Raw genomic sequence first — 56,547 nt, 5'->3', positions numbered from 1 at the left:
TGGTGGCCGGCGCGAAGAGCTTGACGACGAGGTGCCCTTCTGATGTCCGACATCGAGAGGTGGTTGCCGTCGATCGTCAATGGGCTTGAGGTCAGCAGCCTTGGGCGCGTCCGCGTGCTGCCGTACACGAAAGAGATGCCATACGGTGGCACCCGACGCTATGGCGGCCATGCTTGGTTCGGCACAACGGCGAGGGACGCCAGCCGCCCTCGCATGATCCTGCGTTTCCGAGGCAAGACCTACAAGGTGCACCGGCTGGTCTGTCGGGCCTTTCGGGGACCGGAGCCGTTTTCGAACGCCGATGTCATCCATCGGAATGGCAACACACTCGACAACGCTGAGACCAATCTCCGCTGGGCGACGCGCTCTGAGGTGACGTCGCAGGTGCCGGCGCTGGCCACCGTGATGGAGGCCAACTGATGGCCCCCAATCCGATCACGCGTCCTCGCCAGTCCGAAGCCGTCGATCACCCGGCCCACTATGGCGGTGCCGACAACCCCTATGAGGCCATCAAGGTCATCGAAGCGTGGGGACTCGGCTTCTGCCTCGGCAACACCGTCAAATACATCTCGCGCGCCGGCAAGAAGGACGCCGTCCTTCAGGATCTGAAAAAGGCGCGCTGGTACCTCGATCGTGAAATTTCCAACCTGGAGAAGAGCAATGGATAGGATCGACGTCCTCGATCACGGGTTCGTCCGTCTGGTCGACCATATGGGAAGCGATCTCTCCGTCACCCGGGCGGCTCGTGTCAGTTATGACGCCGCTTGGCGCGCCGGCGAGGATGAGGGCAGCGACGCCAAGCTGATCCGCTACCTCTGGAAGCACAAGCACACCTCGCCGTTTGAGGCCGTCGAGTTCCAGTTCGAGGTCAAGGCGCCGATCTTCGTTTTCCGGCAGTGGCACCGCCACAGGACCTGGTCGTTCAACGAGTTGTCGGCGCGGTACCGGGAACTGCCGGAGGTCTTCTATGTGCCGGACCCCGCCCAGATCGGCGTGCAATCCGCGTCGAGCAAGCAGGCCCGCGACATCGATGAGACCAACGGCAAGGACATGGTCGACCGGCGCGTCGAGGCCTCCATGTTGCGCCAGCACTGCGAACAGTTCTTCGCGCTGTACCGCGAGCTGCTCGACAAGGGCTGGCCGCGCGAACTGGCCCGATCGGTGCTGCCGGTCAACACCTACAGCCACATGTTCGCGAAGATCGACCTCCGGAACCTGCTAGGCTTCCTCGACCTCCGGCTTGATCCTCACGCTCAGTTCGAGATCCGGGTCTACGCCGAGGCGACGCGAGATCTCGCCCGCGCCGTGGCGCCGGTCTGCATCTCGGCATGGGAGGCGGGTCGAACCTGATGGTCGCCTATTCCTTCAAGCCACGCTTCGTGGCGCCAATCCAGGCCGGCACCAAACGGCAGACGATCCGTGCCGATCGAAAGCGTCATGCCCGCCCAGGCGAGCAGCTGCAGCTCTACACCGGCATGCGGACGAAGCAGTGCAAGCTGATCGCCAGGTCGACGTGTGTATCTGTCGACCTGGTACTGCTGAACTTTGCCGATCATGGCGTGGTCAGGGTCAACGGCATCGTGCTGTTTTCCGATGCCGCCATGCAGGACTTCGCTCATCGCGACGGCTTCACCTCATGGGCGGACATGCGCGCCTTCTGGCGCGAAAACCACCCGGGCATGGAACAGTTCGAGGGCGTCATCATCAGGTGGGGCGATCTCCATGCGTGAAGCCGTCCTCACCCGCCTCCGCGCCGGCGAGAAGCTGCACCAGCAGATCGTCGACGGCCGCCGGCAGTGGTGGTTCGACGAACCGTTCCAGGATGTCCCTGACGCCATCGTCGTCAAGATCCGCGCCGGCGGTGAATTCCCGTTGATCGAGGTCGGCGATAGCCTTTTCGGCCTGCCCGACAATTCGCAGACATGGGAGGGCGACCCGTGTCCGACCGAGTAGGCTGCATCAACCCACGCTGTCGGCGCGCGTTCAAGCCCGGCGAGGGCGGGGAGATCATCTGCGGCAAGTGCTTCCGGATGCTGCCGGAAGCGGTCCGCAAGGAGCATCGCGGCTACTGGCGCGCGATCAGGAAGTGGGATCGGCGCATTGCTCGCACCGCCGACGAACTGAAGATCGTTCGAATGCGGGCGATCCGAGACCGCATCTCCTTCAATCTCGGCACGCACTGGGATGCCCACATCAAGGCGCCCTTGCTGGCGCCGGACAAGCCGGCCGGGCTGGATACATTCCTCGAGGAGGTCGGGCTGTGAAGAAGTGGAAGCGAAGCGATATCACCGATGTGATGGTCGTCCAGGCTTATCGCACCGCGAGGGACAGCAACTGGGCAGAAGGATGGCCCTACGAGGTGTTGGCGCGCCAGACCGGCGTACCTGAGAAGGTCGCCTATGCCGCCTGTGAGCGTGCCGAGGCGCATGGCCTGATCGAATGCGGTGTCTCGCTCCGGTCCGGTTGGCTGACCGATGCCGGAAGGGCTCTGCTGCCATGACCCCAGTGCTCGTTCATCGCTACAAGCTCCCGATCGAGCTCGCCATCGAGCAGCTGCTCGGCAAGCAGGCCGCCGGCGAAGGCTGGGAGATCTCGATCGAGGGCGATGATCTCGTCATCGATATCCACGGGCCTTCAGAGGTCACCTTCCGCGTCGGTGACTATGAATACACAGTCGACGGCCGCGCCGCGCCGGCCTCAAACGAGGCGGCAAAAGATAACACGCCTACCGAGACACCGGCCGAACCGCCGCGCAAGGGCGGAGCACTCGCCCGCCAGGCCGGGATCATATGCGGTGAAAAGGGGTTTTGGACGTTCGTCGCGAAGAAGTTTGGCACCACGATCGCGTCGGCAGACGAGGCCGCAGCCTGGCTGAAGGCGCAGTGCGGCGTCTCGAGCCGCGTCGACTTCGATTATGATGAAGGTAAGGCCGCCAACTTCCGACAGATCGACGGGGCCTACCGGCTCTGGCTTGAAGGATTCGACTGATGGCGGGCCGAATGCAGATATTGCCGCCCACGCTGATCCCGTTCGGAGTGAACAGGGAGCAGGCCGCCGCCCTGGTCGGGATCAGCGCGACGCTGTTCGATCGCCTCGTGCACGACGGGAGAATGCCGGATGCCCGCGTGATCGAGGGCCGTCTCGTATGGGATGTCTCCGAGGTCGAGCAGGCTTTCCGCGCACTCCCGCATCGCTCGGAGCCGGCGAAGCCCCTTGACGGGGGCGGGAAAGGCGACAACCCTTGGGATTGATGCCGAAGGAATTGCCAAAGGGAGTCTCTATCGACAGGGACAGGCACGGGAACGTGCGCCTGTATTTTCGTGCGTCCGGCCGCTCCAAGGTCCGGTTGACCGAGGAGCCGGGATCGAAAGAGTTCGACGAGGAGGTCGCGTGCGCGCGCCTCAATGTCTCTTACAAGCCCGAGGTCGCGAAGCCGGGAACCCCGGCGGGGCGTGGCGATGCCGTTGAAGGAACCCTGCAATGGCTGCTCGGGCAGTATCGCGCCCGGATCGGCAAGCGCGTCAACCCGACGCTGTTGAGCCGCCGCTTGCGGCTGATCGAGGAGATCTGCGACAGCGACCACAAGGGGAAGCGCCGCGGCGATCTTCCCTTTGCGATGATGGAGCGCAAGCACGTCCTCGAAATGCGTGACAGCCTGAAGTCGACACCTGGCGCACAGAACGAGGTCGCCAAAACGCTGTCCGCCCTTTTCGGTTGGGCTGTTGAGAACGAGCTGATCAAGATCAATCCGGCGTCAGGAATCAAGCGTCTCAACGTCGGCGAGGGGTTTCATGCCTGGACGATGGAGGAGGTCGAACGGTTCGAGGCGCGGCATCCGATTGGCTCGAAGGCGAGGCTGGCACTGCATCTCGGCATGTACACCGGCCTCCGTCTCGCCGATATCGCCGTCGTCGGTCGCCAGCACGTCAAGGACGGATGGCTGACCATCCGTCCCGGCAAGACGAAGCGATCGTCCGGAGTTGTCGTCGAGATCCCTATCCTGCAGGCCCTGCAGGACACCATCGACGCCAGCCCGTGCGGTGAGATGACGTTCCTTGTCTCCGAATGGAAGGCGCCGTTCACCGTCAACAGTCTAGGCAACAAGATGCGGGATTGGTGCGATCAGGCCGGGCTGCCGCAATGCTCGATGCACGGGCTACGGAAAGCCGGTGCCACGCTGGCCGCGGAGAACGGCGCCACCGACGAGGATCTGATGGCAATCTTCGGCTGGACGTCGAAGCAGCAGACCACGCTCTACACGAGAAGTGCCAGCCGGAAACGGATCGCGGGTAGGGCAATTCACAAGCTCCTGCGGGAACAAAAAAAGGACAAACTTGTCCCACCGAAAGAGGCGGTTGGGAAAAGTGGGACAAAAAGAGGCAAAAAAGCTAGCAATATCAAAGGCTGAAATTGGCCTTGGTGCCCCCGGACGGAATCGAACCGCCGACCTTCGGTTTACAAAACCGCTATTGAACATTGATTATATTGCGTTATTCGTTTCCGTGTTGCACATATGTTGCATGGACTGTGTGGGAATACGCGGAATCAACCTAACAGAGCAGTCTCCATTTCGGCAATTTTTGCGCGGTCGTCGTCTTCGGTTTTGAACAAATATCCGTATACGTCGTAAGTCATGGCTAGCGATGCGTGCCCCATGAGCGACTGAACTTTCTTCGGCGGGAAGCCCTGTTCGATGAACAGCGCGGCAGCAGCATGGCGCAAGGCGTGCAAGCTGTACTTGGCATCGAGGACAGGCTTACCGTCTTCGTTCTTCACCTTGGTCTCGACTGTGACGCCTGCCGTAATCTGCGCTGGCCAGAAGACGCGGTGCAAAAGATTGGCGTGGCCTTCAATGTTGCCCTCGCCATTTGGGAACACCAGATCGTGTTCGCCTTTCGGGCACTCTTTGCGCCATGCTTTGAGCATCGAGACAGTGCTATCAGAGATCGGTATATCGCGCGTGCCAGCGTCAGACTTTGGTGGCCCGAATTCATTGTAGCGATCGACACGGCGCCGCACATGAATCGCGCCGGACTCTAGGTCGACGTCTCGCCATTGGATGCCGCGCAGTTCGCTCGCTCGCATGCCCGTCAGCATTGCAACCCGAATGAAGGGGATCCACCGCGCTGGAGTATGCTTCAGGATGGCGCGAAGTTCATCCTTGGTTGGCATATCTAGCCGGCGCTTGTCGCGCGTGGCAGAAGGCATCTGTATATCGCGGGCAGGGTTTGTAGCCGCGTGACCGCGCGAGACTGCGTGCTTGAAAATTGAGGTGAGGGCGCCGTGCACCTTCGCCAACGATGAAGCCGACATGGTGCCAGTTAGATCATCGATAAAGGTTTGAATTGAAGGGGCGGACAGAGCGGCCAGTTTCGTCGCGCCGAATCTTGGTTTTACGTACAACTCGTAGGTCGACTTATACCGCGCTACCGTTGCGCGTTCCCTGCCATTCTTCTCCGCCTGCGCTAGCCAGAGCTTTGCGGCTTTGTCGACAGTGATGCTTGCGCTATCCGCCACATGCGTTCCGGCACGCACCTGGCCGCGGGCAGTCAGCAGGAAGTCGTCAGCAGCCTTCCTCGTGGCAAACTGCTTGTGCCGCCGCCTACCGCCGCCATCGCGGTAGTCGGCCTGCCAGACTATCTTGCCGGAGGGGAGTTCGCGCTTGCGGATTGTGGCCATGTTCGTCTCCTTTGAAGGGTGACGGTATTTGACCATCGGTTTTTATGCAACACGGAATTATTTTGCAACACGCCGCAACAAACTATTTTAATTTGCAACACTTGCTCAAATTTAGTGAGATTCTTATATGCTTAATAAGACCGTGCTTGTCGCGGCGACTGAGCGTATCCCGCCAAACCGAACGGCGGCCCTAACCCACCTTCATAATTCAGTTTTGGAGCGTGCCTCGGCGCGTGTGGATTTCCACGTCTCAAGACGTTGGAACAGGGGAGAACTATGGACCATTCAAACGACAATCTTGCCGCAGATATCCTTCGCGGCGCCGACGCCATCGCCAGACATCTCGGCTTCCCGCGGCGGGCAATCTATCACTTGGTCAGTAAGGGCGGCTTGCCGTCATTCCGGCTAGGTGAAACCGTCTGTGCTCGGAAGAGCACGCTGGCCAATTGGATTGCAGAGCAGGAGAGGGCCGCCGCATGAAGACCATTGCGGAAATGTCCCTCGCCGAACTCGATGCCGAACTGGCCGCCATTCGCGCGGAGCACGCCAGGCGCCGTGAGCAGCGGGAAGCCTCTCGGCTCTAGCATACGCGCGTCATATAAAAACCCACCGGCGAACCAACGCCGGCTCTCCAGGAAACGAGATCATCAACTTGCAAATCCTAGAAATCAGACCCGCGCCACCAGGCGTGGGGCGGACTATTGCGCATTTCGACCTGCAATTGACGCCGGACTGCCGACTCTACGGTCTGCGGCTCATCAAGACCGAAGACAGTCGTTACCTTTCGTATGCGCCGAACGCCCGCGTCGCGACGTTTGCACGAGAACTGGCCGATGAAATTTCGCGCGCTGCAAGCGTCGCCTATCGCGAGGGAATCGCCATCCATGACCGCAACAGCCACTAAATCCAACTCGCTTGTCGATCTTCGCTGCAGCCTTATTGAGAACGGCTACCACATCATCCCGGTTAATGGGAAGCGTCCGCATATCAAGCGGTGGAGCCGCCTAAAAATCCAGGCATCTCAGGTTGAAGGCTACAGCCGCAAATACACTGACCACACCAACACCGGCATATTGACGGGCGATCTTGTCGCCGTCGACATTGACGCTCCGGATCTCGCTACAGCCGAGAAACTGATCGCCCGCTTCTTGGAAATCCCCGGCGCCATGCATGCGCCATGCCGCGTGGGCAAGCCGCCGAAAGCCATGTTTATATCCCGAGCCGCCATGCCGCGGGAGAAGGCTGCGACGGCTGAATACATCATCAATAGCGAAAAGCACCAGGTCGAGATTATGGGCGCAGGGCAGCAGATCGTTGCCTTCGGCATCCATCCAGACACGCAGTCGCCATACGTGTGGTCGAACGGCGATCCCCTCTCTGTTCCAATGGCTGACCTACCCGTCATCGCGCCCGAAGATATCGACGCCTTTCTGGCCGACGCCGACGCCATACTGGCCAGTGTTGGGGAGCCGATTAGGAAGGCCGAGCAGCCCTCCGTCAAGCAGTCAGGCTGCGACTCGTTCTGGACACGAGTCAATTCCGCAGCTCTAGCTAGGCCGGACTCGTGGGTTCCAACCCTGTTCAACGGCGCCACGCGCGAAGCCGGGACCGGCGCATGGCGGGTCACAAGCAAGGAATTAGACCGCCCCCTTCAGGAAGACATCAGCATCCACCCAGATGGTATCCGTGACTTCGGACGTGAGCAGCCGGAGACAGCCATCAACTTGGTTGTCGAGTACGGTGGAGCTGCCACTACGAAGGATGCAGCCCTTTGGCTTTGCGAACGGCTAGGCGTGGATCCCGCCACGCTTGGATGGGAAACCCGGACGCCCGTAACCGTTCGCTTTGGACAGCCTTCTACCCTGCCTGTTGCCGCGAATGATGACGAACCAGACGAGGCCCGCGCTCACTCGAGATCGTTCCCGGCGATACTGCGCACTGACTCAAAATTGGAATCCTTCACGCATCCTGGCGGGCTGGTCGAAGACCTCATTGACTGGATTGTGTCGTCATCACCGACGCCTTCTCGAGAGCTTGCCCTCGGCGGAGTGCTGGCGTTTCTAGCGGCGCTCATAGGGCGGCGCTATTCCACAGGACAACGCGATACGCGCGCGAACTGCTACATCGTAGCACTGGCGCCGTCTGGCTACGGCAAGGATCATTCGCGCAGCCAGATAAAGCGGCTGGGCGAAGCGGCTGATGGCTACCTCGATCAGTATTTCGGGCCGGAACGCATCATGTCCGCATCCGGCCTTCGTTCCGCTTTGGAGCGCTGGCCGTCGCTTGTCTGCTTCATGGATGAGTTCGGCGGCTTCATGCGGGACATTCTCGACAAGAGAGCCGGCGAGCATAAGCGCGCCGTCTCGGTCGATTTGCGAGACTACTTTTCCGCATCAAATACCAATTTTGCGGGCGCTGAATACGCCAAGGTTCGGGCGGTAAAAGTCTACAATCCTAACCTGAACATCTACGGCACGGCGACACCGGGCCAGTTCTGGTCGGCGTTGTCCAACGCCAGTGCAGAGGACGGTTTGTTGCCTCGCATGTTGCTATTCAACGTCGGCGAGGATTGGCCAGACACGGTCGACCCCACCAGGGACGTCCGCACAGTGCCGGCAACCTTGATCGATCGCCTTCTCCCGCTTGCAGGCATACAGCCTCGTGTCGATGCCAGGCGCCGCATCGGCGCGATCCTCGACGACAATGCAAAGGAAGGGGGCAAAAAGCCGCTAGACCCGACCATCGTGCAATGGACGGGCGAGGCTGAAGCCGGATTGAAGCACCTTATTGAAGAGGCTCGATTGGCGGCGCGAGATGCAAGTGAACTCGCGGCGCCATTCATCAGCCGTTTGGCTGAACACGCCACCAAGTTAGCCCTTATCGTGGCGGTTGCGTCCAAAAAACGCGATGCCCACGGCAAAGCTACAAGGGCGCTTATCGACCTCCCGAAATGGGAATGGGCGCTGGGTCTGGCCCGACACTGCGTTGGTGAAATGCTGGCATCGGTCGAGCAGTACGTGTCCGACAACGACCGCGAGGCAGTATTCAAGCTGGTTGCAGGTATCATCGAGAAGGGTGGCGACAAGGGCGTCTCGCCGGGTGTGGTGATCGACCGTATGCCTAAACGCTTCAGCCGAGTCATGCGCCAGGAGGTGCTGGACGATCTTACAGAGTCAGGCCGGGTGATCGTCATCGAAAACACCCCGCTAGGTGGAGGACGCAAAAGCCGGAGGCTTCGTTGGCGTGGGTAGTTTCTTCGTGTTTCTTCCGGTTTCCTCGGTGCGCTTTAAGAAGAAACTCGAAGCGAAAAGTGTAATAAAATCAAACTGATAGGTAGTATCTTCTTAGTTTCTTCGTTTCTTCTTGGCATAGCATGTCTGTGGTTTTTAGGCCGTTCCACATACACACCCCACCGAAGAAACGAAGAAACTCCCTAATCCTCTCTATCGTATTGATAGAACACGATAATTTTTCGAAGTTTCTTCTTTGGGGACTGACGAGGAAACGACGAAGAAACTACGATTTCTAGAAACCAGAGGAGAGAACATCATGAAAGCATCAATCACACATGACCGTAATTTCGATCGAACCGTTCGACGCCATGTACCCCGTCCGTAAGATGGGCGGCAAGACAGCCTGGTATCACTGCCGCATCTTCGGCTTACTGCATGAGGGCGCGCTCGATGAAGGCCGCTTCGTCGTGGTGACAAAAACAGAAGATGGCGATTTGTACACCACATCGCTGCCATCCGTGCGGCGGGTGGATGAGTAATTGAGCCCCTATGGGGTAGCCGGTCGTCGCTCTTAGGGCACGAGGGGGCTGCAACCGCTCCGGGGTTTAGTTCCGCTAAACCTGTATAAATTTTGTTTTGTGGTGGGAAGAATTTTCAATGAAAACCGCAAGGGATCTTGCCCGCTCGACAAGCGCCGACGCCGTCACCGAAAGCTCGAAGCCTTACCGCGGCCGGCGCCTTAGCTGGGCTGAGTTCTATGTGTTGCGGCCAGACCTGCAGCCGGACAATGAAACGACCTTCAAACTGGAACAACGCCGTTCCGTGCTCGTTCCTTTCGCGAGAGAGGAGGAGGCAGAGATGGCCAAAAAGAAATCGACCGAAACGAGCCGGATTATGAAGGGTGCAGAACTTGAAGTTGAGCACCTTACCGAAGTTACGGACTTGTCGCCCAACCAGGCGCGCGGGCTGCTACGCAAGCACGGCGCGGACTGGCCGAAGTTGAAGGACGAAGCCGAGGATTTGAAGGAGAAGAAGTGACTACCCGGTCGCGCTTTGCGGTTCGGCATTACCCTGGCTTGGCCGGTTCACCTACCATCCTGGCAACCATTTGCCGCTCCGGACCGGAGGGATTATGATCGCTAATGGGCAAAAAGATCGATGATCTAAAGCTTGAGATTCAGCAGGCCGTCGCCGCGCTAAGCGAATGCGAGGCGGCCATGCGCCTTGGTGAAAGCAGCCGCGCTCATGATTTAGTTCGCGACACGATAGTAAGGCTCGAGCGACTGCTGCACGACGCCCAAAGCCTCCCTCATACCTAATGTTCACATTGCTCTGGCGCGCGCCGCCCGAGAATCCTTGACGCTGCCCGCTCAGCCGCCTTCTATTAGGCCATGCGCTCCGCGTGTCGGGTGGAATAAAAAGCCGCAGAAACTTATATCAGTGTTTAGAGGCAGCTTCGCCCCTAGATAGTGTGAAAGACCGGCGCCGCTGTTGCACGTGCGATCCGCTGTCCGATGAACGGGCCACTCGCAGGGCACGCGCCGCTCTTTGCTCTGCGGAGGCTGCGATGGACATCGACACCCACCGCGCGCGCCTGGAAAGGCCGGCAGCTAATGACAATGCCGACCCCCGCTTGCGTGGCCACCCCAACGGGGTCTAGCTCGCGTCAGTGGCTACCCGCTTAGACCGCTTCGGGATGCAACTCAGCAAAAGCGTAAGAAATCTGATTTTTGCAGGATGAATGTTTCAATGAAAACCGCACGCGAAAGCCGCCAGCCATAAGCGCATGACGCCGGAAGAGGTCGCGGAGCACGCGCTCAAGATGGCCGAAGCGGTGCGCTTGGCAGAGGCCACACGCAGGCTGCGTGTTCATCGTCATCTCCTCTTTCGTTGATGCCGCAAAGTATCCCGCTTGGCGCTGACCACAAAATCACTTTTGCCTCGCGCGCTTGCGCACGCGGACCCATAGCCCCGGAACCAAAGCGGTCGCGCCATGTTTACCCCGCGAAGGGCAACACATCTTTTTGGAGAATGCGAAATGAAAGTCATGATTCTGAGCGCGTTGGCACTTTGCTTGGCTCTGCCGGCGGTCGCTTCCGCAGACGAAGGCATCGTCATCCAGACCCACCGACATCACCGCCATTATTGGAACGACAATAACAACAACGACGGTGTGGTCATCTATCGGGACGGGCAGCGTCTCCATCACCGCCATCATGGCGAGCAGGCGTTTTACGACAATGGCGAGCGCGCCTGGCGCCGGCATCACCACCGCAATACGGTCGTCATCACGAGCTCGGTCGAGCGCCGCCATCATCACCGGCAACACCCTATCATCATCCAGGATGATAACGGCGACAATAACGACTACTGATCTAAGACCTTGGCCCGGCTACTCGATCGCGAGAGCCGGGTCATCTCGGCTTTTGTGCCGATAGATCTGCTTCCTCATGAATCCCACTCTAACCTTGGCCTTGGCGTAGGCAATGAAGTACGTGGCGCGGGTTGTACACCAAGGCGGCGGTACGAAATATTGCTGCCCAAAACGTTCTTCATCGCCTTGCGCTTACAGCCAGCTTTTTTGCCGGACTGCAGCTACATCTCATTGGATCCGATTACGTCGGCCTCACCTTCAGAGAGATTGGTTAGCGACGGGTCTCCAGAGGTAAAGACAACACCCGCTGCTTCCAATGCCTGTCGGCAGAGCAGTCGCGAGCAGCGCGTCTGTTAAACTGGTCCTGCGTTAGGCTTGGCGCGGCAGAAGCCCGTGCCGCCACTGATAAGGCCGCGACGGTCATGATTGGAAACAGCCACTTCATGTTCTTTTCTCCGTTTAGCAACGAGAAGGGTCAGCCCTCGCCCAACCCGGCGAGCATTCGCCCGAGGCCCATTTCGCCGTCCGCGGTCTGAAATCCGCTATTGAATGCAGACTTGATGAGGGATTGCGTTTCATCCAGGCCCGCCGCTTCGATGAACAGATCCGAGTCGCGGCGGAATTCCTCGACGGGCGCTAGAGTGATAGCGTTGATCCGGTCCTTGAGTGCTGCCTGACCGCCCGCCGGAAACCTGGCGATGCGATTAGCCAGCGAGCGGACGAAGTCGTCGAGAGCGTGGCTTGGCAGGGCACGATTGATCCAGCCGTACCTTTCGGCGAGAACGGCATCATAGTCGTCGGCGCTCAGCAGGACCTCGAGCGCGCGCCCGCGCCCGAGCAGGCGGGTCAGATGTTGTACGCCGCCGGCGCCCGGAACGAAGCCGAAAGCCTGCTCCAACTGGCCGAATACTGCAGTCTCGCGTGCGGCAAAGCGCATGTCGCACGCCAGAACGAACTCGCTGCCCGCACCGCGGACGCGTCCTTCAATCTGAGCAATGGTTACGAGGCGGCTCGTGCTCAGTCGACGAAACAGCAGACCGAGCGAGGGCTCTTCGGACAATCTCGATGTCTGAGCACGAAGCTCTTTAATTCGGGTCACGTCCACATGGGAGATGAAATAGTCGGGATTGGCGCTCTTGAACACCAATACACGGCAGGTCGTGTCCGTCTCCGCCTGAAGGATGAGCGTGACCAAGTCGCCGACCAACTGCGGCCCCAGAAGGTTCATTGGCGGCGCGTTGATCTCAACCAGCAGCAAAGCGCCTTCCCGGCACAGCTTGAGCGTTTCCATATCCATTTCCATCGGCGCCTCGCTTGCGTTCATGAAGAAGGGATGAGTTCGATGACCTCTTTTGTAGCGAGGATCGCTGCGTAGTTCGGCATGTTGACGTCAAGCGCCGCGTGCATCTCGACATCCGAGTAGTCAGCCGTTGCGTCCCTCACTACCGTAACCTCATATCCAAGCTCCGCGGCGAACCGCACGGTAGCCTCGACACAGGTGTGTGCGATGAGGCCGATAACAATGAGCTTCTGGATGCCGTACTTCTTCAGTTGAAGATCGAGGTCGGTATTGGCGAAGCCGCTCGAGCACCAGTGCTCGGAGACCAGAACCTCGCCATCTCGTCGCGCAAAGTCGGGCCGGATTTCGCCGCCCCACGTGCCGTACTCGAAGACCTTGCTGCGAAACGCCGCTCTCTGTACCGGCGCTATGTAATTCCAGGTTTCATAGTCGCCGGGCCGGTAGCGACGGTGCATCACGTAGAAGACCTTGAGGTCCGCCTGCCGTGCGCTATCGAGGATTTTCAGCATGTGCGTCACGCAGTTATTCGCCTCGGCCACGCCTCGGATGCGGCCCCAGACCTTTCCGCCCTCTGAAATGAAATCGTTGTAAGGGTCGATCACCAACAGTGCGGTGACCTCCTTCTCGTAATTCGGTGTGGTCAAGATCGTCCTCCATTCGACCGCATGCGAGAGACGTTATGCTTCCAGCGCCGCGCGTTCGATGCTTGCCGCAAATAGCGGCGTTTCGTTCTTCAGATGCTCGATGGAGGCCTGCTGGCGCTGAGCGCGGAATTGATCGAAGGGAATGCCTTGCCGCGCGAGCAATGCCAGAAAATCCTCACTGGGACTTGAGCGCACGCGGTTTGTGAATTCGCATCGAGCGCCGTCGATCGCGCGCACGCGTATGTCCCAGCTCACGAGGAAGGTCGATCGCCCAGCCGGGGTATCCGACGAGCAGCCCCGATATTCATGCTCCGCAAGGTTGAAAGTGGCATCGATGAGCTGCTGCTCGATGTCGCTAGCGTCGGTGGACGGGGCAAATTCCTGGGAAGTGCCGCGAAGTCCGTCTGCCTTGTCTAGATAAGTCATCGTAAAGCCTTCGAGTTTCGGGGCCAGGTGCGAAATGCCAGTCAGTGGGCAGCGCACGTTGCAGACAGCGCGCGCTGCCGCCTGGCTCAGGTTGGTTTCTGGAACGAGCGGAAGGCGGCGCGCACTTCGGAGGCAAAGAGCTCCGGCTCTTCCCACGCGGCGAAGTGGCCGCCACGATCGACCTGATTGTAGTAGATCAGGTTCTTGAACGTGTATTCGACCCAGCTTCTCGGGACCCGATAGAGTTCGCCCGGAAAGACCGTATAGGCTGCCGGAATGTGCACCGGTCCCATCACAGGGGCGCGCGCCGCTTCCCAATAGAGCCGCGCTGCCGAAGAGCCGGTATTCGTCAGCCAGTAGAGGGTGATATTGTCGAGGACGTCATCGCGCGTGATCGCGCCGTCCGACGTGCCGGCAACGGCAGCTGCGAGCAGCCCGTAGCTGCGCGGGTCATGATCGAGCAGCCAGGATGCCAGACCGATGGGCGAATCGGCGAGGGCATTGCCGATAGTCTGCGGGCGCCGCGCCTGCTCAATGAAATAGCCGATGGGCTGAATGGCTTTGCGCTGATTGAAGGTAGCCAGCTCTTCCTTGGAGAGCCCTGCCGGCGGAGGATCACCGGCGCCAATGGCCCGCGTGGTTTCCGGCGGGAAGGTGAGGAGCAGATTCATGTGGATGCCAAGCAGTCCTTCCGGCGCCTGATGCCCCATAATCTCCGAAATGCGCGCGCCCCAGTCCCCGCCCTGATGGACGTAGCGGGAGTATCCCAGCCGCTTCATCAGTGTATCCCATGCGCGCCCGATGCGGTCCGGGTTCCAGCCTGTCGTCGTCGGCCGGGCGGAGAAGCCATAGCCCGGCATGGATGGAATGACGATGTGAAAGGCATCGGACGCGTTGCCGCCATGCGCAGTAGGATTGACGAGCGGATCGATGATCTTCAGTTGCTCGACGATCGAGCCGGGCCAGCCATGCGTGACGATCAGCGGCAGCGCGTTGCCATGGCGCGACCGCACGTGGATGAAATGAATGTCCAGTCCATCGATCTCGGTGATGAAATTGGGCAGTGCGTTGAGCTTGGCTTCGAACCGGCGCCAGTCGTAGTCGCTCGCCCAGTAGCGCGCGAGTTCCTGAACCGTCGCAAGTTGCGTGCCTTGAGACTGGTCGTCTACCGTTTCGCGATCGGCCCACCGCGTTGCAAGGATCCGGCAACGCAGGTCATCAAGAGCCTCTTCGGGAATGTCTGCACGGAACGGGTGTATCGAGCTCGAGTCCTCGCTGCTTGCGGCTTCCGCGGTGTTCGTTTTGCTGGTCATCAGCAGGGCTAGTCCCGCGGCGGCAGTCGATGTCAGCACGCTGCGACGGGTGTGTTTTGACGCATATTCGGACATGAGACGCTCCTTTCATGGCGGTAACTGGATACTGTTGGCACTGGCTCGTGGAGCTCGGGCAAGCGTCCGAAAATTGCAGCGGATCCTGATACGCGCATCGCGAACTCGCGTGCTTTGGAAACCCATTCGTGGCAAGTCTTGTGACGAACTTGATCCTGTTGAGCACAGCGCGCTATTGCACGAGGGTGGTGCGCAATAGCCGATACGTCGCCTCAGCTAAGCCTAGGTTTAGCGGCTGCAGCGTATGTGGAAGACCCGCAGTTGGCTTTCACAATCGCGCATCGTGCGCTCCAAGCCCCCGCGCTTGTTGGGGTCTCGTGCTGTATATAAGGCAGCCGCTCAAAGATTGAATAAATGCCTGATACGGGCGATCAGCGGGGTGACCGATTTCGGTCCCGAAGCGCCGTTGAGCTGATCGAATTTGAACCGTTCCACGGCGGTCCTTCTCGACAGAAGCGAGCCGAGCTCATCTGCAATGGCCGGTCGATCCCGCATGAGCGGCTCTAGCCCGTCTTGGGTAATCTCGTAGACGACGACGGAGGTCAGCGCCGTGATGGACCCTGGCTCGCCCATGCCGGTCAGCAGACCACCCTCACCGAAGAAGTCGCCCGGCGCCAGTCTTGCCAGTTCAACTGTCGCCGTTCCGTCCGTGCTCTGTCGCGTGACAACTGCTACACCGCTGCGCACGATCATCAGAGATTTCAGTACGCTTCCTTGCTCGACCAGCACGTCATCTTTGCGAAAGGTGCGGCGTGTCATCGTCGAAGCGAGGGTTTCCTTTTCATCCTCGGTCAGGTGGGCAAACAGCGGAACGGCATCGAGTAGCCGCAACTGCGTCGCGCGCAACCCTGCGGGCATCGCGCCTGGCGCCGACGCGGCGATGGAGACAGTGCCCTCCGTAGTCGGTGCAAGAGCCAATCCGGCAGCCTTTGAGTGGCGATAAGTCAAATCAAATATCTCGGTTTTCGCGGTGCCTACTGCGGAGACGTCGGCGACGCTGAACGTTACCTCCAGCTCGGTTGCGTTCGCGTCGAGGGACGTTACCTGGATGGCAGGCTGGGGAACCGTCAGGATAGCGTTGCTGCTCAGCAGTACCGAACGCATCACCTCGACCATGGCGGACGGCGCTGTCGTCGGCCGGAAGCGTATAGTGAGCTTCACGCCGTGGCTGGGCTCGGGACTGCTGAGGTTGGTTAGCCTCGCCTTCGCGAGATCGCTGTTGGGAACGATGACGAGGTCATTCGCGGCGGTAAGCAGATGCGTCGCTCGCCAGTTGGTCTCGACGACCTTGCCTTCGATCGAATTGCCGAGGGCCAGCCAGTCACCGATCCCGTAGGGCCTGGCCAGATTGAGTGCGATGCCCGAGAAGACATCGCTCAAGGTGCTTTGCAGGGCGAGGCCAAGGATGATCGCGACGGCGCCTGACGTGGCAATGAGAGTACCCACGGGAGCATTGAAGACGTATGCAATGACGGAAAGCAGGGCGCCGACGTAGATCACGCCGACAATGAGGTCCTGCAGGAGCCGACCTTCGCGGGTCCGACCCTCGAAAATCAGGAAAACACGGACGAGGCTGATCAACGACCATGCTGCGCTGATCCACCATATGACCTTGGCCAGTCCCAGGAAAAAGCGCTGCAAGCCGGACGCGGCCTGTGGCCCCGGCTCGTACGGAACGACGCCATGGGACATCAGCAGGATGGAGAGAGCGGCAAACAAGGCGAGTTGGCCGATGAGGTGGCGTTTGGGGTGATTGCGGAGCAACACCCGAGTAATCACCGCCCCAACAGCGGCGAGCGCGCCTGTCTGCACGATCGGGTCGGCGATCACCTGAGCGACGTCGCCATAGCTCGACATCGACCTCGACTCCTTTGGTACCTACCGCTGTTCAGCCAGCCAAACTGTCATTCCGGCTTCGAGACTGTCAGTTCCGCCGGTCGGCTCGAGCCGGACGCGAAAGGCATTCAGGTCGTGATCGCCGACGGCACGGGCGGCGCGCCAGGTTGCGAACTCGCCCAGGGGACGCAGCTCCGTCACCCGGGCATCTATTTTTTGGCCATCCTGAACAGACAGCGCTAAGGTCATACCAGTGGTCAAACCGTGAAGAGCGTCCTCGCGCAAAGTGAAGGCAAACCAGATTTGACCGTCTGCTTCCAGTGTCATCACCGGCTTTCCCGGGCCGATGATCTCGCCGGGCTCGGCGACGCGGATGCCAACTTTCCCGTCGAGCGGGGCAGTGAGCACCGTCTTCTCCAGCTTCGCCTGAAGCTCAGCGACCGTCGCTTCGGCCAGTGCAACCTTGGCGTCGGCGACCGCCCGCTCCTCGGCTGTTGGTCCAGCACTCGCCTCGGCCGCCTGTGCGCGCTTCAACTCGAGATCGGCCTGCGTCTTGGCAAGCGAAGCCGTGCTTTCGTCGAGCTGCTGTTTGCTCGCAAAGTCCTTGCCAGCAAGTTTCTCGGCGCGTTCGTATTGCTGTTTCGCGAGCACCAGATTGGCCCCTGCCGTTTGAACGGCCTGGTTGGCGATATCGACCTCCTCCTTCCGCACGCCGGAATAGACCCTGTCGCGCTCCGCCTTGGCGCTTGCCGCCGCCGATTTGGCCTCACCGACCGATGCGGCCAGCTCCGGATTGTCGAGCGTCGCGAGCAGATCGCCGCGATGGACGTGGTCGCCCGGCTTGGCGGCGATTGCGGCCAGTCGCCCGGTACTGTCTGGGGCGATGCGGATTTCGGTCTGGCGCACCATGCCTCGCACCAGTGACTGCTGCATGCCCTCCTGGCTGAGCGCGCCGGACGACAGCAGCGACGAGATCGCCGCCGTGGCATACGCCACCATGATCGACCGGCCTTTGGTATCAGTCGGCATGCGACGCTCTCCACATTGTGACGATCAGCGCTGCGACGATTGTCAGCAGCGCGTAGACTCCGGTGAGGATCCAAAGGCGCATCCAGTCGTGCGACACGTCGCCGAGAGCCGCACCCATCTGGTTTACGCGCACCAGACCGTCAATGCCCGGGGTGCTCGGCAAAACAGCGCTGGCCGACCTGAGCAACGGCGGAATGGCCTCTAGCGGCCATGCCACCCCGACCAGGAAGAAAATCGGCAGGCTGACGGCTATCAGGATCAGCACCGCGTTCTCCGGCCGCTTGAACCAGGTGCCGATGAACTGGCCGAGAAAGCTGACCGACAGGATGAAAGGAATGGTAAGGACAAGCAGATCGAGGACCTTGTCGCTCGCCGAGAAGCCGTAGAAGCGTGGCAGCACGACAAGGAAGAGTGCAAAGCCCGGCAACGCCAGCAGCAGGTGGGCAAGGCTGTGGCCAAGCACGGCGGCGGGCGCGCGCCTTTGGCGGCGCGCTTGCGCGCCACCATCCCGAAAGGCCGCCCCGCCGATTGTTGCCGCGCCCATCAGCAGTGTTTGCTGCAGGATGAGCAGAAACGCCGCCGGAACGACGTAGCTCCCGTAGCCTCCTGTCGGATTGAACAGTGGCTGCGCCAATACCTCGACCGGCGAGATTTGCGCCAGCGCGGCACGGTAGAGGCTGCCCTCCGGTCGCGCGCTGCGTGCAGCGAGGTCTGCCCGGACGGCGCCGACCGCCTCCTGAATGCCTTGGAATGTCCGGTTGTAGAGCAGGAAGTAGGTCGAATCGACGAACGCGGGCAGGCCTGCTCGGTCGCCTTTCAACACTTCGCGCTCGGTGCCGGCCGGTATACCCAGTATGCCGAACACCTCGCGCCGCGCCAATGCGGCTTGCGCTTCCTCGAGTGTGGTCGGCCGCAGAGCGACTTCTGTCGCCTCGTCCGCATCGAGCGCCTGTATGATCGTGCGGCTGACGTCGGAATTGTCGTCGTCGACAACCGCGACAGGCACATCCTTGACAAGCTGTCCCACGTAGGGCTGAGGGTAGAAGACGCCGTAGATGATCGGTGCCAGCACGATCAACCCGAAAGCGGCCCTGTTGCCCAGCACGCGTTTATACTCGTCGGCAAATGCTCCTGATATGCCGCGCCCGGCGGGTGTTCTCATCGAAGGCGCTTGCACGGGCTCAGGGATCGGGCCGCGCGACAGGGCGTACAGCCGCACCCAGGAGAGGCCGAAGTAGAGGATCGCCAAACCGGCGAGCATGATGAAGGGCTCCACCGAGTCGCGCACAGGCACGCCTCGTGCGGCCTGGTCGAACAGGACCTGGATGTACCAGCGCAGCGGCAGCATCGTGCCCCATCCGCGCGAAAAGCCGTTCATGGCCAGCACTGGAAAGCCGACGCCGGCAAAACCGAATGCTGGCGAGCAAATAATGCCAGTCAGCGTGAGGCCGAAGGCAAGGTTCTTCACGAGGAGCTGCAGGAGCGCGCCCAGCGCCAGATATCCGACGATCAGGAGACAGGCGGCGGCTCCCATCATGCCGGGGTCGCCACGGAAAGGTATCTCGAAGAAGCCGTGGATAATGCCGAGACCGACGACCATCATGACAAGGAAAATGCCTAGATAGGGCGCGAGCTTGCCGACCAGCGCGGTGAGCGGACTGCCGTCCGCCGTGGCTAGCCACTCGCGCACGCTGCGCGAGCCGAACTCGGATCCGACGGCATAGCCCCCGGCGATCGCGATTACGATGTGCAGCACGGTCGGCAGGATCGACCTGAGCAGAAACTGAGCGTAGTTCAAGGCGGGATTGCTGAGCAGATATTGTTCCACCACCAGCGGGCCGGGGGTGAAGCCGGGACGCCTGGCCGCGGGCGGCAGGTCGGCCACGGCTGCGGAAATGGCTGCCTGCAACCCGCTCGAAGCGACATTGCCCGGCGTGAAAAACTGTTTGTTGAAGAAGATGACAAGCTGCGGCCGTCGCCCGTCGATTACGTCGCGCTCCAGGTTCTCAGGGATGTAAACTGCCGCAATGGCCTTACCCGAGCGGATCGCGTGCATGGCGCTGTTGAGATCCGACGAGCGCTCCGCCACCGTCACACCTGGCGCCGAGCCAATTGCCTGAATGAATGTCTCCGACGTCTTCGAGCGGTCCTGGTCGACAATGTCGACCCTGAGGTTGCGGATCACCGCATTGCTGAAAGTGGCGGCCAGTAGCGCAAAGGCAATCAACGGAATGCCAAGGACAAGCAGTAACGCCACCTTGTCGCGCCAGATCCAGATGACCTCGCGGACGGCTACGTCGACGACGCCGGGGCGCGCGTTAGCCATCAGTGCACCGCAGCCCAGTCCGCATAGGCGCTCATGCCCGGCCTAAGATCGGGGATCCTGTCGACCGGATAAGCGCGGACCTCGAAGGTCCTGAGATCGAAGTCGCCGGTAGCACGGGTCGCCCGCCAGCCGGCATACTCGCCGCGGGTCGCGATCGTGCGGACCTCAACGGTGACCGGCCTGTCGCCGAGCGCGGGAACCCTAACGCTGAAGCGGTCGCCGACCTTCAATCCCTTGACCAGGTCCTCACGCAGGTCGAAGCGCAACCAGACGTCGCTCAAGTCAACGAGCGACAGCAGCGGAATGCCCGGCGAGACGTACTCGCCGAGTTCCGCGCTGATCTGGTAGACCTGCCCGCCAATCGGCGCCTTGACGGTCATCTCCGCCACTTCGGCCTGCAGCGTGGAGATCGCCGCGTCCGCTTTTGCCACCGCGGCTTGCGCGACTCCGCGCTCCTCCGGCGTGTAGCCGGCCACTGCCGCGTCATAGGCGAGCTTGGCCTGCTCCAGCGTGCGCGTTGCAACGTCCAGCGACGCCGTCGCCTCGTCGAGCCTGGCCACGGATTCGTAACCGCCCTGGGTGATCTGTTTCACCCGGTCGTAAGTCTGCTGCCCGAGCGTCAGGCTCGCCTGGGCCGCGGCTACAGCCGCCTTGCGCTCTGCAATCACCTCGGTCCTTGTTCCCACCTCAATCCGCGCCAGATCGGCCGCGGCAACCATTTTCGCCGCCTCGGCCTCCTGGAGCTTCATCATCAACTCCGGATTCTCGATCGTAAGGAGCACCTGTCTTGCGACGACGTTGTCGGCTCGCGATACCGGCCGCTGCTCCACACGGCCGTCGACGCGCGCGGCAATGTCGATGCGGGTCGCGTCTGCCTCGCCCTGCACGAGAAGCGGCTGAGGCTGTGCCAGGTACCAAAGCGAAAGGCCGACGATGCCGGCTACGCTAAGCGCGACCACAATGGCGGCAGTCTTGGAAGATTTCGACGCTATCTTGACGACAGGAGGCGCCACCACTGGCTCTTCGGACCGAGGGACCGTCGGCACCGGTGCCGGGCTCACGTCTGACCGCCTCATAGACTCCGGTTGCACGCCGGCCTGAGGGGGGCCGGCGACTTCTGCCTTCAAGACAGGTGCCGTTGATCTTTCGGCCGTCTCGGCGGCAACGCTCTTCTCGTCAGCTGAAGGGAGTGACATGTCGACAATAGTCCTGCTGAGTCCTGCTGGGCTGTGGAGTGCAACGACAGCGGTCACTGCGTGCCGCGGGACGGCGCCTCGCGCTCAGTTTTGGTGTTGTATCCGACCGAGGCGACGAAGCTGTAGCCCCGCCCTGGAATATTGATGATGAACCGATTTCCGTTTTGTCCGTCCCGCAGCGTGCGACGTAATGCAGAAATATGGACGGTGAGATTCGCAGGCTCGACAAAGACGTTGGGCCAAACGCGAGCCATCAACTCTTGCTTTGTGATCAACTCGCCGGGGCGCTCCAGAAGAACAATCAGAATCTCCAGGGCGCGACTACCAAGGGGGACCTGCTTGTCGCCTTCCAGCAGGAGGAACTGCGAGGGGAGGCAGCGGAACGGGCCAAATGAAACGTCGGGCGGCGCGATAGCAACCGGCCGGGCTCGCCCCGCAAAGGGGAAGTTGTCCGCGTCCAGAACTTCGGCCGCGGGCCATACGCCGAGTCGCGGCTCGTGGGGGAACTGCGTCAACGCTGCCGTTTTGCGCAAGGGCAAGCGTTCAAACGCTGTCATCGATCGTGACGTGTCCATTGCAACCTCGCATTCGCTCCGAAGGGCTAGCCCCAAAGATCACCTTATGACGCAGTCTGGCGATTTCAGCCGCCGCGCTCTATTGCCCGTAGGGAGAGCGGCTTTCGCTTGTGGTTGGCGGAGCTAAGCTATCGCTTAGAGCGAAACGCCGACCGCGCGTCCATGCTCCGGGTCCGGCATTCGTCGCCAGAAGGTCAGAAGCGTTGGAACTCTTCCGGCACCGCCTTGAGCATATCTGCCATTCGGCTGAGCTCGGGAAGTGAGCGTGCCTTCATCTTCCGCATTAGATGGGTGCGATGCACCTTCACGGTGGATTCTGCGATACCGATATCGTTGGCGATTTGTTTGTTTACCCGGCCTGCGGCGACCCGGACCATGACTTCGCGTTCGCGGGAACTGAGGGTGTCGAAACGCTCTCTGAGCGCACGCAAGGCCTTATCGCGTTCCAGACGGACACCATCGCGGGCGAGACCAGCCTCGACAGCATCAAGAAGATCCTGATCACGGAACGGCTTGGTGAGAAACTCTATGGCACCGCCCTTCATCGCCTGCACGCTCATGGGCACGTCCGCGTGTGCTGTCATGAAGATGATCGGGACTTGCCGTTTCGCGGCGTTCAGCTCACGCTGAAGCTCGAGGCCGCTCTGCCCCCCCGGCAATCTCACGTCAAGCACCAGGCACGTTGGGCCATCCGCCAGATCGGCCTTGAGAAATTCGGAAACAGACGAAAATTGGCGGGTCTCGAGCCCGATCGTTCGCAACAGACGCACAACCGAGTCGCGAAATTCACCATCATCGTCAATAACCGAGACACTGGATTTTGCGTCACTCATCCCGGACCTTGAGCGAAAGAGCGCTTGCTTCCCACTGCACGGCTTCACCCTACGAATTATCCGCTCGTGTGAACAGCGCTTGTTGCCTCGGCAAATAGGCGAAGCGCCTAAGCCATCGCTTAGACGCGGCGGCATTGCTTTGTGAGAAACTACAGCAGACATTCCGGGTATGCGAGTGAGTGATCCGGCGTCGACACGGTGAGCAAGGGAAAAGTACCTGGAAGCCGCAATGTCAAACCGCGCATTGATATCGATCGTCGACGACGACCAGCCCTTCCGCGAATCGATGCGAAAACTGATTATGTTGCTGGGCTACGCCGTAGAAGAATTTCCGTCAGCTGCCGATTTCTTGGCATCGCGCGCCGTCTCAGAAACTGCGTGCCTTGTTGCCGACATCAACATGCCTGCAATGACTGGCATTGAGCTCTACGGTTACCTGGTCAAGATGGGGTACAAGACCCCAACAATCCTCGTAACTGCCTACCCCGACGAGACCGACCGAGATCGGGTCCTGAAAGATGGGGCGGTTTCTTACCTTAGCAAACCGGTGGATGACGAAGATCTCGAACGATGCCTTCGCCTGGCTGTAAGCGGTAAGCCGGCTGCGGGAGGTTCATGAGTTCTCTCCCGAGGGCGGCAGCGTAAACTGAAATACGGCACCGCGAGGAGCGTTCGCCGCCGCCCACAGCCGGCCCCCATGGGCACTGACGATAGACCGGCAGATCGACAGCCCCATTCCAACTCCGCTCGTCTTTGTAGTGTAGAAGGGCTCGAACACTCGCTCGATCATCGCCGGAGCAATGCCGGGGCCCGAATCCCGGACTTGGACGAGGACGCCGCCGTCCGCCTGACTCTCCTCGATGCTGATCGATAGTTCTCTCGGTCCTTTCTCGTCCGAGCTCATTGCATCAACCGCGTTCAGGATCAGGTTCACTACGACTTGTTGCAGTTGAACACGATCTCCCTCAACAGCAACCAGCCCATCCATCCGGTTGGTGCTGAGTGCAATTTTGCTCCGGGCGATCACGCCACGCACCATGGCAATCGCCTCGTCGACCGCCTTACCAAGCTCAAAACGCTCCCTCCGCGGAGGTGCTTTCTTGATCTGGTCACGCATGCGGCCGACGATATCTCTCGCCCTGTCGGCATCCCTGACGACACAGCCGAGCGCTTGCATGGCTTCATCCAGATTCGGCGGGTCCAATTCCAGAAATCGCATCCCTGCACGGGCATTGTTGCGCGCCGTAGCAATGGGATGCAGGATTTCGTGAGACAGCGAGGCAGCCAATTCTCCCATCGTGCTCACGCGATTGATATGGGCGAAATCCGATTGCATCTGCTGCAATCGCGCTAGCGCCTGTATGCGATCTTCGATGTCCGTCAGCAGACAGTACCAGCGCGTGATACGCCCGGACTCGTCGCGAATTGGGGCCCCGCGATTTTCAAACCACCGATATTCGCCGTCAAAGCGTCGCAGGCGTAGTTCTTGATGGAAGGGAGTGCCGGCGGCGAATGACGTCCTAAAAGATTCAAGGACACGGGCAAGGTCTTCAGGATGGACTGCATCGCCTGTACCCCAGTCCTTCAGCACTTCGAGAGACCGGCCAAAATACTCGATGATTGGGCGGTTGGCGGATTCGAGTTCGCCGCTCGGCGCCATGATCGCTACTAGTCCGGCTATCCCGTCAATGGCTGCCCGGAACTTCGCTTCGCTCTCCTTCAGCGCCCCTTCGGCACGCTTTAGTTCCTCTATATCCGTCAGTAGACAATACCAGCGCGTGACACGCCCGGAGCCATCGCGGAATGGAACGCCGCGGGCAAACAACCACCGAAATTCCCCATCGAAACGACGAGCGCGATGTTCGAATTCAAAAGGTGCTCCTGAGGCGATCGATCTCGCCATAATTTCTTTGACGTACGGGAGATCCTCGGGATGTATGACACCGCTTGTGCCCCAGCTCCTCAACTCTTCGACTGATTGGCCGTAATACTCAAGGATTTGGCGATTGACGGCCTCAGTCTCACCATTCGGGGCCAAGATCGCAACGAAACCTGGTATCCCGTCAATTGCTGCGCGCAAATTCCGCTCGCTTTCGCGCAACGCCTCTTCCGCTCGCCTGCGCTCGGTAATGTCAATGACGCCGGCAAGGCCCTTGGTCTTGTCTTCAGTTGCATATCGCAGTGTGAACCGCGCATCGAAGATCGTGCCATCGAGCCTGCGCACGCGTGTCTCGGTCGAGAACTCATCGTTGCCCTCAATGGTAGCTAGGACCGATTCCACATAGTCATCGAGGCTTTCTTCCGGCCAGAACGCCCCGACGCTCGTCAGCAACTCCTCCTTGTTTCCTCTCCCGAACAACGAAACCGTCTGATCATTGACATCGATGACACGCGTCACGCGCATGATCTCACGGATCAGATGTGGATTTTCCTTGAAGTGGACCCTGAAATCGTGGACTCCCGCATCTCTCAACGCGCGCAATATTTGCCTGCTGCTGGTGTAATCCAGTTCGAAGAACGACACCGCCATCGCTTGGAAGAGATTCTGATAGCGCCCCTCACTTTGCTTTAGCGCGCCTTCGGCGCGCTTCCGCTCGGTGAGGTCGAGCACGAACGCAACGCACTCGCTTCCTCCCTCTTTGAACAGCGCGGCGCCAATGAGCACGGGGACACGGCTGCCGTCCTGTCGAATATATTCCTTCTCGAATGGTTGAACTGTTCCAGTCGAGTTCAGTTCTGCCGCCGTGCGTATGTCGCGTTCGCGCCATTCCGGTGGGGTCAGCTCGTTCCAGCGTACGCGACCCAAGACCAAGTCCTCACGGTCGTAGCCAATGATACGCAGAAACGCGTCGTTGGCCTCGACAATCCCACCTTCAAGGTCGGCAACGAAGATGCCGATGATGTTTGCGTCGACCAGACGCCGAAGCTTGGCTTCTCGATCTGCAAGAGCCCGATAAAGTCCCATATTCTCGAGCGAGATTGCCGCTTGCGAGGCAAGTACCTTCAAAACAGTGAGGCGATCTTGCGTGAAAACCTGAGGTGCCAGATTGTTTTCAAAGTAGAGAATGCCGACCAACCTTCCCTGGTTGATCATTGGGAGACATAGAATGGAACGGGCGCGACGCTGAACGATGTAGGGATCGGCAGAAAACGGATTCTGTGCCGATGCATCATCGAGAACCACGATCTCACTCGTGCGCAGGATATACCGAATAAGTGACTCCGGCAGTTTGCCCGCACCGTCACGTTCCCGTACGTGAATGGCTACATCCTCGCCATGCGCAGTTGCTTCCGCGTATATCATCAGCTCGTAAGTTCGCGGGCAGATCAGGAGGCCTCGATCAGCGCCGGCGTGCTTGATCGCCGCACGCATGAGCCTGTCAATGAGCTTTTCAAGCACTACCTCGCCGGAGAGTACTTGGGAGATTTCTATTACGGTCGCGAGATCGAGCTGTTCGACCGGGACATTGATCGTACCGGTTTGGTCCGGCGCGCGCTCATCTTGTCTCAGCCACGGATGGAGTTGATCGAGCTGCCTTACCTTGCCATGCGCGCCCCAGCTCAGGTAGGCGGCGCGTGCCTCGCGCCGATGACTCGACGCGATCGTTTCGAAGCCGCGGGCGGCGTAGAAGCGCGCCGCGAGCTCAAAGCTCAAAGCTTCGATGTGGACGAAGCCGGCCGTGCGTGCAGAGCGAATGGCCTCCTCGTAAAGGTCCATCGCTTCCCGTTCTCGGCCGTCGACGCGCGCGAACTCTGCCGCGGCCAGCGTGGCGCGGCTGCCCAACGTGACCGGCGAGTTTTCGCCGAACACAGCCAACCTCCTTAGATTCGCCTCGAGCCCTTCGCGCAACTTCGGTCGAGCGGCGTCGTCGGCGCTATCCAGGCACTCGGCACGCGCAAGAGCCCCATAAAAATGATGCTCCGCGAACTCGAAGTACACGTCCGCGACCCATAGCAACGGCTCGGCGGCCTCTGCGGCAGTCACGGAGCCCTTCGGGTCGCCTGCGAGAAACTGCGCCTGCTGGCGACGGATCCAGTACCAGCACATGGGTAGGGCGAGCGCCGGTAGCTCGCCGTATGTGCGCTCGAAGGCTTGTTGGTCGAATTCGGGGCTGTCGAACGAACCGAATAGCGTCGAGTCTCCCTGTAGCATTCGCGTCAGACCCAATTGCGTCTGAATCGCCAGCACGGCGAAGTCGAAGTTGAGCTTGCGCGCGTAACCGAGGGCGCGCCTGCAGGCGGCCTCCGTGTCCTCGAGCGGCGAGCCGTCGATCAGCATCAACTCTTCGACGTTGCACAGAAGATAAGTTGCGTAAGTCAGGTCTCCCGCGCGCTCTGCTGCCTCGAACCCCCGGTTCAGAAGCGCGCGGCAACCATCGAGATTGTCGGCCCAAGGCCGCACGAACATCGTGTAACCGAACAGCACGCGCGCCAGAGTACGCGGGTTCGCGCCGCGCTCGGCTAGATCAAGCGCCAACTTTCCAAAGCGGTAAGCCTTGCGGTAATCGCCGGAGAACGGACCCAGCTTCATGCCCAGCATCGCGTAGCCGAAGCTCGAGGCCGGGCCGTTGCCGTGTTCGATGGATATGTTGGCGATGCGCGCGGCGAGCAACGCAGGCAGCAACTGATCCGAGAACCAGGCTGGGGAGGCTGCGGCAGCCAGCACGTCCAGCATGGCGAGCGTGGCCGCGTCCGTGGTCTCAGGCAGCAGCGCGAGGTCTTCGATGGAGCGGCTGCCAAGCGCGCGCCACATGCGTTCGAGCTCGCTTTCGACGTCCTCGCGCGACGGGTGAGGCGTGAAATGGATGCCCTCGTGTTCGAGGTACTCGAGGCAGACCTCAACCGAGCGCGCGGGCTCAGCTCGCGTGACGTTCAGCATGATGCGTAGGCATGCGACGGCAGCTAGCTCGATCACTCCTTCGGCGCGCGCGACCAGCGCCGAAAGCCGCGCTTCGGCTTGCTCCAGATCGCCCGTCAAAAACTCACACTCGCCCAGTTCGAAGGCGAGCGTGAATGCCAGCGCACGGCGCCGCTGCCATCCCGCTTCACCGAGCACGGCGGTGCCGTTGCGCAAGAAGGCGAGCGCTGTGACGTACGCGGTCGCGGCCTTCGCACGCTGACCCGCCTTCGCGTTAAGCTCCGCGATGCGATCGAGCTCATCGCGATCGCTGACGAGCTGGATGCCGCGATTGAGCTGATTGACGATCTCGAAGACGTTTTCGTCGAGCTTTTCGGGCGGCGTTCGGGCGAGAAGGCGCCGGCCCGCGCGGAGGTGTGCGCTTGGGCGCTCGGCCTCCGCGATGAGTGAGTAGGAGGCCTCCTGAATTCGATCGTGGAGGAAGGTGTATGCCCCGCTCTGCAGCGCCACCAGACCGGCGGCGACCGCGTGACTGACGGCAGCGTGGACGTGGGACACGCTCGCGTCCAGTGCCGCAGCCAGCGCGTCCACGCGCGCGGTGTTGCCGATGCACGCCATAGCCTGCATCGCCTCGCGACACGGCGCGGGCAGCCGCGTGATCTTTTCGATCATCAGCGCCACGACGTTGTCGGTGAAGGTGCGCGCCGCGATGCGCGACCCATCCCAAAACCAGCGCTGCGTGCCGGTCTCGAAGGCGATGAGGCCGTCGTCTGCGAGCGCGGTGAGAAATTGGGTCGCGAAGAGCGGATTGCCGGCCGTCTTGTCGTGCACGAGCTCAGCCAGAGGAAGGACGTCGTTCTCGTGAAGCGTGTCGGCGACAAGCGCGCGCACGTCGGACAAAGCGAGGGGTGCAAGCTGGATTTCGCTGACCGGCACTCCGGCCTCGCGAATCGCGTCCAGGCGACGCAGGAGTGGGTGCTCCGGACCTACCTCGTTGTCGCGGTAGGCCCCGACGAGGAACAGAGAGTTGACCTCTTCCTGCAACAACAAGTGCTGCAGCACGTCCAGCGTTGCCGTGTCGAGCCACTGCAGGTCGTCGAGGAACAGGGCCAGCGGGTGCTCCGGTCGAGCGAACACGCCGATGAAGCGCCGCAGCACCCGCTCGAACACGCCCTGCGCGTCTTGCGGCGCGAGCTCCGCGATCGGCGGCTGATTGCCGATCACCAATTCGAGCTCGGGGATCAGGTTGATGATGAACTGGCCGTATGGTTCGACGGCGGCCAGGATTGCCTCGCGATAGCGTGCAAGCTCTGCCTCGGGCTCGACCAAGATCATCCCGACCAGCCGCTGGAAGGCCTGGGCGAAAGTCGCGTACGGAATGTCGCGCTTGTTTTGATCGAACTTGCCCGACGCGAACAGGCCCCGTGGCGGGAGCAGCGCCTTGTGCAGTTCGTTCACGACCGAAGATTTGCCGACGCCAGAGTAGCCAGAGACGAGCATCAGCCCTGGGCGTCCGCTCGCGACCACACGATCGAATGCCGACAGCAGCTGCTCGACGTCCCGCTCACGTCCATATAACGTCTCCGGGATCAAGAAGCGATCCGACGCATCTCGTGTGCCGAGTAGGAAGTCCTGAGTATCACCCTGCTTTTGCCATTCGTTCAGGCAATAGCGAAGATCCGCTTCGACGCCGGCGGCCGTCTGGTAACGCTCTTCCGAGACTTTCGCTAAGAGCTTCATCACCAACGCCGAGACAGCCCGAGGGATGTGGGCCGAGCGTTCATGCGGTGGCACAGGCTGGCGCGCGACGTGGCAATGGACGAGCTCAATTGGTTCGCGCGCCGTGAACGGGAGCTCGCCGACCAGCATTTGGTAGAATACCACTCCGAGGGCGTAGAGGTCGCTGCGGGAATCGATTGACCGATTCATCCGTCCGGTCTGTTCGGGCGCCATGTAGGCGAGCGTGCCGGCGATCGTCTCGGGAGGGTGAGGCGACTGGCGCTCGCGCGCGAGGCGTGAGGCGATGCCGAAGCCGGTCAGCCGCACGTCGCCAGTCGCGCCGTTGACCAGGATATTGGCCGGCTTGATGTCCTTGTGGACGAGCCCGCGCTGGTGGAGCTTGCCGAGGGCCACGGCAATACCGACCGCCAGGCGTAAGAAGCGCCCCACCTCCACGGGAGCGCCGATTACCCGGTCGAGCGGCTCGCCGCCTGCATCCTCCAGCACCAGCACGGTCCGACCGGCGTCATGTATGAGTTCCAATGGGCGCGCCGCCCATGTCCTTTCAAGCTGATCCCTGAGTTCGTATTCGTGGATGAGGCGATCACGGCCCGAGCGGGCCGGATGCTCCGCGGCAGCGAGGACGATCAACACCTCGCGCCGCTGGCCGTGATCGTCTAGCCGCCAGCCACGGCGGAAGACGCATTCGCCGCTCTCCCACAAAATCTGAGAGCCGCTGTCTGAGTACGCGATGGTCAACGAATGCGACACTATCTGTCAGACTCCGGCGTCGGCCAGGTCGAGTTCGGCTGACCGGCAGCGCGGCATCACGTGCGCCCGGTCTCTCCGCCCAGGAGAAATCCTACCTATCGGGCATGAAAAATGCCAGCCGCCTGTTGATGGCGCCTGATTCGACGAGCGCGGAACCGCAGGCACCTTCGCAACGATTTGGCACGATTTGCCCCGCTTTATTGGCGCCGGATGCACATGAGGGTCAACTAGAAGCCCATCGCAGGCAGGGAACCGAAAGGAACATACCGCCATGGCGACGCAAACACTGGCCAACCATCGAAAGGAAATATGAACATGGCAACGCAAACCCAGGCAAAACCGAAACAGAACCAGACCGTCGAAGACAGGATGCAACAGCTGCGGCAACTCTACGCCGAAGCTCCGCAGTTCGCGAAGACGGCGCTGGAGAACACGCTCCAGGCCTTGTCGTCGACGGCGTCGCAGCCGCGATCGCGGATGGAAAGCGCCGGTCGGACCGGGGTCCGTCAGGGCAAGGTCTCGGAGTTGACCGTGATCGCCCCGTTCGCACCAGGCGGAGCAGCCCGACTGCGCGCCGTGCTGCAACTGCGGAACGGCAACTTCGACGACACGGACCGGGTTGGCACAGTCCACGACATGCGTTTCGTGTTTCTGGACAACGACACAAAGCTGCTCTTCGCCACTGCCTACGACGGCGACTGGGACGTCTACATCGAGGATTTCGTAGCGAAGATCCCCAACGAAATGGACGTTTTCTTTTCGTGCTGGGAAGGCTGGCCCGGGATTCACAGCCCGAAGGTGAAAGACTGGATTGCCGAGCGCCAAATCCCCGCTGAAGCCTGGTACGTCGCGAGCCCGAACCTGACGGTGACGGAAACGCGGAGGCTCGAGAAGGTCGGTGCGGCTGTGGAGGCGTTCCTCGACAAGGTTGGGTGAAGCCAACAGGGCAGCATCAGGCAACAGCACGGAAGGAGTATGCCGATATGGTAACGCAAACATTGACTAAACCGAAACAGGACCAGAGCGTCGAGCAAAAACTTCAGAAGTTGCGCGAGCTTTACGCCGACGCGCCTGAAATAGGCCGAGCCGCGCTGAAGAACGGGCTCACCATGCTCACGGAAGAGCTGTCAGCGCCGGGGCGGGCGCAAACCGCCGGCCGTATCGGCGCCCGTCAGGGCAAGGTCTCGGAGCTCACCGTGCTCCTTCCGTTCGTGAAAGGCGGAGCGAAGCGGCTTCGAGGCCTGCTGCAGTTGCTGGAAGGGAACTTCCGGGCGGCGGACGCGGTGGGCACGGTTCACGACATGCGCTTCGTGTTCGTGGACAACGACGCGAAGTTGCTCTTCGCGACGGCCTATGACGGCGATTTTGACCCCTACATCGAGGACTTCGCGGCGAAGATTCCGAATGCCATGGATCTGTGGCTGTGCAATTTCGAGGGGTTCCCAGGAATGCGTAACCCGTCGGCGGCGGCGGACTGGATCGCCAAGCACCAGATCGCGGCCGAGGCCTGGTACGTCAACAGTCCGGATCTGACCGCGGCGGAAACCCGACGGCTCGAAAAGGTCGGCGACGCCGTCGAGGAACTGCTCGACAAGGTCGGCTAATCGCAGCGGTCGGTCGGGCCGGAATCGGCCCGGACCCAAGAAAAGGATGCGACCATGTTGTCCGCAACGGAAACCACGAGCGAGAATGGTTCGACGCGTGCGCCAACGCTCGACTTGCATGAAATCCAGGCGACCGTGCTTCGGCCACGGCCGGCACCCTATTTCGGCACGCACGTACTCTTGCACGTGGACGATGCTCGATCCGGCCGCGAAGTCCTTCGCCGGCTTACTCCCCATGTGGATTCCGCGGCCAATTGGTGGCAAGCGCGCCGCACCTGGCTGTCGATAGCGATCAGCTATGCCGGCCTTCAGGCGATCGGTGTTCCTCAAGACGCGCTGGAGAGTTTCCCCGAGGCATTCCGCGCCGGGATGTCGGCGCGGGCGCAACAGCTCGGCGACGTTGGGATTAGTGACCCACGAAATTGGGAGGCGTCGTTCCGCTTGGGCCAAGCCCATATCGGTGTGAGCGCGTTCAGCGACTCTGAGGAAAATCATCAGCGCGCCCTCGCCATCGCGCGCGAGCAATATGAGGGCCTTTCCGGCGTCACCGTTCTCGCGATGCAGCACTTCGGCGCCCAGCCCGGCGACCTCAATCCGCTGGGCTACAAGGACGGCATCGATCAGCCAGCGATCGAAGGCAGCGGCCTCGATCCGCTGCCCGGGCAGGGGCCGCTCATCAAGGCGGGCGAATTCATTCTCGGTTATCCCGGTGAGGCCGGCATCCCCTTGCCCATGCCGCAGCCGGACATACTCGGCCGCAACGGCACCTATCTGGCGTTTCGCAAGTATCAATCGCGTGTTGGAGCTTTCAATCGGTTCCTTCAAGCGAATGGAAGCACCGAGGAGGAACGGGAATTGGTCGCCGCAAAGCTTGTCGGACGCTGGCGCAGCGGCGCGCCACTGACGCTGGCGCCGGACGTCGACAATCCCACGCTGGGCGCGGACCCGCTGCAGAACAATGACTTCGACTACGCGAACGACAAACATGGCCGGCAGGTGCCGTTCGGAAGCCATATCCGGCGCATGAACCCTCGCGACACGGAACTCACACGCCTGACCGACGTCAACATCCATCGCATCATCAGACGTGGCACGACCTACGGCCCCCCCTACGATCCCAACGACGTCTCACAAGCGGCTGACACGATCCCGCGCGGCGCCGTCTTTCTGTTGATCAGCGCCAAGGCGATGGCCACGCTGGAATTCCTTCAACAGGAGTGGATCAACGACGGCAACTTCATCGGCGCCGGCGACGAGCGTGACCCGATCATCGGGCAGCAGGAGGAAGGGGCGACCTTCACGATTCCGAAGGAGCCTGTCAGACGCCGCATCCACGGTATCCAGACGTTCAACGTGCTCAAGGGCGGCGAGTATTTCTTCATGCCGAGCATCAGCGCCTTGCACTGGCTCGCGAACCAGGTGCCTGAACCTCTGCGACCCTAAGGAAGGAGGAGCGTCCCCATGCAATACCAATCGATCAATCCATACACAGAAGAACTGGCTCAGGCATTCCCTCTGCACTCCGACGGCGAAATCGAATCGATAATAGCAAAGGCGGAGAAGACGTATGCGAAGGACTGGAGCCGCAGATCGCTCGCGGATCGCGAGGCCGTCGTCAGGAAGGCGGCATCTCTCCTGCGCAACAACGCCGACGAATACGCAAAGCTCAGCTCGCTGGAGATGGGCAAGCTGTTCCGGGAGGCGCAATCCGAAGTTGAAATCTGTGCTGCGATCCTCGACTACTTCGCAGACAACGCGGGAGCCTTCCTGGCGCCCGAAACCATCGCCGTGAGCAAAGGCGAAGCCGTCATCGAGAGCGCGCCACTCGGCGTTCTCTTTTGTGTCGAGCCCTGGAATTACCCGTATTATCAGCTCGCCCGCGTTGCTGCGCCGAACCTCATGCTGGGCAACACCGTCATCTGCAAACATGCGCCGAACGTGCCGCAATGCGCACTGGCCTTCGAGAAGCTCTTCCGCGATGCCGGCGCGCCGGAAGGCGTCTGGACCAACGTCTTCGCCACCAACGAACAGTCAGCCAAGATAATCGCGGATAGCCGCATCATGGGCGTGGCGTTGACCGGCAGCGAACGTGCGGGTTCGGCAGTCGCCTCCGAGGCCGGCCAGGCGCTCAAGAAGAGCACGATGGAGCTCGGGGGCAGCGACCCCTTCATCGTGCTGGACGATGCCGACCTCGACGCAGCAGTGAAATGGGCTGTGTGGGGCCGCGCGCAAAACACTGGCCAGACCTGCATCGCGGCCAAGCGCTTCATTGTGCATGAGAGGGTCGCCGACGCGTTCCTTGCCGGGTTCAAGAGCGGACTTGCAGGCCTGAAGCCAGGCGATCCCATGGATTCCGAAACGTCGCTCGGACCACTCTGCACGGCAAACGCCCTTGCCAACGTGCTGACGCAGATCGACGCCGCCGTCAAAGGTGGTGCGAAGGTGCTGCTCGGCGGAAAGAAGCTCGATCGGCGCGGATTTTTCCTTGAGCCCACCATCCTTGTCGATGTGAAGCCGGACAATCCCGCATTCCGGCAGGAGTTCTTCGCCCCGGTCGCGATGGTTTTTTCCGTGAAGAACGAAAACGAGGCGGTGGCACTGGCCAATGACTCGCCGTTCGGTCTCGGGGCGACGGTGATGACCGGCGATATCGAACGTGGAAAACGCATCGCGCGCCGCGTCGATTCCGGGATGGTCTTCATCAATGAGGTGACTGGGACCGCGCCCGAGCTGCCATTCGGCGGCGTAAAGAATTCCGGGTATGGCCGCGAGCTGTCGCATCTCGGCATCGGTGAATTCGTGAACAAAAAGCTGATCCGCGTTGCCGCTTGAAGGGACTGTGAGAGGAGACAGACGATGTCCGATCATGTTGATGGTCCGCGGCAGATTGGCGAGCCGGCTGCCGACATCACCGACCTCTTCGCCTTCACGAGTCCGAAGGATCCGGCGCGCACCGTTCTTGCGATGTGCGTCTTTCCCTCCGCTGGTGAAAGCGCCGTCTTCTCCAATGTCATTGACTATGCGATCGCTGTTCGCCGGGTCAGCGTGACAGGTCGTGGCACTGCCGCGAAATTTCAGCCTGCAGACGAGCAGTTCCGCTTCACCTTCCGGTTCGAGCTCCTGGATCGTGATGCCGCGGGCAAGGTGATACAGCGTGGCGTCTGCATTCTGCCCGACGGCCGCGAGCTGCCGGTCACGGTGAACGATGAGAAGGGACGGTCAACGCCGGAGGGCGATTTCCGCGTGTTCGCGGGGCTGCGCTCCGACCCGTTCTATCTCGCCTGGATCGCCGCGACGCTTGAGAAGGTTCCCAATCTGTTGCAGCACAACAACGTGCTCTGCATGGTCGTCGAATTCGATACACGCCGCGTGCTCGATCCGAAGAAAGGCTCGTTGTTCGGTGTGATCGCCGAGACAGTCCCCACGGAGCCGCCCGGCCGCATCGGACATCCACCCGCACGTATCGACTGGATCGGGCGCCCCGAGCAGACGAACGTACGGCTCAACAACCCCGCGCTGTTCGGGGTCGACGACATACGCGATCTGTGGAATCAGCAGACGCCATTCGCGATCTCCAAGGAGCTGCAGCCGCTGTTCCTGCAGCGCCTGAAGGACAGCTTTGCCAACTGGGACATGCGAGACGGCAAGTCCGATTGGTCGCCAGAAGAACTCGCCGCCAACGCGAATGTCTTCCTCGACGATTTTCTGTTGTTCGATGTAGCCAAGCCGATCACCGACGAGAGCCACCTCGAGATCGAGAAGAGCACGATCGCCGGCCGGCCCCATCAAACGGGAGGTGGCCGTACGGTCGACGCAAACTCAATCGACATCCTGCTCAGTTGGCTGGTCAACCACGATCGCGAGTTCCTTCTGGGGGGTGCCACCGGTGCGACCAAGCCCGGGATGAAAGTGTTCCCGTATTTCGCGACGCCCAACGCAGAAATCCAGACCGTCTCGGATTCCGTCGAGCTTGGCGCGGCGCCTGACGACGTATGGGCCGTGATCGGGCAGTTCAACCTCGACTGGCATCCGCTGGTCGCGAGCGTCCATTTGATCGGCGATGGATTGGGTCAACTTCGCAGGATCGAAACACGAGATGGTGGGGAAGTCGTCGAGCGACTGACAGAAGCGGATAACCCAAAACGGATCTACCGCTACGCACTGGTCGCCGGGATTGCCGCCTCGCACTACGAGGGCACGATCGAAGTCCGGTCGAAGGGAAGCGGCTGCATCGCGGAATGGCGCGTGCAGTACCTGGCCAACAATCAACCCGACATCGCCGTCAGGACCAGAGTGACGACGTTGGTCAGGACTGGCCTCGACAGTCTTAAGCACCGTTTTGCGTCAGCGGCATGAGCACGATTATGGAGATTGATCGTCCCTGCCCATGCGCGACCGATGGCAAGATCGCCGCGATCAATCTGGAGAGCGAGCGCCGTGGCGCATGGGCGCGTTTCGCACAAGATGCGCGCCTCCCAGGCGCTGCCGAGGCGGTTGTCGAGAAGGAGCTTCTGGTAGCGCAATTTTTCGGCGATCTGGATGCACTCGACCGTCTGGAGACGCTCGCCTCACAATTTGCACGCGTCGATGGTTCGTTTCGCGCAGCGCTTGTTCAAGCCGAGGTCGCGTCGACAGCCCATCGCTTTGCCGATGCACGGGGCCATCTCACGCGTGCCAGGTTGATGGGAGGGCCGAGCGAGGCCGTCGAGCACCAATCGTTGACGATCGATCAGGCCTGTGGCGTGGAGATTGATGCTGTGCTCGCCGCGCGACGCGAACTCGCTGCGACCAGCGGTCGGCTCCAGGATCTGGTTCCTCTGGGCGCCTTGCTTGCCGACCTCGAACGCTTCGCCGAGGCGGACACGGTCTATCGGCAGGCGTTTTTCTCGTACGGCGATGTTTCGCCGTTCCCACTGGCGTGGGTCTGCTTTCAGCTCGGCATGCTATGGGGAGAACTTGCGCCCGAACCGGATACCGAGCTTGCCGAACTTTGGTATCGGCGAGCGATCGCTTACTTGCCGGGCTATGTGAAGGCGCGTGTGCATCTGGCGGAGATCTATGCGAGCCAAGACCAAACTAGTGAGGCGGAAGCGCTGCTCCTCCCGGCGCTTTCAAGCCGCGATCCGGAGGTCCGGTGGCGTCTTGCCGACGTGCTGATCGCGCAAGAGAGATTCGAAGAGGCCGACGTCCAGCTCGCCGCCGCGCGGCTCGGCTTCGATGCGCTTCTTGGCAAGCACCTGCTCGCTTTCGCGGACCACGCCGCCGAACTCTACGCGGGCAGCGGTAACGACCGCCGGCGGGCCCTCGAACTCGCGCGCGTGAACGTCGCGAACCGCCCGACCCGCCGGGCGATCAAGCAGATGCAGATCATCGGCGCGGATGCCGAAGAAACCCCAGATGCAAGCGAGCTGCCGAAGCGTTCAACGCCAGAGTGCCTGCATGACAAACGAGAGCGAGGAGAGAAGCGATGGTCAAAGTCAGCGTGATGTATCCCAGCAGTTCAGGTGTACGGTTCGATCACGACTACTATCGCGACAAGCACCTGCCGCTGATCAAGAGCAGGATGGGTGCGGCCCTGAAGTACTACGCGATCGACAAAGGATTGGCGGGCGAGGCGGCGGACGCCCCGGCCGCCTATGTCGCCATGTGCCACCTGATGTGCGATTCGGTTGAGGTGTACCAATCGTCGTTTGGCCCACACGCCCAGGAGCTCTTGGGAGACATCCGCAACTTCACCGACCGGACACCGATCGTACAGATCAGTGACGTAGTGGTCGAGAACTCGGCCGACGGTTAGTCATTTGCCCCCACGACATCGTCATGATCCGCGATGTTCAAGGGGAGGCGAGGTTTAGACCGCGCAAAGGTTGCGACGGTCCCATCCGTTGAAAGGGAACAACATGAAGAGAGTTCTTTCGCTTGCCGCACTGGTCGCGGCCATCGCAACACCCGCTTTCGCCCATGTTGGCGTTGGCTCGACAGCCTCTTTCGCTGCCGGCATCGCACACCCGGTTTCGGGACTGGACCATATCACGGTGATGGTCGCGGTCGGCCTTTGGGCGGCAGTCAAGGGCGGCCGCGCCCTTTGGGTCTGGCCGGTGACTTTCGTCGGCGTAATGCTCGTCGGCGGGGCTCTTGGCATGGCACACGTGCCCGTACCCTTCGTAGAGCCAGGAATTGTCGCCTCGGTTGTTGCGCTCGGGCTCCTGGTTGCGCTGGCGATCGATTTGCCTGTCGCCGCCGGCGCCGCGATCATTGGTGCCTTTGCCTTTCTGCACGGCCATGCCCACGGGACTGAAGTTGCCGAGAATGTCGGCGGCATCGAATATATGGCGGGATTTGCGCTTGCCACGGTCTCACTACATGCCACCGGCATTGCTCATGCGGTGCTGATGCAGCGCGCGGCCTTAGGTTCTCTCATCCGTGTCGCTGGCGGGGCCTGCGTGCTGGTCGGTGTCGGTCTTTTCACGGAGTTCATCTGATGATCTCGGCGAACACTCACCCGTCGCGTGCCATCGCGTGGATGCCGGGCGCAAAAGCGCGACATGTCCCGGTTCCAATGCCAGCGATTGAGCATTGTAGTCGGCTCGCATTAGCGTCTTTTCGAAGCAAACCGGCGGCTGTAGCCACAGAGTTCCGGTGAACCCGACGGGAGCATGGGATGTTTGATTACAAATCGCATTTCGAAAGCGCACTCAACGCTCTAAGGGCCGAACGGCGCTATCGCGTTTTCGCAGATCTCGAGCGTCAGGTCGGGCGTTTCCCGCGTGCCCTCATGCACCGCAACGGTAACTCGCGCGAAATCGTCGTCTGGTGTTCGAATGACTATCTCGGCATGGGCCACCATCCGAAGGTCATCTCCGCGCTCAAGGATGCGGCCGACAGCATGGGCGTCGGTGCCGGCGGCACACGCAACATATCGGGCACCAACCACCCGCTCGTCGAACTCGAAGCTGAGCTCGCTGAGCTTCACCAAAAGGATGCGGCGTTGGCCTTCACCTCGGGCTTCGTGTCGAATGAGGCTTCGATTTCAACCATCGCAAAACTGCTGCCCAACTGTCTGATCCTTTCAGACCAAATGAACCATGCCTCGATGATCGAGGGTGTGCGCCGCGCCGGTGGGCAGAAGCAGGTGTGGCGACACAACGACCTGGCGCACCTCGAGAGCCTGCTGAGGACGGCCGGAACGGAGCGGCCAAAGCTGATCGTCTTCGAGTCGGTCTACTCGATGGACGGCGACGTGGCGCCCGTCGAGGCGATCGCCAACCTGGCCGAAACCTACGGCGCGATGACGTATATCGACGAGGTGCACGCAGTCGGCATGTATGGGGCGCGGGGCGCCGGCATCTGCGAGCGCGACGGCGTGATGGATCGCATCGACGTGATCGAAGGCACACTGGCAAAAGGCTTTGGGGTCTTGGGCGGATACATAGCCGGCCCGCGCGAAGTGGTCGATGCGGTGCGCTCCTGCGCGCCCGGCTTCATCTTCACTACCGCATTACCGCCGGGGCTCGCCGCCGCGGCTGTCGCTTCGATCAGGCATCTCAAGGCCTCGTCCGCCGAGCGCCAGGCGCAGCAGCGTCAGGTCGCGATCACGCGCGAGCGCCTCGCCGCCGCCCGCCTGCCGGTCATGCCGTCGGAGACGCATATTATTCCCATTCTGGTGGGAGACCCGGAAGCCTGCAAAGCGGCAAGCGACTGCCTGCTCGAAAGGCATGGCATCTATATCCAGCCGATCAACTACCCAACTGTGGCCCGAGGCACCGAGCGGCTCAGGATTACCGCGACACCGTTTCACACCGACGAACTCATAGCTGAACTCGCCACGGCGCTCGTGGAGACCTGGCAGGCGCTCGATCTGCCGCTCCACGGTCCAGCGACGATTGAGCGCGTCGCCCGCCACACCGAGATTTTTGCCGCCGCCAGCGGTTGAGAGGCTGGTTGTTGCCGGACTCGGTACGAGCCGCGATCAAGCAGAAACCGTTGCCTGAACAGAGACCAAGCACGAGGAAACTAGCGAGGCGCGGCGATGCGAGACTTCAACCGACTGAAGGCTTTGCTGAGGCCCATCGTCTTTTGCCTGTGCGCGACACAGCTTACGGCCTGCATCGCAGTGCATTCGCGCGATGGCGTTCCCACGAAGGACATGGCAACGGCTCGGGTGAGCGGATATCCGAGCGACATCCGCGTGTGGGGTGATCTCTACGCAAGCTACCCGGCCGAACGGCTTGCCCTATTCCACAAGCAGCGAGTGAAGGTGGCCAGAACCAACCGATCCATTAATCTGAATGAGCTCAACGCGCTTACGCTCTCAGGTGGCGGCGGCAGCGGCGCGTTCGGGGCAGGAATTCTTGCCGGCTGGACCAAGGCCGGAAACCGGCCCAAGTTCGACATCGTGACCGGTATCAGTGCCGGCGCGTTGATTGCGCCATTCGCCTTCCTCGGTCCAGCTTACGACGAGCAGATCAAGGAGGGATTCACCACCATCACAGACTCCAAAATCTACGCCAAGCACACAATTCTTCGCGCATTGGCCATCGGCGCTCTTTCAACCAACGCGCCGCTCGCCAAGATGCTCGACAAGTACATCACCGAGGACATGCTCGACCTGGTAGCCCGCGAATCCTCCAAGGGGCGGCGGCTGTTCATCGGAACCACCAACCTCGATGCGGACCGGGCTGTAATCTGGGACATGGGCGCAATCGCTGCGAGCCATCGGCCAGACCGTTTGCAACTCTTCAGGGAGGTCATCCTGGCGTCCACGTCCATTCCCGGTATCTTTCCGCCGGTCGACGTGGAGGTGACGGCTGCGGGCAAAAGGTACCACGAGATGCATGTGGATGGTGGCACAACCATGGAGCTCTTCCTGATGCCAGCCGGTCTCACGCTGGGCGAAGTCAACCGGACTTTCCACACCAGGGTCAAGGCGCGGCTCTACATAATCCGCAACGGGCGCACGACGCCGGAGCCAAGCATCGTCAAGGGTACCCTGCCGGATATTGCCGAAAAAGCGGTGTCTTCGTTGATCAAGACGCAAGGAATCGGTGATCTCTATCGGCTCTATGCAATCGCCAAGCGCGACGGCATCGACTACAACTTCATAGACATCCCGACCGATTTCACCGTCGAAGCGAAGAGCCCATTCGACAACAAGTACATGCGCGCGCTGTACGAGAAAGGATTCGAGATGGGTCGCCGCGGCATGCCGTGGAAGAAGGCACCCCCCGGACTTCTGAGATGAGTCTTGATGGCAATCGTCATCGGGCATCGTCATGCTTCGCATCGATTTGCTGTTCTTTGCCAGCTTTTACTCATGCGGGCACCCCCTATGCCTTATGAAAAGTTTGCAAGGATTTGGCAGCCTTTACTCACGCTTTCAGGCCATGGCGCGGTAGCTATCGACAAAGCCGCGACACCCGCTGCGATGCGAGATAGCGAACATGAAGACCACCGCGATTCCCTTATCGCGCCTCCGGCTGGTTTCACCACCGAGTCTGGCGGAGCGGCTGCCGGGCTTCATCGCGTTGATGAAGCCGCGCGTGATGGTGCTCGCTGTGTTTGCCGCGCTTGTCGGCGTCACGCGCTGCTCCGTCCGAACAAACCCCGAGGGGATCTGATATGCGGCGTGGCGCGCCAATCGCTTTACTTGGCACCGCGCCCGTACTCGGCGGGTGCTCCGGCGGCGTGCTCGATCCGAAAGGGCCCATCGCCGCGGCCGAGCGGCTCATTATGCTCAATTCAACTGGAATCATGCTGGCGATCGTAATCCCCACGATCCTCGCTACACTCGGCACAGCCTATTGGTTTCGCTCGTCCAACAAACGTGCGCGCTACATGCCGGATTTCGTTTATTCCGGTCGCCTGGAGCTGCTCGTTTGGTCGATCCCGATCATGACCGTATTTTTGGTAGGCGGCGTCACCTGGCTCAGCTCATATGACCTCGATCCGCCGAAGCCGATCGCCTCAGCGGTCAAGCCTGTCAGGATTCAGGTCGTCTCGCTCGATTGGAAATGGCTCTTCATTTACCCCGATGAGGGCGTCGCGACCGTCAATCACCTGACGATCCCCGTTGGCACGCCGATCAGCTTTGAGCTGACCTCGTCGGGCGTGATGAACAGCTTTTTCGTGCCGCAGCTGGGCGGCCAGATCTACACGATGGCCGGGATGGCGACGCGCCTCAATTTACAGGCCGATCAGACTGGAACGTATCGGGGACTGTCAGCAAATTATAGCGGCGCGGGATTTTCCGACATGTACTTCAAGGTCGATGTGGTTCCCGCCGAGAGATTTGCACAATGGGTGGGCGACACGCGCACCACAGGCCCTGTGCTCGACGCGCAGACCTATGCGGACCTGGCCAAGCCGAGCAAAGCGGTCACTCCCTTCAGCTATCGCGGCGTCGCTCCCGATCTGTTTGAAGGCATCGTGAGCTCCCCGTCAACACACCAACAGGCATCGCGGTTGGTTCTCCCGACTTCACAGAGGGCAGAAAAGTGAACCTCCTTGGCAAGCTCACATGGGACGCAATCCCTTTCAACGAACCGATCATCATGGTTACGGCAGGTGTAGTGGGCCTGGTCATCGTCTTCGTACTTGGATGGGTCTCTCTGAAGGGTTACGTGCCTTATCTGTGGCGCGAGTGGATCACATCCGTCGACCATAAGCGCATCGGCGTCATGTATCTCGTGCTGGCGCTGCTTATGCTGGTACGCGGCTTCGCTGATGCGATCATGATGCGAACCCAGCAGGCGGTCGCGGCCGGCGGTGCGCAAGGCTACCTACCGCCGGAGCATTTCGACCAGATATTCACGGCGCACGGCACGATAATGATCTTCTTCGTGGCGATGCCGCTCGTGATCGGATTGATGAATTTCGCAGTTCCTCTGCAACTCGGTATCCGCGACGTGGCCTTCCCGACATTGAACTCGGTGAGCCTGTGGCTCACCGCATCAGGCATCCTTTTGATCAACCTCTCGCTGGTGATCGGTGAGTTCGCGAAGACGGGTTGGGTCGCTTATCCTCCGCTTAGCGAATTGCAGTTCTCGCCCGGCGTCGGCGTCGACTATTACCTCTGGTCGCTGCAGATTTCCGGCATTGGGACGCTCCTGACAGGGATAAATTTCGTCACCACTATTCTCAAAACGCGGGCACCGGGAATGGGCTACATGCGCATGCCGGTGTTTTGCTGGACCGCGCTCGCTTCGAACCTGATGATTGTCGCGGTCTTTCCAATCTTGACCGCCACGTTCGCGATGCTGCTGCTCGACCGTTACCTCGGCTTCCACTTTTTTTCGCTCGATGCCGGCGGCAATCCAATGATGTACGTGAACCTGTTCTGGATGTGGGGCCACCCCGAAGTCTACATCCTCGTCCTACCGGCGTTCGGAATCTTCTCGGAGGTGAGCGCGACGTTCTCGGGGAAGCCGCTGTTCGGCTACCGCTCGATGGTTGCTGCGACCATGGCGATCTGCGTTCTCTCCATGATGGTCTGGCTGCATCACTTCTTCACAATGGGAGCCAGCGCAAGCGTCAATGCGGTCTTCGGCGTCGCGAGCATGATCATCGGCGTGCCGACCGGGGTCAAAATCTTCAACTGGCTGTTCACCATGTATGGCGGTCGCATCCGCTTTTCAGTGCCGGTCCTGTGGACCCTCGGCTTCATGGTGACGTTCGTCCTGGGCGGCCTGACCGGCGTGCTGCTGGCTGTGCCCCCAGTCGATTGGCAGGTGCACAACAGTCTCTTCCTGGTCGCCCACTTTCACCATGTCATCATCCCGGGCGTCGTGTTCGGTGCCTTCGCCGGCTACGTATATTGGTTCCCCAAGGCGTTCGGCTTCATGCTGGACGAACGCTGGGGCCGACGTGCGTTCTGGTGCTGGTTCATCGGCTTCCACCTCGCTTTCATGCCCCTCTACGTGGTCGGCCTGATGGGCATGACGCGGCGCCTGCAGCACTACGATGTTGTCTCATGGCAGCCTTGGCTGTTTGTCGCCGAGGCCGGTGCAATCATCATTTTCGCGGGAATCGGCTGCCAGATCATCCAGTTCGTCGTGTCGATTCGTCATCGTGAAGAGCTCCGCGACGTCACGGGAGATCCCTGGAACGGCCGCACGCTCGAATGGTCAACGCCATCGCCGCCGCCGGCCTGGAACTTTGCAGTCCTGCCTCGCGTCACCGAGAGAGACGCCTACTGGGCTGCGAAGGCGCTCGCGGGCGCGGACCATCATCAGCCAACACAAGCGCGCAACTACGAGCGGATCGAGATGCCGACGAACAGTCCGGTCGGATTCGTCAACGCCTTCTTTGCAGTGGTCACCGGCTTCGCCCTGATCTGGCACATCTGGTGGATGGCCGTTGTGGGCCTAGTCGGCGTGTTTGTCGCATTCCTCGCATTCGCATTCCGCGAAAACGAGGAGTTCGGGATACCTGCTGAGACGATTGCTCAGTTCGATCACGCCAACCGGGCGGAGGCCGTCCTATGAGCGTCGCTGTCGCCATCCACGAAGTGAATCAAGAGGCATTTGCTCCTGCCAGCGAAGCTGGCCCCGCCTCCAAGCGGATTGTGGTTGCCTACGGCTTCTGGATTTTCCTGCTGAGCGACATCGTCATGTTCTCGGCATTATTTGCGGCATATGAAATCCTCGTACACGCCACCGCAGGTGGGCCGACTGGCGCCCAACTATTCAATCAAGTCATCCTCGCGATCCAAACCGGTTGCCTTCTTGCTTCGAGTTACACGTGCGGACTGATGTCGCTGGCAATCGGCTCGCGGCGTCATGCCGCCACCTATTTGGGCGCTCTCGCGACATTCGTGCTGGGGGCCGCGTTCCTTGGGCTAGAACTGCGTGAATTCGCCGGTATGATTGCCCAGGGAGCGACCCCGCAACACAGCGCGTTCCTTTCCGCTTTCTTTGCGCTTGTCGGTTGCCACGGGCTGCATGTCACTGCCGGGCTGATTTGGTTAGTGGTCATGGTGGTGCAGGTGGCGGTCAAAGACTTCCGCGCCAATGTACAGCGGAGGCTGCTCTGCTTTGCCCTCTTCTGGCACGCACTCGACATCATCTGGGTTGGGCTGTTTACGGTCGTTTATCTGATGGGAGTCGCTCCATGACGGAAGCCCGCTACGATCGCGCACCGGGAGACAAGCCGGCACCTGCCGAGGTACCCGTCGAGGTATCCGGCTCTCTCATCTACACGACCGGAATGCTCCTGGCCGTAGTTCTGACGGCCACGTCCTTCTGGGTTGCCAACACGTCGCTCCTGTGGGGACCGGGCGTTGCCCTGGGACTTGTCGTCCTCGCCATCGCCCAGATGGGAGTTCATCTGGTCTTCTTCCTGCACATCACGACGGCCCCTGACAACACCAACAACGTGCTTGCGCTCGCATTCGGTGTTCTCATCGTCGTCCTTGTGATTGCCGGGTCGCTATGGATTATGACGAATCTCACCGGCAATCTGATGCCGTCGTCCGAGCTTACGGATTTGCATATGCAGCACTGACCAGGCGGGGAGGCGGTCGTAGCCGCGTCATATAGGTCACTCGCGTTTTCAGAACTGCAATTGCGACAGGTGTAGATCTGCGGCGCACCACCTCTGGAATTGAAGATGGAATCGAAAGGAGGAGGGTGGCCATCGTCTGGTGCCAGCTGGCAGGATTTCTTCTGATTGACGGAACGATTCAGGACAGCGTGTCGCTGATCGGGTCGTCAGCTTTTTGCGAGCCGCTCGTGGGCCGACCCCGAGACCGTTTCCATTACTGTCAAAGTTCATCAGCAGAACGCTACGTGGGCGCAGGCTCTGATCCCGGATCTGGCTTCTTCAAGATGAAGCATACCTGATCCGACGCACGCCGCCCCAGCATCTCATTAGCAACAATTTGGCGCGATTCGCAGGACTTTACTGGTCCCGGCAGCACTCATGGGTCAGTTTCAATTGGAGCTAAAGTAGGCAGGAGAACATAGGAGATTCAAATGGCTACCGCTACAGCACCCAAACCTTCGGGACAGGCCGAGTTAGAACACGACCATGACGTCTTGAAAAAGATACAGCAGTTCCGGGAACTGTTCGCCGACGCACCGGAGATCGGCAAGAAGGCGCTTGAAAATGCGCTTCAAGAGCTGAAATCGCAGACCTCGGATTTGCCGCCGCCGATAGAGAGCGCCGGCCGCGTCGGCGCCCGTCTGGGCAAAGTGTCGGAGCTGACGATCATCGTCCCGCTCGCACCTGGTGGTGCCCAGCGGCTTCGCGCATTTCTACGGTTGTTGGGGGGCAATCTCTCGCAAGGCGCGGACAAGGTTGGCACACTCCACACCATGCGCTTCGTATTCTTCGACAACGACACACGGCTGCTCTTCGCCACGGCCTATGACGGCGATTGGGACGCCTATATCGATGACTTCGTGGCCAAGATTCCCGACTATCTGGACATCATCGACTCCGCTTGGGACGGCTGGCCGGGCATTCGCAGCCCAGGAGCGAAGGATTACCTCGTCAAGCACCAGATCACGGCGGAAGGCTGGTACGTTGCCTATCCGGATCTGACGGTGGCCGAGATTCTCCGGCTCAGGCGCATCGGCAAGGCGGTCGATGAATTCCTCGACAAGGTTGGATAGCCAGAGATGGATCTGCTTGCAGCTGCCACATGCGTTGTCGAGCGCGAAAATTAGCAGGGATTTGTGAGGATTTACTCACGTGACTGGACGCATCGGCGTAGCTGGCTAGGACCGCCGGCCCAATGCGAGATGGCCGATGGAGCGCTACGGCGGCAGAGGTATCGGAACGCACCATGGCTCTCTCGATAAGCGTCAATGCGACCAAGCATGATATCGACGTCGCAGAGGATACTCCGCTGCTCTGGGTGTTGCGCGATGTCCTCGGCTTGACGGGCACGAAATTCGGCTGCGGCATTGCGCAATGCGGCGCCTGTACCGTGCATGTGGACGGCCGCCCGGTTCGGTCGTGCCTGTTGCCGGTCGGCGTCCTGGCCGGTCGCCTCATCACCACAATCGAGGGAATCGGCGCGACGCTGGAGGGCGCGAAGATACAGAAGGCATGGCTCGATCTGGAGGTGGTTCAGTGTGGTTACTGCCAGTCAGGTCAGATCATGTCGGCCGCCGCGCTGCTTGCCGAGACACCCAATCCAGACGATTCGGACATCGACGCCGCGATGGCGGGAAACATCTGCCGCTGCGGCACCTATGTGCGCATCCGTGCGGCGATCAAGCACGCCGCTTCGGAAAGTACGACTTAGGGTGACGCAATGATGCCAGCAAGAACCAGCTCGCTTAAGCTTTCCCGCCGTCAGGTGCTCGCTGGGGGCCTGGCGGGCGGATTCTTGGTCGCCTTCCGCCTTCCCACGCGCGCTGCGAACGAGCCGGTCCAGCCGCCCGACGTGACGGAGGGAAAGTTCGCACCGAACGCCTTCATTCGGATCGACCCGACAGGCAAGACCACCTTGGTGATGCCTCAGGCCGAGATGGGGCAAGGCGTCTACACCTCAATCGCCATGATCCTGGCCGAAGAGCTCGACGCGGATTTCTCGCAGGTCACCGTCGAACATGCGCCGCCCAATGACAAACTGTACGGCAATCCTCTTCTGGGCACACAGGCAACGGGCAATTCCAACTCCATTCGCGCCTTCTGGACGCCATTGCGTACCGCTGGCGCCCGTGCGCGTGCCATGCTGGTGCAGGCCGCGGCACATCAATGGGGAGTCGAGCCTGCAAGTTGCACGACATCGAACGGTTATGTCGTTCACACGGCCACCGCGCAGCGACTTCCCTACGGCGAACTGGTGAATGCCGCCGCCCCGCAGTCCCCGCCCGAGGATGTGTCGCTTAAGGATCCGAGCACATTCACGCTGATCGGCAAGCCGCTGAAACGCCTGGACACGCCAGACAAGGTAAATGGCAAGGCGGTCTACGGCATTGACGCGATGCTGCCTGGCATGAGCTTCGCAACCCTCGCGCAGTGTCCGGTGTTTGGCGGCAAGGTCGGCAGCGTTGACGACCGCGCGGCGAGGGCGGTCATGGGTGTACGGAAGGTGGTCGTGCTCGACGATCTCGTTGCGGTCGTAGGCGATCACATGGGAGCCGCAAAGAAGGGCCTCGAGGCGCTGGCCATCAGCTGGGATGAAGGTCCCTACGCAGGCCTCAGCTCGAAGGACATCTGGGATGATCTGCGCATCGCGAGCGAACGATACGGCGTTGTCGTGAAATCTGTCGGTGACATCGCCGATGGCCTGGCGACTGGCGACCGATTTGAGGGTGAGTTCGAGCTTCCTTTTCTAGCGCACGCGACGATGGAGCCGCTGAACTGCACGGTAAATGTTACCACTGATTCCTGCGAAATCTGGACCGGGACACAGGTTGCATCGCGTGTCCAGTCCGAGGCAGCAAAGGCGACCGGGCTTCCGGTCGAGAAGGTTATCGTCAACAACCACCTGCTCGGTGGTGGCTTCGGCCGCAGGCTCGAGCCCGACATGGTGGTGACAGCCGTCCGCATTGCGCGGCAAGTCGAGGGGCCGGTGAAGATCGTCTGGACCCGCGAGGAGGACATCCAGCACGACATCTATCGCCCCGTCTATCGCGACAAGATTGTTGCGACATTGTCGGATGGCCGGATCGTTGGGTGGAGATACCGTGTCGCCGGCTCGGCTATTCTAGCGCGCTGGCTGCCACCGGCGTTCAAGAACGGCATCGACGGCGACGCGATCGATAGCGCTGTCGACACGCCCTACGACATCCCCAACCTACAGGTGGAATTCGTTCGGGCCGAACCGCCGGCCGTGCCGACCGGCTTCTGGCGCGGTGTCGGTCCAAACAACAATGTCTTCGGGATTGAGTGCTTCATGGACGAACTCGCCCGCAAGGCGGGCAAGGACCCAATTGCGTTCCGCCGGCAAATGCTCGGCAAGAAGCCCCGTATGCTGGCAGTGCTGGATCTGGTCGCCAAGAAATCCTCCTGGGGCCAGCTACTACCACCGAGGGTCGGTCGCGGCGTGAGCATCCAGCCGACATTCGGCACCTCGATTGCGACAGTCGTCGAAGCGGAGGTCGATCCGAACGGTCAAGTATATCTTCGTCGGGTCACGGCGGCTGTCGATACAGGCATCGTCGTCAACCCGGACACCGTCATTGCGCAGCTCGAGGGAGGGCTGATCTTCGGCTTGACCGCTGCGCTCTATGGCGAAATCACAATCGAGAAGGGACGCGTTCAGCAATCCAATTTCAACGACTACCGGATGCTGCGGATCGACGAGGTTCCGAAGATCGACGTTCATCTTGTGCGAAGCGGTGAAGCGCCGGGCGGCATCGGCGAGACAGGAACAATCGGCGGTCCGCCCGCGCTCCGCAACGCAATCTATGCCGCAACCGGCGTCGCACTTCGCAGGTTGCCGATTGATCGTGCCGCCATCGCGCTAAAGGGGTAGTCGCCATGCTGCGCGTCGTGGTCGTCATCGTTGCCGTTATAACCGTCATCGCCTTGGGCATCTTCGCGTGGCTCTTCTTTTCTCCCGGACCCCTGGCGTTTACCGGTGGTCCGACGGTGACGCTCGCGGACTATCACGAAGCAAATCCAACCGGCGTCCCGACTGAGCATGCCAGCGCCGACCTCATCACGCGCGGCGAGTATCTCGCCAAGGCCGCCGACTGCATGGTCTGCCATACCGCGCCGGACGGTCCGATCTACGCAGGAGGCCTCGCTTTTCCGCTCCCATTCGGCACGCTCTATTCGACCAACATCACTGGCGACAAAGCGACCGGTATTGGCAACTATACGGATCGGGATTTCCTGAACGCCGTTCAGCGCGGCATCCGCAAGGACGGCGCCCGGCTCTATCCGGGCATGCCCTATCCGTCGTACACGTTCATAAGCGACGACGACGTTCTAGCGATCAAGGCCTATCTATTGAGCCTGCCGGAAATCGACAGAAAGAACCCTGACAACACTCTGGTATTTCCATTCAACCAGCGTTGGGCAATGATTTTCTGGTCGTGGATGTTCAATCCGGATACGCGCTTTTCGCCAAATACCTCGAGAAGTGCCGAGTGGAACAGGGGCGCTTACCTTGTCGAAGCGCTCGCGCATTGCGGCGACTGCCATACGCCCCGCAACCTGGCCTTTGCCCTTAATAACCGACGGAAATTCGAGGGCGCCTTCACAGCCGGTTGGCGTGCCTACAATATCACGTCGGATAAAGACACCGGCATCGGCTCCTGGACCGACCAAGAGATATTCGACTATATCGCCAAAGGTCACGCCACCGGTCGTGGCACGGCATCGGGACCAATGGGTGAGGCTGTCGACCACAGCTTCAGCCAAATGGAGACCGAGGATATTCAAGCGATCGTAACCTACCTGCGCAGCGTACCGGCAGTTGGGTCATCCGATCCGGCAACCATCGCGCCACCGGCATCAGTTTCGCCTAAAGAGAGTGACGCCCTTGCAAATCCGCTCGGCCAAAAGGTTTTCAGGCAGGCCTGCGCCAGCTGCCACGGCTGGACCGGCGTAAGTCCCTTGTCTCCCTTCGCCACCATCTCAGGCAGCCGTGCAGTCAACGATCCGACCGCGACCAATGTCGCGCAGATCGTCATTTCCGGCACGCGACGCCGGACGCCAGGCGCTATGTCAATGCCGGCGTTTGGCAGCACTTATTCGGATGCGGAAATCGCGGCGGTCGTCAACTATGTGACAAGTCGGTTTGGCAGCACCGCATCTGAGCTCACGGCGAAGGACGTGACAGAGCTACGGGGCGCGACCGCGCAGTAAGCGCCCAGACGGTCCACCACCGACATGACATCCTGCTGATCCTTCATGCGCTTTACGTCAAGCCGAATGCCCGCAAATCAGCCGACGGTGCGACATCTCGGTCTCCATCGAGCGATCGATGTAAGAATCCCAAATGCGGCAGCTAGCAAAAATTTGCATCTCTTAGGGCCTCTTAACTCGCTTCGACGACAGCAGCGGAGCACTTTGGGTTGGCACAGGAGGGTCCCATGTCTGCGCACTTGCTGTCACCAACACGGCGGGAAGTCTTGATCACCGCGGCTGCCATAGGAGCCATCAGCATGCTTTCCTCAAACTCCAAAGCGGCAACGGAGGCCGCTGCAATCCATCCCTTCCAGTTCAAGGCTTCCGATGACGATCTCGCTGATCTGAAGCGGCGTGTCGCGGCGACGCGCTGGCCAGACAGGGAGACGGTGCCGGACCAGTCGCAGGGCGTGCAGCTCGACGTCGCGCGCCAGATTCAGGCGCATTGGGCCAATCACGATTGGCGCAAGATCGAGGCCAGGATGATGGCGTATCCGCACTTCATCACCGAGATCGATGGGCTCGACATCCACTTCATTCACGTGAAGTCGAAGCACAAAAACGCGCTGCCGATGATCGTGACCCATGGCTGGCCGGGCTCGGTTATCGAGCAGTTGAAGATCATCGAACCGCTCACCGACCCCACAGCGCATGGCGGCATCGAGGCGGACGCATTCGATCTCGTGATTCCGTCGTTGCCCGGCTACGGATTCTCCGGCAAGCCAACAGCGCCAGGATGGGAGCCGGTCCGCATCGCCAGGGCGTGGGCAACCCTTATGGAACGTCTCGGCTACAAGAAATATGTGGCGCAGGGCGGCGACTGGGGCAATGCGGTTACCGAGAACATGGCGCTACTGGAGCCGCCGGGACTGCTTGGCATCCACACCAACATGGCGGCGACGCTTCCACCTGAAATCTCGAAGGCACTTGGGACCGGCACGCCGCCGGCAGGGCTGGGTCCCGACGAGAAGCGCGCCTTCGACCAGCTCATCTATTTCAACCAGCACGGGCTCGGCTATGCCATTGAGATGAACCAACGCCCACAGACGCTCTACGGCATTGTCGACTCGCCCATCGGTCTCGCCGCCTGGATGCTGGACCACGACGCAGACAGTCACGCCCTGATCGCCCGCTCCCTTGTCGGGCAGCCCGAGGGCATCACGCCGGAAGACTTTCTGGACAACGTCACGTTCTACTGGCTGACGAACACGGCAATCTCGTCGGGACGGCTCTACTGGGACAATGCGCGGGTCGCGAAGGGTGGTTTCTTCGACGCGCGTGGCATCAGGATCCCGGTCGCCGTGAGCGCTTTCGCCAACGAGATCTACCAGGCGCCGGAGAGCTGGGCCAAGACAGCCTATCCAAAGCTTCTCCACTACGGCCGCTTCCCCGTTGGCTGCCATTTCGCCGCCTGGGAGCAGCCCCAAATCTTCGTCGAAGAGATGCGTGCGTCGTTCAAGACGCTGCGCACGTCCTGACGATCGCGGCGGGAAAATCGTCTCCATTCTGAGCGCCGCTTCGGCGGTACTCGGATGGTCAGCGTAACGGGACAAGACCAATCAGATTCTGACGAGTGACCAACCATGCTGGAAGTGATCAGCCATCAACGTCGCCATTTTTTGCGTGTTGCAGCTATGGCTGTCGCTGCCACCGAGCTTTTTGCGACCACCGAGGCGCGATCAGGATCAAGCGGGACCTTTGCAACAAATGCCGCGAGTGGTTCGCAGGCGAGCAATTCGCTCAAGGTCAAGCAGGTCGACGCCGACGACTTGAATATCGGCTATGCCGAGGTTGGGCCTGCCGAGGGTCCGTCGGTCCTCCTCCTTCATGGATGGCCCTATGACATCCACTCGTTTGCTGAGGTCGCGCCGCGGCTTGTGTCCGCAGGCTATCGCGTCATCGTACCGCATTTGCGGGGCTACGGCACAACGCGGTTTCTGTCCGGCAATGTGCCCCGCAACGGGCAGCCCGCGGCACTTGCCGTCGACGCCGTCAAGCTGATGGACGCACTGAAGATTCAGGTGGCGATCATCGCCGGATTCGATTGGGGTGCGCGCACCGCCAACATCGTCGCGGCGCTTTGGCCGGAGCGTTGCAAGGCGCTGGTCTCGGTGAGCGGCTATCTGATCGGCAGCCAGGCGGCCAACCAGATGCCGCTGCCGCCGGCCGCCGAGCTGCAGTGGTGGTACCAATATTATTTTGCGACCGAGCGCGGCCGCGCCGGCTATGACAAATACCGGCGCGATTTTTCCAAGCTGATCTGGCAGATCGCCTCGCCGGATTGGCGCTTCGACGACGCCACTTTCGAACGGAGTGCTGCAGCCTTTGAGAATCCAGACCACGTCGACATCGTGATCCATAGTTACCGCTGGCGACTCGGTTTGGCCGACGGGGAAGCGAAATACGACGTTCTGGAGAAGCGCCTCGCTCAGGCGCCTACGATCGACGTGCCTACCATTACACTCGAGGGAGATGCGAACGGTGCCCCACATCCGGAGCCTTCGGCCTACGCGAAGAAATTCACCGGCCGATACGAGCATCGCACCATCTCCGGCGGCATCGGACACAATCTTCCGCAGGAAGCACCGCTGGCGTTCGCCCAAGCCGTCATCGACGTCGACCATTTCTCATGAAGCAACAAAGGAGCAGGACATGAAAACGCACATCGCTGGATTGGCCCTGGCTGGTATGGCGTTCGCAACAATAGCGTCCGCGCAATCGGATAAGCCGACCATCATCCTTGTGCATGGCGCCTTCGCCGACGCATCGAGCTGGAACGGCGTCGTGCCAATTCTTGAAAAGAATGGCTACCCGGTGGTCGCTGTCGCCAATCCTCTGCGCAGCGTAAAGGGAGATGGCGATTATGTCCGCTCTCTTCTCAATACAATCAAGACGCCCGTTGTGCTGGTCGGTCATTCCTACGGCGGCATGGTGATCAGCCAAGCCGCCGAGGGCGAGGCGAATGTTAAGGCGCTAGTCTATGTCGCCGCTTTCGCGCCGGATGCAGGCGAAAGCGCCGGCGCGCTCGACACCAAGTTTCCAGGAGCCTTGCTTGGACCCGATACGCTGGCGCAGCCAGTGCCTCTCCTCGCCGGCGGCAATGACCTCTACGTCCGGCAAGACAAGTTCCACGAAGCGTTCGCGCCGGATCTGCCCGAGGATGCGGCGAGACTGGCAGCGGCAACGCAGCGACCGATCACCGACGTCGCTTTCGGCGAACCGGCGACTACCTCCGCCTGGAAGACCATCCCGTCGTGGTTCATTTACGGCGACAGCGACACTGCCATTCCTCCGCAAGTTCAGGCCTTTATGGCCGAGCGGGCGCACGCCAAGGGCGTCGTGGTCGTGAAGGGCGCATCGCACGTCGTCATGATCTCGCATCCCGATGCGGTGGCAAAAATCATCGAGGACGCGGCGACCACGCCTCCTTGATCCTTGCGCCAATGTGGCCCCGTCACCGGCATTGCGCGTCGAGGATAACGCCAAGTCATCGGGGGGCTTGGCCGCTTCCTCCTGGTCGCTCGGGAAGGCTGCAACGAGCCGTCCGGTCGAATATTTGGCGATCAAAGAGTTTCCGATTCGCCAACTAGGGTATCGTCGCCTCTCCAACCCAAACCTGCGTAGAAGTGCTTGGCGCGCTCGCCCTTAGCAACCCGAATGACATCGACCTCGAATTTCTCATCGGTGATCCGCTCCCTGATGGAGCCCGTGTCATGCTCCCTTCGGTTGCAATGGCTGGTCGTTCATGCCGCCGGCCGACGATAAACCACTAGCTTGGCCGTCAGGATCTGGAGAACGTCGCCGCGCTGGTTGAGCGTTTTGCTGACGATGGTGACGATGCTGCGCTCTGGACGTGGAGAATGTTACCCGGGCGCGTCGGGTTCGGCCAGTTGATCTCGCCTCCGGCGCCAATAATGCCGTTGGCGAGCGGCAGGCCTGACTCCACGTTCAACCGCATGGTGATCGCGGCGGTAGGCCAGCCGCTGGCCGCAAGTCCGCCGAACAGCGTCCCTTCCGCCGCCCGCCCACCGAGATGGAAAATTTGGGGATCGAACGCTCTCGCGAAAGCCTTAATCTGCTCCTCGTCGAGCGCATGCTTCAGAAGCAGCATCCGCCCCGATCTTACCAGTTCCTACTCCGCCGACCCGTTACTGGCAAAGGGTGAAGCGGCCGGCACGCACTGCACCGACCAACCGGCCTGCGTTGCCTGTTTTTGATAATCGGAGATGGCGGCTGCGCATTGTTCACGGGTGTCGAAAGAGCCGGGCAGAATGACTATTCCCCCATGCGGAGCGGCGATTGCCAGATACCAGATCAACGCTGCACTAGAAGCCATGGCAGGATCCTCATCAGATGGGATTCTGGTGCAGCGAATCTAGTCGTCGCGTCAGACGAATGAAAAGCGTAGGGCGGCTCGCGTGCCGGTGGCAAACGCGCCCTGGTGGGCTCTAGTCGCTGCGCTTATGCTCGTCGTCCAAACGAATATGACTATCCGCTGGTTCTTTGCGCTGCACACGGAGGCGAGCCGATAGCTATGGCGCTGATGAGTGACTGGCTTGCGTATAAGTCGATGCTTATGCGATATCCGCGCACTCCACAGCGAGGCGCGGCATGCTGGCACGGACACCCTTCACCGAAATCGAGATCGAGGGAGTCGGCGTATTTCGGTTGCCGAATATGTGGCAGTCGCAGCGCATCAACCGGCTGCGTGGGCTGAAGCGTCACATCGCGGTGTTGGCCGCAGGCTGTGGGATGACGACTCGGCAATTCATGAAGCTGCCCGACGCCACCAAGGCCCAGCTCGATCGCGCCTATCTCGCCCTGATGTCGCCTTCGAACTCGTACACGGCAGCCGAACCGACGGAACCGCGGGCGGTGCCAGGCGGGCACATGTCCATCGACCAAAAGCTCGCGATCGGCCGGCGGCTGCTCGCTGTCAAAGCGTCATTGACACGGGGTCATTTCGGCCCTTGGCTCGACAAGCAGGAAGGGCTTTCTCAGGCAATGGCTCACCAATGCATGGCGCTGGCCAGGACCGAGATCTAGAATTGAGATCGTCGTGCTGCCAGAGCGGCTAGGAATGCCTTCGCTGCGGCGTCACAGGCCACACGCGACGGTCCGTTCGCAAACAATATCACCTCCGCCGCTTTCAACGTTAATCCGTGCTTTTCGGCAAACGTTTCGGTCTCGTAGGGTCGATTGGCTGGTTCGGTGTTGGAAGTAGGATGCGGCTTGTTCATGAGCCACTCATATTAGGCTGGGCTCATGCGCGCGACTTACGGATTCGTAAGATCCAATTCGTCTAAAAATGTTCGGGAACTATTTTAGCGCGAGCTGATTGAATCACGGGTTGTGGGTTCCTGTGCAAGCGTTTGAAATTCATCTCTCCTCAATTGCCGACCCTGCACGACAAGCAGGATTTTCGGGAAGAATGAGCAAGCGCGGCGGTGACTTCCTCTACCACTGGATATCGGACCATTTACAGGACGAACCGATCATCGACCCGGTGCTGATGGTGATCGATATGACTGTGGAAGCGAAACGAGCGGCCGAAACCCAAGGCATTCCCGGCCAAGAGATCGATGAGGAAATCGGCCCGATCTACAAATTCATCATGCAGGGGTTGTGCTAGGTAGAGCGCCGTGATGTGACTTACAAGTTCGTCGTCGGGTATCGGCCTTCGTTCGCCAGCCTATCCCAAATGACGAAGCAGATTGCCAAGGCGATCACAACTAGCACCGGACGCATCTAGCCTGCACGCTCCAGCAGCCTGATGGTTGGCTCACGACGTTGTTCGGTATGGGTGCGGTCGATGCCTTCCACGGTGATCGCGAACGTCCCGTTTTCGATCCTTCCTATCCAGCCTTTGGCTTTTAGATACCAAAGATGAAACTCCAGATGTTCACGCGGGCAGTCGGCCAGGCGTTCGAGTTCTGTATCGCC

The 56,547-nt window shown here is 60.8% G+C and carries 57 protein-coding genes and 1 pseudogene (1 of these 58 only partly in view); 42 read left to right on the top strand and 16 right to left on the bottom strand.

The window, feature by feature from the left end; all coding sequences use genetic code 11:
* The 11 genes in view from ssb to AC1DZU_RS19795 are tightly spaced (at most 11 nt apart) and all read left to right on the top strand, a layout consistent with a single transcriptional unit that may run on beyond the window.
* Positions 1-43, top strand: the final stretch of a protein-coding gene (gene ssb / locus AC1DZU_RS19845) for a single-stranded DNA-binding protein (protein WP_477287531.1). It extends 473 nt beyond the left edge of the window; the window shows 43 of its 516 coding nt (coding positions 474-516); the start codon falls outside the window, past its left edge; the stop codon is at positions 41-43.
* Positions 43-420 carry an HNH endonuclease signature motif containing protein gene (locus AC1DZU_RS19840; RefSeq protein WP_477287529.1) on the top strand — a complete coding sequence of 126 codons (378 nt, stop codon included), beginning with the start codon at positions 43-45 and terminating at the stop codon, positions 418-420. Before ssb ends, AC1DZU_RS19840 begins: the two co-directional genes overlap by 1 nt.
* A complete protein-coding gene (locus AC1DZU_RS19835; protein ID WP_477287527.1) occupies positions 420-668 on the top strand; it encodes a DUF3310 domain-containing protein in 249 nt (82 codons plus the stop codon). The genes AC1DZU_RS19840 and AC1DZU_RS19835 overlap by 1 nt, the downstream gene beginning before the upstream one ends.
* Positions 661-1,350 carry an FAD-dependent thymidylate synthase gene (gene thyX, locus AC1DZU_RS19830; protein WP_477287525.1) on the top strand — a complete coding sequence of 230 codons (690 nt, stop codon included), beginning with the start codon at positions 661-663 and terminating at the stop codon, positions 1,348-1,350. The genes AC1DZU_RS19835 and thyX overlap by 8 nt, the downstream gene beginning before the upstream one ends.
* Positions 1,350-1,730: an ASCH domain-containing protein gene (locus AC1DZU_RS19825; protein WP_477287523.1), complete on the top strand. Its 381-nt coding sequence runs from the start codon at positions 1,350-1,352 to the stop codon at positions 1,728-1,730. Before thyX ends, AC1DZU_RS19825 begins: the two co-directional genes overlap by 1 nt.
* Positions 1,723-1,953: a hypothetical protein gene (locus AC1DZU_RS19820; protein ID WP_477287521.1), complete on the top strand. Its 231-nt coding sequence runs from the start codon at positions 1,723-1,725 to the stop codon at positions 1,951-1,953. Before AC1DZU_RS19825 ends, AC1DZU_RS19820 begins: the two co-directional genes overlap by 8 nt.
* A complete protein-coding gene (locus AC1DZU_RS19815) occupies positions 1,938-2,264 on the top strand; it encodes a hypothetical protein (RefSeq protein ID WP_477287519.1) in 327 nt (108 codons plus the stop codon). The genes AC1DZU_RS19820 and AC1DZU_RS19815 overlap by 16 nt, the downstream gene beginning before the upstream one ends.
* Complete coding sequence (locus tag AC1DZU_RS19810; RefSeq protein WP_477287517.1) at positions 2,261-2,500, top strand: hypothetical protein; 240 nt, start codon at positions 2,261-2,263, stop codon at positions 2,498-2,500. The genes AC1DZU_RS19815 and AC1DZU_RS19810 overlap by 4 nt, the downstream gene beginning before the upstream one ends.
* Entirely contained in the window at positions 2,497-2,988 is a 492-nt protein-coding gene (locus tag AC1DZU_RS19805) for a hypothetical protein (RefSeq protein WP_477287515.1), read from the top strand. The genes AC1DZU_RS19810 and AC1DZU_RS19805 overlap by 4 nt, the downstream gene beginning before the upstream one ends.
* 11 nt (positions 2,989-2,999) lie before the next feature.
* Positions 3,000-3,251: a helix-turn-helix transcriptional regulator gene (locus tag AC1DZU_RS19800; protein ID WP_477287514.1), complete on the top strand. Its 252-nt coding sequence runs from the start codon at positions 3,000-3,002 to the stop codon at positions 3,249-3,251.
* Positions 3,251-4,408, top strand: a complete 1,158-nt coding sequence (locus tag AC1DZU_RS19795) for a tyrosine-type recombinase/integrase (protein ID WP_477287917.1) — start codon at positions 3,251-3,253, stop codon at positions 4,406-4,408. Before AC1DZU_RS19800 ends, AC1DZU_RS19795 begins: the two co-directional genes overlap by 1 nt.
* 137 nt (positions 4,409-4,545) lie before the next feature.
* Here AC1DZU_RS19795 and AC1DZU_RS19790 read toward each other — a convergent pair whose 3' ends face one another.
* Positions 4,546-5,679 (bottom strand): tyrosine-type recombinase/integrase, encoded by a 1,134-nt coding sequence (locus AC1DZU_RS19790; protein ID WP_477287512.1) that lies wholly within the window; start codon positions 5,677-5,679, stop codon positions 4,546-4,548.
* A gap of 652 nt (positions 5,680-6,331) precedes the next feature.
* Between AC1DZU_RS19790 and AC1DZU_RS19785 the strand changes: the two genes are divergently transcribed.
* The 5 genes from AC1DZU_RS19785 (at position 6,332) to AC1DZU_RS19765 (ending at position 10,231) form a co-directional block, all read left to right on the top strand.
* The gene (locus AC1DZU_RS19785; RefSeq protein ID WP_477287510.1) at positions 6,332-6,583 is read left to right on the top strand and encodes a hypothetical protein; all 252 of its coding nucleotides are present in this window, start codon (positions 6,332-6,334) and stop codon (positions 6,581-6,583) included.
* Positions 6,564-8,930, top strand: a complete 2,367-nt coding sequence (locus tag AC1DZU_RS19780; RefSeq protein ID WP_477287508.1) for a DUF3987 domain-containing protein — start codon at positions 6,564-6,566, stop codon at positions 8,928-8,930. The genes AC1DZU_RS19785 and AC1DZU_RS19780 overlap by 20 nt, the downstream gene beginning before the upstream one ends.
* A 317-nt stretch (positions 8,931-9,247) precedes the next feature.
* Positions 9,248-9,451, top strand: coding sequence for a hypothetical protein (locus AC1DZU_RS19775; protein WP_477287504.1), 204 nt, complete (start codon positions 9,248-9,250; stop codon positions 9,449-9,451).
* A 118-nt stretch (positions 9,452-9,569) separates the two neighbouring features.
* Positions 9,570-9,950, top strand: coding sequence for a hypothetical protein (locus AC1DZU_RS19770; protein WP_477287502.1), 381 nt, complete (start codon positions 9,570-9,572; stop codon positions 9,948-9,950).
* A gap of 104 nt (positions 9,951-10,054) precedes the next feature.
* Positions 10,055-10,231, top strand: coding sequence for a hypothetical protein (locus AC1DZU_RS19765; protein WP_477287500.1), 177 nt, complete (start codon positions 10,055-10,057; stop codon positions 10,229-10,231).
* A 362-nt stretch (positions 10,232-10,593) separates the two neighbouring features.
* On the opposite strand, the gene AC1DZU_RS19760 is transcribed toward AC1DZU_RS19765, so the two are convergent.
* Complete coding sequence (locus AC1DZU_RS19760; protein ID WP_477287498.1) at positions 10,594-10,785, bottom strand: hypothetical protein; 192 nt, start codon at positions 10,783-10,785, stop codon at positions 10,594-10,596.
* A 165-nt stretch (positions 10,786-10,950) separates the two neighbouring features.
* Between AC1DZU_RS19760 and AC1DZU_RS19755 the strand changes: the two genes are divergently transcribed.
* Positions 10,951-11,286: a hypothetical protein gene (locus AC1DZU_RS19755; RefSeq protein ID WP_477287497.1), complete on the top strand. Its 336-nt coding sequence runs from the start codon at positions 10,951-10,953 to the stop codon at positions 11,284-11,286.
* A gap of 475 nt (positions 11,287-11,761) precedes the next feature.
* Here AC1DZU_RS19755 and AC1DZU_RS19750 read toward each other — a convergent pair whose 3' ends face one another.
* The 10 genes from AC1DZU_RS19750 to AC1DZU_RS19705 all read right to left on the bottom strand — a co-directional run bounded on the left by AC1DZU_RS19750 (position 11,762) and on the right by AC1DZU_RS19705 (position 22,839).
* On the bottom strand, positions 11,762-12,577 hold the full coding sequence (locus AC1DZU_RS19750; protein WP_477287495.1) for an enoyl-CoA hydratase/isomerase family protein: 816 nt from the start codon (positions 12,575-12,577) through the stop codon (positions 11,762-11,764).
* Between the two features lie 29 nt (positions 12,578-12,606).
* On the bottom strand, positions 12,607-13,230 hold the full coding sequence (locus AC1DZU_RS19745; protein WP_477287493.1) for a cysteine hydrolase family protein: 624 nt from the start codon (positions 13,228-13,230) through the stop codon (positions 12,607-12,609).
* 33 nt (positions 13,231-13,263) lie between these two features.
* Positions 13,264-13,713: a hypothetical protein gene (locus AC1DZU_RS19740; protein WP_477287491.1), complete on the bottom strand. Its 450-nt coding sequence runs from the start codon at positions 13,711-13,713 to the stop codon at positions 13,264-13,266.
* 29 nt (positions 13,714-13,742) lie between these two features.
* Complete coding sequence (locus AC1DZU_RS19735; protein WP_477287489.1) at positions 13,743-15,044, bottom strand: epoxide hydrolase family protein; 1,302 nt, start codon at positions 15,042-15,044, stop codon at positions 13,743-13,745.
* A 339-nt stretch (positions 15,045-15,383) separates the two neighbouring features.
* Entirely contained in the window at positions 15,384-16,901 is a 1,518-nt protein-coding gene (locus AC1DZU_RS19730; RefSeq protein WP_477287488.1) for a cyclic nucleotide-binding domain-containing protein, read from the bottom strand.
* A 21-nt stretch (positions 16,902-16,922) separates the two neighbouring features.
* Positions 16,923-17,909, bottom strand: a complete 987-nt coding sequence (locus tag AC1DZU_RS19725) for an HlyD family secretion protein (RefSeq protein WP_477287486.1) — start codon at positions 17,907-17,909, stop codon at positions 16,923-16,925.
* Positions 17,899-20,235: an ABC transporter permease gene (locus AC1DZU_RS19720; protein ID WP_477287485.1), complete on the bottom strand. Its 2,337-nt coding sequence runs from the start codon at positions 20,233-20,235 to the stop codon at positions 17,899-17,901. The genes AC1DZU_RS19725 and AC1DZU_RS19720 overlap by 11 nt, the downstream gene beginning before the upstream one ends.
* A complete protein-coding gene (locus tag AC1DZU_RS19715) occupies positions 20,235-21,296 on the bottom strand; it encodes an HlyD family secretion protein (RefSeq protein ID WP_477287484.1) in 1,062 nt (353 codons plus the stop codon). The genes AC1DZU_RS19720 and AC1DZU_RS19715 overlap by 1 nt, the downstream gene beginning before the upstream one ends.
* A 188-nt stretch (positions 21,297-21,484) precedes the next feature.
* Entirely contained in the window at positions 21,485-22,006 is a 522-nt protein-coding gene (locus AC1DZU_RS19710; RefSeq protein ID WP_477287482.1) for a winged helix-turn-helix domain-containing protein, read from the bottom strand.
* A gap of 194 nt (positions 22,007-22,200) precedes the next feature.
* Positions 22,201-22,839 (bottom strand): response regulator transcription factor, encoded by a 639-nt coding sequence (locus AC1DZU_RS19705; RefSeq protein WP_477287480.1) that lies wholly within the window; start codon positions 22,837-22,839, stop codon positions 22,201-22,203.
* Between the two features lie 229 nt (positions 22,840-23,068).
* Here AC1DZU_RS19705 and AC1DZU_RS19700 point away from each other — a divergent pair, with 229 nt between their 5' ends.
* Positions 23,069-23,458, top strand: a complete 390-nt coding sequence (locus tag AC1DZU_RS19700) for a response regulator transcription factor (RefSeq protein ID WP_477287478.1) — start codon at positions 23,069-23,071, stop codon at positions 23,456-23,458.
* Here AC1DZU_RS19700 and AC1DZU_RS19695 read toward each other — a convergent pair.
* Entirely contained in the window at positions 23,453-30,187 is a 6,735-nt protein-coding gene (locus AC1DZU_RS19695) for a PAS domain S-box protein (RefSeq protein ID WP_477287476.1), read from the bottom strand. The two genes, AC1DZU_RS19700 and AC1DZU_RS19695, sit on opposite strands and share 6 nt — an antisense overlap.
* A 315-nt stretch (positions 30,188-30,502) precedes the next feature.
* On the opposite strand from AC1DZU_RS19695, the gene AC1DZU_RS19690 reads away from it, so the two are divergent.
* From AC1DZU_RS19690 to AC1DZU_RS19585, 22 genes are all read left to right on the top strand, one after another.
* Entirely contained in the window at positions 30,503-31,123 is a 621-nt protein-coding gene (locus AC1DZU_RS19690) for a hypothetical protein (protein ID WP_477287474.1), read from the top strand.
* Between the two features lie 47 nt (positions 31,124-31,170).
* Complete coding sequence (locus tag AC1DZU_RS19685) at positions 31,171-31,791, top strand: hypothetical protein (RefSeq protein WP_477287472.1); 621 nt, start codon at positions 31,171-31,173, stop codon at positions 31,789-31,791.
* A 114-nt stretch (positions 31,792-31,905) separates the two neighbouring features.
* Positions 31,906-33,234 (top strand): Dyp-type peroxidase, encoded by a 1,329-nt coding sequence (locus AC1DZU_RS19680; protein ID WP_477287470.1) that lies wholly within the window; start codon positions 31,906-31,908, stop codon positions 33,232-33,234.
* Between the two features lie 18 nt (positions 33,235-33,252).
* On the top strand, positions 33,253-34,623 hold the full coding sequence (locus AC1DZU_RS19675; RefSeq protein WP_477287468.1) for an NAD-dependent succinate-semialdehyde dehydrogenase: 1,371 nt from the start codon (positions 33,253-33,255) through the stop codon (positions 34,621-34,623).
* Positions 34,624-34,647: 24 nt separating this feature from the next.
* Positions 34,648-36,147 carry a DUF4331 family protein gene (locus AC1DZU_RS19670; protein WP_477287466.1) on the top strand — a complete coding sequence of 500 codons (1,500 nt, stop codon included), beginning with the start codon at positions 34,648-34,650 and terminating at the stop codon, positions 36,145-36,147.
* Positions 36,144-37,277, top strand: coding sequence for a YfgM family protein (locus AC1DZU_RS19665; protein WP_477287464.1), 1,134 nt, complete (start codon positions 36,144-36,146; stop codon positions 37,275-37,277). The genes AC1DZU_RS19670 and AC1DZU_RS19665 overlap by 4 nt, the downstream gene beginning before the upstream one ends.
* Positions 37,259-37,588 (top strand): EthD family reductase, encoded by a 330-nt coding sequence (locus tag AC1DZU_RS19660; RefSeq protein ID WP_477287462.1) that lies wholly within the window; start codon positions 37,259-37,261, stop codon positions 37,586-37,588. Before AC1DZU_RS19665 ends, AC1DZU_RS19660 begins: the two co-directional genes overlap by 19 nt.
* 103 nt (positions 37,589-37,691) lie before the next feature.
* Entirely contained in the window at positions 37,692-38,273 is a 582-nt protein-coding gene (locus tag AC1DZU_RS19655; protein ID WP_477287460.1) for a HupE/UreJ family protein, read from the top strand.
* Positions 38,274-38,452: 179 nt separating this feature from the next.
* Positions 38,453-39,724 carry a 5-aminolevulinate synthase gene (gene hemA / locus AC1DZU_RS19650; RefSeq protein WP_477287458.1) on the top strand — a complete coding sequence of 424 codons (1,272 nt, stop codon included), beginning with the start codon at positions 38,453-38,455 and terminating at the stop codon, positions 39,722-39,724.
* Between the two features lie 96 nt (positions 39,725-39,820).
* Positions 39,821-41,032, top strand: coding sequence for a patatin-like phospholipase family protein (locus AC1DZU_RS19645; RefSeq protein WP_477287456.1), 1,212 nt, complete (start codon positions 39,821-39,823; stop codon positions 41,030-41,032).
* 199 nt (positions 41,033-41,231) lie between these two features.
* The gene (locus AC1DZU_RS19640) at positions 41,232-41,408 is read left to right on the top strand and encodes a hypothetical protein (RefSeq protein WP_477287454.1); all 177 of its coding nucleotides are present in this window, start codon (positions 41,232-41,234) and stop codon (positions 41,406-41,408) included.
* A gap of 1 nt (position 41,409) precedes the next feature.
* Positions 41,410-42,288, top strand: a complete 879-nt coding sequence (cyoA, locus tag AC1DZU_RS19635; RefSeq protein WP_477287452.1) for a ubiquinol oxidase subunit II — start codon at positions 41,410-41,412, stop codon at positions 42,286-42,288.
* Positions 42,285-44,273, top strand: coding sequence for a cytochrome o ubiquinol oxidase subunit I (gene cyoB, locus AC1DZU_RS19630; RefSeq protein WP_477287450.1), 1,989 nt, complete (start codon positions 42,285-42,287; stop codon positions 44,271-44,273). Before cyoA ends, cyoB begins: the two co-directional genes overlap by 4 nt.
* The gene (locus AC1DZU_RS19625; protein WP_477287448.1) at positions 44,270-44,902 is read left to right on the top strand and encodes a cytochrome c oxidase subunit 3; all 633 of its coding nucleotides are present in this window, start codon (positions 44,270-44,272) and stop codon (positions 44,900-44,902) included. The genes cyoB and AC1DZU_RS19625 overlap by 4 nt, the downstream gene beginning before the upstream one ends.
* Positions 44,899-45,291, top strand: a complete 393-nt coding sequence (cyoD, locus tag AC1DZU_RS19620; protein WP_477287446.1) for a cytochrome o ubiquinol oxidase subunit IV — start codon at positions 44,899-44,901, stop codon at positions 45,289-45,291. Before AC1DZU_RS19625 ends, cyoD begins: the two co-directional genes overlap by 4 nt.
* Before the next feature lie 470 nt (positions 45,292-45,761).
* A complete protein-coding gene (locus AC1DZU_RS19615) occupies positions 45,762-46,403 on the top strand; it encodes a hypothetical protein (protein ID WP_477287444.1) in 642 nt (213 codons plus the stop codon).
* A gap of 173 nt (positions 46,404-46,576) precedes the next feature.
* Positions 46,577-47,041 carry a (2Fe-2S)-binding protein gene (locus AC1DZU_RS19610; protein WP_477287442.1) on the top strand — a complete coding sequence of 155 codons (465 nt, stop codon included), beginning with the start codon at positions 46,577-46,579 and terminating at the stop codon, positions 47,039-47,041.
* A gap of 12 nt (positions 47,042-47,053) precedes the next feature.
* Positions 47,054-49,222, top strand: coding sequence for a xanthine dehydrogenase family protein molybdopterin-binding subunit (locus AC1DZU_RS19605; RefSeq protein ID WP_477287915.1), 2,169 nt, complete (start codon positions 47,054-47,056; stop codon positions 49,220-49,222).
* A gap of 5 nt (positions 49,223-49,227) precedes the next feature.
* On the top strand, positions 49,228-50,562 hold the full coding sequence (locus tag AC1DZU_RS19600) for a cytochrome c (RefSeq protein WP_477287440.1): 1,335 nt from the start codon (positions 49,228-49,230) through the stop codon (positions 50,560-50,562).
* A gap of 227 nt (positions 50,563-50,789) precedes the next feature.
* A complete protein-coding gene (locus AC1DZU_RS19595) occupies positions 50,790-52,082 on the top strand; it encodes an epoxide hydrolase family protein (RefSeq protein WP_477287438.1) in 1,293 nt (430 codons plus the stop codon).
* A 105-nt stretch (positions 52,083-52,187) separates the two neighbouring features.
* Positions 52,188-53,237, top strand: a complete 1,050-nt coding sequence (locus tag AC1DZU_RS19590) for an alpha/beta fold hydrolase (protein ID WP_477287436.1) — start codon at positions 52,188-52,190, stop codon at positions 53,235-53,237.
* Between the two features lie 19 nt (positions 53,238-53,256).
* Entirely contained in the window at positions 53,257-54,036 is a 780-nt protein-coding gene (locus tag AC1DZU_RS19585) for an alpha/beta fold hydrolase (protein WP_477287434.1), read from the top strand.
* Between the two features lie 349 nt (positions 54,037-54,385).
* Here AC1DZU_RS19585 and AC1DZU_RS19580 read toward each other — a convergent pair whose 3' ends face one another.
* Together AC1DZU_RS19580 and AC1DZU_RS19575 are read right to left on the bottom strand one after the other, a co-directional pair.
* Positions 54,386-54,715, bottom strand: coding sequence for a hotdog family protein (locus AC1DZU_RS19580; protein ID WP_477287432.1), 330 nt, complete (start codon positions 54,713-54,715; stop codon positions 54,386-54,388).
* 21 nt (positions 54,716-54,736) lie between these two features.
* Positions 54,737-54,940, bottom strand: a complete 204-nt coding sequence (locus AC1DZU_RS19575) for a hypothetical protein (RefSeq protein WP_477287430.1) — start codon at positions 54,938-54,940, stop codon at positions 54,737-54,739.
* A gap of 275 nt (positions 54,941-55,215) precedes the next feature.
* On the opposite strand from AC1DZU_RS19575, the gene AC1DZU_RS19570 reads away from it, so the two are divergent.
* Entirely contained in the window at positions 55,216-55,650 is a 435-nt protein-coding gene (locus tag AC1DZU_RS19570) for a hypothetical protein (RefSeq protein ID WP_477287428.1), read from the top strand.
* Positions 55,651-56,035: 385 nt separating this feature from the next.
* Positions 56,036-56,236 carry a hypothetical protein gene (locus AC1DZU_RS19565; RefSeq protein WP_477287426.1) on the top strand — a complete coding sequence of 67 codons (201 nt, stop codon included), beginning with the start codon at positions 56,036-56,038 and terminating at the stop codon, positions 56,234-56,236.
* Between the two features lie 116 nt (positions 56,237-56,352).
* On the opposite strand, the pseudogene AC1DZU_RS19560 reads toward AC1DZU_RS19565, so the two are convergent.
* A pseudogene (locus tag AC1DZU_RS19560) lies at positions 56,353-56,547 on the bottom strand (J domain-containing protein); the annotation flags it as partial.

It is taken from the genome of Mesorhizobium sp. P2_A12, assembly GCF_056405075.1.
Note: the sequence above shows the minus strand (reverse complement) of the source record. Positions and strands in the feature narration are given on the sequence as shown.

Coding starts and splice junctions, on each gene's coding strand:
- AC1DZU_RS19610 (WP_477287442.1), top strand. CDS start 46,577: ATGGCTCTCTCGATAAGCGTCAATGCGACCAAGCATGATATCGACGTC.
- AC1DZU_RS19775 (WP_477287504.1), top strand. CDS start 9,248: ATGACCGTAATTTCGATCGAACCGTTCGACGCCATGTACCCCGTCCGT.
- AC1DZU_RS19605 (WP_477287915.1), top strand. CDS start 47,054: ATGCCAGCAAGAACCAGCTCGCTTAAGCTTTCCCGCCGTCAGGTGCTC.
- AC1DZU_RS19590 (WP_477287436.1), top strand. CDS start 52,188: ATGCTGGAAGTGATCAGCCATCAACGTCGCCATTTTTTGCGTGTTGCA.
- thyX (WP_477287525.1), top strand. CDS start 661: ATGGATAGGATCGACGTCCTCGATCACGGGTTCGTCCGTCTGGTCGAC.
- AC1DZU_RS19565 (WP_477287426.1), top strand. CDS start 56,036: ATGAGCAAGCGCGGCGGTGACTTCCTCTACCACTGGATATCGGACCAT.
- AC1DZU_RS19705 (WP_477287480.1), bottom strand. CDS start 22,839: ATGAGTGACGCAAAATCCAGTGTCTCGGTTATTGACGATGATGGTGAA.
- AC1DZU_RS19725 (WP_477287486.1), bottom strand. CDS start 17,909: ATGCCGACTGATACCAAAGGCCGGTCGATCATGGTGGCGTATGCCACG.
- AC1DZU_RS19710 (WP_477287482.1), bottom strand. CDS start 22,006: ATGGACACGTCACGATCGATGACAGCGTTTGAACGCTTGCCCTTGCGC.
- AC1DZU_RS19800 (WP_477287514.1), top strand. CDS start 3,000: ATGCAGATATTGCCGCCCACGCTGATCCCGTTCGGAGTGAACAGGGAG.
- AC1DZU_RS19720 (WP_477287485.1), bottom strand. CDS start 20,235: ATGGCTAACGCGCGCCCCGGCGTCGTCGACGTAGCCGTCCGCGAGGTC.
- AC1DZU_RS19700 (WP_477287478.1), top strand. CDS start 23,069: ATGTCAAACCGCGCATTGATATCGATCGTCGACGACGACCAGCCCTTC.
- AC1DZU_RS19805 (WP_477287515.1), top strand. CDS start 2,497: ATGACCCCAGTGCTCGTTCATCGCTACAAGCTCCCGATCGAGCTCGCC.
- AC1DZU_RS19770 (WP_477287502.1), top strand. CDS start 9,570: ATGAAAACCGCAAGGGATCTTGCCCGCTCGACAAGCGCCGACGCCGTC.
- AC1DZU_RS19840 (WP_477287529.1), top strand. CDS start 43: ATGTCCGACATCGAGAGGTGGTTGCCGTCGATCGTCAATGGGCTTGAG.
- AC1DZU_RS19600 (WP_477287440.1), top strand. CDS start 49,228: ATGCTGCGCGTCGTGGTCGTCATCGTTGCCGTTATAACCGTCATCGCC.
- AC1DZU_RS19755 (WP_477287497.1), top strand. CDS start 10,951: ATGAAAGTCATGATTCTGAGCGCGTTGGCACTTTGCTTGGCTCTGCCG.
- AC1DZU_RS19570 (WP_477287428.1), top strand. CDS start 55,216: ATGCTGGCACGGACACCCTTCACCGAAATCGAGATCGAGGGAGTCGGC.
- AC1DZU_RS19835 (WP_477287527.1), top strand. CDS start 420: ATGGCCCCCAATCCGATCACGCGTCCTCGCCAGTCCGAAGCCGTCGAT.
- hemA (WP_477287458.1), top strand. CDS start 38,453: ATGTTTGATTACAAATCGCATTTCGAAAGCGCACTCAACGCTCTAAGG.
- AC1DZU_RS19765 (WP_477287500.1), top strand. CDS start 10,055: ATGGGCAAAAAGATCGATGATCTAAAGCTTGAGATTCAGCAGGCCGTC.
- AC1DZU_RS19640 (WP_477287454.1), top strand. CDS start 41,232: ATGAAGACCACCGCGATTCCCTTATCGCGCCTCCGGCTGGTTTCACCA.
- AC1DZU_RS19660 (WP_477287462.1), top strand. CDS start 37,259: ATGGTCAAAGTCAGCGTGATGTATCCCAGCAGTTCAGGTGTACGGTTC.
- AC1DZU_RS19760 (WP_477287498.1), bottom strand. CDS start 10,785: ATGAACACGCAGCCTGCGTGTGGCCTCTGCCAAGCGCACCGCTTCGGC.
- AC1DZU_RS19820 (WP_477287521.1), top strand. CDS start 1,723: ATGCGTGAAGCCGTCCTCACCCGCCTCCGCGCCGGCGAGAAGCTGCAC.
- AC1DZU_RS19795 (WP_477287917.1), top strand. CDS start 3,251: ATGCCGAAGGAATTGCCAAAGGGAGTCTCTATCGACAGGGACAGGCAC.
- AC1DZU_RS19690 (WP_477287474.1), top strand. CDS start 30,503: ATGGCAACGCAAACCCAGGCAAAACCGAAACAGAACCAGACCGTCGAA.
- AC1DZU_RS19665 (WP_477287464.1), top strand. CDS start 36,144: ATGAGCACGATTATGGAGATTGATCGTCCCTGCCCATGCGCGACCGAT.
- AC1DZU_RS19780 (WP_477287508.1), top strand. CDS start 6,564: ATGACCGCAACAGCCACTAAATCCAACTCGCTTGTCGATCTTCGCTGC.
- AC1DZU_RS19730 (WP_477287488.1), bottom strand. CDS start 16,901: ATGTCGAGCTATGGCGACGTCGCTCAGGTGATCGCCGACCCGATCGTG.
- AC1DZU_RS19750 (WP_477287495.1), bottom strand. CDS start 12,577: ATGGAAACGCTCAAGCTGTGCCGGGAAGGCGCTTTGCTGCTGGTTGAG.
- AC1DZU_RS19585 (WP_477287434.1), top strand. CDS start 53,257: ATGAAAACGCACATCGCTGGATTGGCCCTGGCTGGTATGGCGTTCGCA.
- AC1DZU_RS19625 (WP_477287448.1), top strand. CDS start 44,270: ATGAGCGTCGCTGTCGCCATCCACGAAGTGAATCAAGAGGCATTTGCT.
- cyoA (WP_477287452.1), top strand. CDS start 41,410: ATGCGGCGTGGCGCGCCAATCGCTTTACTTGGCACCGCGCCCGTACTC.
- AC1DZU_RS19675 (WP_477287468.1), top strand. CDS start 33,253: ATGCAATACCAATCGATCAATCCATACACAGAAGAACTGGCTCAGGCA.
- AC1DZU_RS19580 (WP_477287432.1), bottom strand. CDS start 54,715: ATGCTGCTTCTGAAGCATGCGCTCGACGAGGAGCAGATTAAGGCTTTC.
- AC1DZU_RS19645 (WP_477287456.1), top strand. CDS start 39,821: ATGCGAGACTTCAACCGACTGAAGGCTTTGCTGAGGCCCATCGTCTTT.
- cyoD (WP_477287446.1), top strand. CDS start 44,899: ATGACGGAAGCCCGCTACGATCGCGCACCGGGAGACAAGCCGGCACCT.
- AC1DZU_RS19595 (WP_477287438.1), top strand. CDS start 50,790: ATGTCTGCGCACTTGCTGTCACCAACACGGCGGGAAGTCTTGATCACC.
- AC1DZU_RS19825 (WP_477287523.1), top strand. CDS start 1,350: ATGGTCGCCTATTCCTTCAAGCCACGCTTCGTGGCGCCAATCCAGGCC.
- AC1DZU_RS19685 (WP_477287472.1), top strand. CDS start 31,171: ATGGTAACGCAAACATTGACTAAACCGAAACAGGACCAGAGCGTCGAG.
- AC1DZU_RS19670 (WP_477287466.1), top strand. CDS start 34,648: ATGTCCGATCATGTTGATGGTCCGCGGCAGATTGGCGAGCCGGCTGCC.
- AC1DZU_RS19735 (WP_477287489.1), bottom strand. CDS start 15,044: ATGTCCGAATATGCGTCAAAACACACCCGTCGCAGCGTGCTGACATCG.
- AC1DZU_RS19575 (WP_477287430.1), bottom strand. CDS start 54,940: ATGGCTTCTAGTGCAGCGTTGATCTGGTATCTGGCAATCGCCGCTCCG.
- AC1DZU_RS19655 (WP_477287460.1), top strand. CDS start 37,692: ATGAAGAGAGTTCTTTCGCTTGCCGCACTGGTCGCGGCCATCGCAACA.
- AC1DZU_RS19615 (WP_477287444.1), top strand. CDS start 45,762: ATGGCTACCGCTACAGCACCCAAACCTTCGGGACAGGCCGAGTTAGAA.
- AC1DZU_RS19790 (WP_477287512.1), bottom strand. CDS start 5,679: ATGGCCACAATCCGCAAGCGCGAACTCCCCTCCGGCAAGATAGTCTGG.